This window comes from Streptomyces sp. NBC_00096, from assembly GCF_045041305.1.
In the GTDB taxonomy this organism is placed as follows: Bacteria; Actinomycetota; Actinomycetes; order Streptomycetales; family Streptomycetaceae; genus Streptomyces.
This window is the reverse complement of the sequence record NZ_CP108221.1, coordinates 5,145,337-5,201,930: the sequence shown is the minus strand read 5'-3', so window position 1 is coordinate 5,201,930 and position 56,594 is coordinate 5,145,337. Positions and strand designations below refer to the sequence as shown.

Sequence of the window (56,594 nt, the reverse complement as noted above, 5' to 3'; positions counted from 1 at the left end):
CTGCGGTGCGACGACTGATGCCGAAATTGGGACGGTCCGTACACGCCGACCCGAACCCTAACCCTGAAGTTTAGGGTTATGAGTGTGTCTGTTCCTTGGACTCTTCCGAACAGGACACTAAGTCGACAAGTAGCACGTGTTCAACGAACACGCCGAACCTCCCGTTTTTCTTTTCACCCTATGTGATCACCCGTATCGGTGGCCAACCAGGGTGCGACGCTGTTCGACCGGACGTCAACTACCGGACACCGCCGGGGCGGTGGGTACGCTCACGTCGAACCGATCGGCCTTGGGCGAGGCCTTCAGGAGCGCCGTGAGGGCGCGGCCCTTCGCCTCGCCCTGTTCGCCGCTCCCCCAGACCACCGACCGGCCGCCCTTCAACTCCAGTACCACCGAGTCGTAGGACCGGACCTTGACCTGCAGGGTCTCCTTGCGGACCGCTTCGGGGAGGCCGCCGGCGATGCCGACGGCCTCGTGCAGCAGCCGCTCCTCGTCGAAACGGCGGCCGCTCGGGGACTGCCGAGAGGCCAGTTCGAGGACCGGAACGCCCTCGGGTGCGTGTCCGACCGTGTCGAATCGCACACCCGAAGCGTCCACTTCGACGAACTCCGCGCCCTTCTTGATGAGCAGAACCGGTTTGCGTTCCGTCACCTTGAGCCCGATTCCGTGCGGCCAGGCCCGCACCACATCGACCGAATCGATGCGGGGCAGGCGGCCGCGGAGCCGGGCTTCGATCTCGTCGGTGTCCACGGAGACCAGGGGCGCGCCGACCGGCACGGCCGCCGCGTCCACCACCTGCTGCGGGGTCAGGACCCCGGTGCCGGTGGCGGTGACCTTCTCGACCCGGAGCCAGGAGGATCCGTAGAGCACCCACGTGCAGCCCGCGGCCAGGAGCACCGCGAGGACGAGGCCGGCGATCAGGACGGGGCCCCGGCGCAGTCCGCGCAGGAGCGGCCCGCCGGGGCGCGGCCCCCGGGGTCCGGAGCCGGATCCCGGGGACCGCTTCGGCGGCTTGGGGGCCTTGGGGCGCCCGAGGGGGCCGGAACCCTTCCCCGAGGCCCCCGGACTGCCGCGCTCTGCGGTGCTCGCTCCGGCCACTCCTGTGCCTCCTGCGTCGGTGCTTCCCGCGTCAGCGGGCCCTGTTGGCGGCGATCGCCTCGTACACCATCGCGACCAGCAGCTCGTCGGCGTCCCGGCGCCCGAACTCGGCGGCGGCCCGGGACATCTCGTACAGGCGGTGCGGGTCGGCGAGGACCGGGAGGACCTGGCTGAGCACCCACTGGGGGGTCAGCTCCGCGTCGTCCACGAGCAGGCCGCCACCGGCCTTGACCACCGGCTGGGCGTTGAGCCGCTGTTCGCCGTTGCCGATCGGCAGCGGGACGTAGGCGGCCGGCAGCCCGACGGCGGAGAGTTCGGCGACGGTCATCGCGCCCGCGCGGCACAGCATCATGTCGGCGGCGGCGTACGCGAGGTCCATCCGGTCCACGTACGGTACCGGCACGTAGGGCGGCATCCCGGGCATGTTGTCGACACGCGGCAGTTCGTTCTTCGGCCCGACCGCGTGCAGGATCTGGATCCCGGAGCGCTGGAGGGTCGGCGCGACCTGCTCGATCACCTCGTTGAGGCGGCGGGCGCCCTGCGAGCCGCCGGAGACCAGCAGCGTCGGCAGGTTGGGGTCCAGGCCGAAGGCGGCCCGCGCCTCCGGGCGGACCAGGGCCCGGTCGAGGGTGGAGATGGAACGGCGCAGCGGGATGCCCACGTAGCGGGCTCCGCGCAGTTTGCTGTCGGGGGTGGAGACCGCGACGGCGTGCGCGTACCGGGAGCCGATCTTGTTGGCCAGTCCGGGCCGGGCATTGGCCTCGTGGACGATGATCGGCACCCCGAGGCGCTTGGCCGCGAGGTAGCCGGGCAGGGCCACGTAGCCGCCGAAGCCGACGACGCAGTCGGCCTTGGTGCGCAGGAGGATCTCCTCCGCGGCCTTGATGGTGCCGCGCAGCCGTCCGGGGACGGTGATCAGCTCGGGTGTGGGCTTGCGGGGCAGCGGAACGGCCGGGATCAGTCCCAGCTCGTAGCCGCGCTCGGGCACCAGGCGGGTTTCGAGTCCGCGTTCAGTGCCGAGGGCGGTGATGCCCACGGAAGGGTCCTGCCTGCGCAGGGCGTCCGCGAGGGCGAGCGCCGGCTCGATGTGGCCGGCGGTCCCCCCACCGGCGAGTACGACATGCACCGAAATTCACCGCTCTCCGGACGGACGCTTCTTGACGCGCCGTCTCATCGACTTCCATCTCTGCCCGGTCCGCGGCCGGCCGTTCTTCGGCCTGCGCATCGCGAGCGCCGCCCGTGCCGCCGGCTCCTCACGCGCGAACGCGATGAGCAGTCCGACGGCGAACATGGTCGGAAGCAGGGCCGACCCGCCGTAGGAGAACAGCGGGAGCGGGACCCCGGCGATCGGCAGCAGACCGAGCACCGCACCGATGTTGATCACGGCCTGTGCCGTGATCCAGGTGGTCACGCCTCCCGCGGCATACCGTACGAAGGGGTCCTCCGTGCGTCCGGCCACGCGGATACCCGCATAGCCTAGGGCCGCGAACAGGGCGAGCACCGACAGCGTCCCCGCCAGCCCCAGTTCCTCGCCGGTGATGGCGAAGATGAAGTCGGTGTGGGCCTCTGGCAGTTGCCCCCATTTTTCCACACTGGCACCCAGCCCGGAACCGAACCATCCGCCGGAGGCGAGGGCGTAGATTCCGTGGACGGCCTGCCAGCACAGGTCGTTCCTGCCCGGTTCGGTCGCGCCGATGCACGCGAGCCGGTCCATCCGGTGCGGGCTGGTCTTGATGAGCAGCGCGACGAGCACGCCCGCGAAGGCCAGTACCCCCGCGAACATCCGCGTCGGCGCCCCGGCCAGCCACAACAGGCCGAACAGGATGGCCCCGAGGATCATCGCGGTGCCCATGTCCCCGCCCAGCATGATGAGCCCGAGCAGCAGGAAGGTGACCGGGACCAGCGGGACCAGCAGGTGTTTCCACTGGCTCAGCAGGTCCTTGTCGCCCTTGCGCGCCAGCAGGTCGGCGCCCCAGAGGATGAGTGCCAGCTTGCCGAACTCACTGGGCTGGAGCATGAACGGACCACCAAGGGAGATCCAATTCTGGTTGCCGTTGATCGACACCCCTATCCCCGGGACCTGCACGAGGGCCATGAGGAAGAGGGTGCCGGTGAGCACCGGGTAGGACAGCGCCCGGTGGAGTTTGACGGGCATCCGGGAGGCAATCAGGAGCAGTCCGGTGCCGATCAGGGCCGCCAGGAACTGCTTCTTGAAGAAGTACGCGTCACCGAGGCCGAGCTGGAGCGCCTTGATCATCGAGGCCGAGTAGACCATCACCAGGCCGAGCACGGTGATGAGCAGGGAGCTGCCGAAGATCAGGTAGTACGCCGTGAGCGGCCGGTCCCAGGCCCGGCGCAACTGCTGCTGCGTGCGCCGCAGCCCGGCCAGCGGCCCGCCCCCGGCGGAGCGCCCCGTGCGGGCGGTGGAGCGCCCCCGGCCCAGGGGCCTGCCGGCCCGGGCCTCTTTGGGTGCGCGGGCCGCCCTGGGCGCCCTGGGCGGCTTCGCCTTGGCATCCTTGGTGGCCCTGGCGGCCTTCTCGGCGGGCGGCCGCCGCCCCGGCAGCACTTGCTTGGCCGGCATCTGTGATCTTCCCCTCCACTCGTACGCGGCGAGCAGCCGTTCGGCCGGAGGGAGCCTGCCCTGGATCGAGCCGGACCTAGGCCCGCTCTGCGGCCAGTTCGCGCACCGCGTCGGCGAACGCGTCCCCACGCTTGTTGTAGTTCGCGAACATGTCCATCGAGGCACATGCGGGTGCCAGCAGAACCGTGTCGCCGGGCTCCGCGAGCCCGGCCGCTTCCCGGACCGCCGCGAGCATCGCCCCAGTGTCGGTCCGCTCGAGGTCCACGACCGGGACCTCCGGGGCGTGTCGCGCCAGCGCCTCGGCGATCAGCGCCCGGTCGGCGCCGATCAGCACGACGGCCCGCAGCCGCTTCGCCGACTTCTGCACGAGCTCGTCGAAGGTCGCGCCCTTGGCCAGGCCGCCGGCGATCCAGACGACCGGATCGAAGGCCGCCAGGGAGGCCTCCGCGGCGTGGGTGTTGGTGGCCTTGGAGTCGTCGATGTAGGTGACCCCGGCGACCTCGTCCACGTGGCTGACCCGGTGGGCGTCCGGCCGGAAGTCGCGCAGCCCGTCACGGACGGCGCGCGGCTCCACGCCGAAGGCGCGGGCCAGGGCCGCGGCGGCGAGCGCGTTGGCGATGTTGTGCGGGGCCGGCGGGTTGACGTCCGCGACCTCGGCGAGTTCCTGGGCGTTCTTCTGCCGGTCCGCCACGAAGGCCCGGTCGACGAGGATCCCGTCGACGACGCCGAACATGGAGGGGCCGGGGGCGCCGAGGGTGAAGCCGATCGCGCGGCAGCCCTCCTCGACGTCGGCCTCGACCACCAGGTCCTCGGTGGCCCTGTCGGAGGCGTTGTAGACGCAGGCCACCGTGTTGCCCTCGTAGATGCGCCCCTTGTCGGCGGCGTACGCCTCCATGGAGCCGTGCCAGTCGAGGTGGTCCGGGGCCAGGTTCAGGACGGCCGCGGAGTGGGCGCGCAGCGAGGGTGCCCAGTGCAGCTGGTAGCTGGAGAGCTCGACGGCGAGCACGTCGTACGTCTCCTCGCCGGTCACCACGTCGATGATCGGGGTGCCGATGTTGCCGACGGCCGCCGTTCGCAGCCCGGCCGCCTTCAGGATCGACGCGAGCATCTGGGTGGTGGTGGTCTTGCCGTTGGTGCCGGTGATGGCGAGCCAGGGCGCGGGTTCCCTGCGGGGCTCACCGGACCGGGCGGCGCGCAGGTCCTCGGCGACCTCGCGCAGCAGCCAGGCGATCTCCACGTCGCCCACGACGTCCACGCCGGCCGCGGCGGCTGCCGCGAAGAGCGGGCTGTCGGGCTTCCAGCCCGGGGAGGTCACGACGAGCTCGGTGCCTTCGGGCAGCACCTCGCCGGCGCGTGCGCCGCCGTCCAGCTCGCCGAGGCGGACCTCGATGCCCTGTTCCCCGAGCTCGACGGCCCGGGCGCGGTACAGATCGCCGTCGCCGTTGTCGACGACGGTCACCACCGCGCCGAGGCCGGCCAGGGCGCGGGCGGCGCTGACGCCGCTCACGCCGAGGCCGGCGACGGTGATGTTCTTGCCGTGCCAGGCGGTCACTTGTCGGCTGCCCATCCCGCGTAGAAGAGTCCGAGGCCCACGATCACGCACATGCCCTGGATGATCCAGAAGCGGACCACGACAAGGACTTCGGACCACCCCTTGAGTTCGAAGTGGTGCTGGAGTGGCGCCATCCGGAAGACGCGCTTCCCGGTCAGCTTGAAGGAGCCGACCTGGATGACGACCGACATGGTGATCAGGACGAACAGACCGCCGAGGAGCGCCATCAGGAACTCCGTGCGGGAGCAGATCGCGAGGCCGGCGAGCGCGCCGCCGAGGGCCAGCGAGCCGGTGTCACCCATGAAGATCTTGGCGGGCGAGGTGTTCCACCACAGGAAGCCGAAACAGGCGCCCATGAGGGCGGAGGCGACCACCGCGAGGTCCAGTGGGTCGCGCACCTCGAAACAGGCGGCCGGGTTGGTCAGGGTCTGCGCGTTGGCGCAGGACTCCTGGTGCTGCCAGACGCCGATGAAGGTGTAGGCGCCGAAGACCATCACGGCGGCGCCGGTGGCCAGGCCGTCCAGACCGTCGGTCAGGTTCACGCCGTTGGACATCGCCAGGATCATGAACAGCGCCCAGACCACGAACAGCACCGGGCCGATCGCCCAGCCGAAGTCCGTGACGAACGACAGCTTGGTGGAGGCCGGGGCGAGCCCGCGCGCGTCCTTGAACTGCAGCGCGAGCACGGCGAAGGCGATGCCGACGATCAGCTGGCCGGCCATCTTGGCCTTGGCCCGCAGACCGAGCGAGCGCTGCTTGACGATCTTGATGTAGTCATCGAGGAAGCCGACCAGTCCCATGCCCGCCATCAGCATGAGGACCAGCAGGCCAGAGAAGCTGGGCTGGGCTCCGGTGATCACCTTGGTGAGGGCGTACGCGATCAGCGTGGCCAGGATGAAGGAGATGCCGCCCATGGTGGGCGTGCCCTTCTTCCCGGCGTGGCCGCGCGGACCGTCGTCACGGATGAACTGGCCGTAGCCCTTGCGGGCCAGACCCTTGATCAGCAGCGGGGTGCCGATGAGCGTGAGGAAGAGTCCGATGACTCCGGAGAACAGGATCTGCCTCATCGGCCGGCGACCTCGCCCTCGGCAGGGCTTTCGAGGAGGGCCTGGGCCACCCGCTCCAGACCGGCTGACCTGGAAGCCTTCACCAGCACGACGTCTCCCGGGCGCAGTTCACTGCGCAACAGGTCGACCGCCGCCTGCGCGTCGGACACGAGCACCGACTCCTCACCCCACGAACCCTCGTTATATGCGCCCAGTTGCAGCCAGGAGGCTTCCCTGCCCCCGACTGCGACGAGCTTGCTCACGTTGAGCCGGACGACAAGCCGTCCGACCGCGTCGTGCTCAGCGAGCGCGTCGTCTCCGAGCTCGGCCATCGGGCCGAGCACCGCCCACGTGCGGCCCCCGTTCGCCTTGCCGGCACCGCCCATCGCGGCGAGTGCGCGCAGTGCGGCCCGCATGGACTCGGGGTTTGCGTTGTAGGCGTCGTTGACGATCGTCACGCCGTCCGCCCGCTCGGTGACCTCCATCCGCCACCGGGACAGGCTGCCCGCTCCGGAGAGCGCGGTGGCGATCTCCTCGACGGACATGCCCAGTACATGGGCGACGGCGGCCGCTGCGAGCGCGTTCGACACGTGGTGCTCACCGTACAGCCGCAAGGTCACGTCGCTGCACCCGGTCGGTGTTCGCAATGTGAAGGAAGGCTGTCCCCTGTCCGTCATCCGGACTTCGGTGGCCCGGATTTCAGCGTCCTCGGCCTCGCCGAACAGCACCGTACGGGCCTTCGTGCGCCCGGCCATGGCACGGACCAGCAGGTCATCGGCGTTGAGGACGGCGACGCCGCCCTCCGCCTCGGACGGCAGGGCCTCGACGAGCTCGCCCTTGGCCTGCGCGATCTGCTCCCGGCCGCCGAACTCGCCGATGTGTGCGGTGCCGACGTTGAGGACCAGACCGATCCGCGGAGGCGTCAGTCCCGTGAGGTAGCTGATGTGGCCGATGCCGCGGGCACCCATCTCCAGGACCAGGTGCTGCGTTTCCTCGGTGACGCGCAGCGTCGTGATCGGCAGGCCGATCTCGTTGTTGAGGTTCCCGGGGGTCCACACGGTCGGCGCGTGGTGCTGCAGGACCTGGGCGATCAGGTCCTTGGTGGAGGTCTTGCCGGCGGAGCCGGTGAGCGCCACGACGTCGGTGCCCAGACGTTCGACGACGGCCCGGGCGAGCGCGCCGAGCGCGGCCACCACGTCGGGGACGACGATGGCCGGGACCCCGACGGGCCGGGTGGCGAGCACGCCCACCGCGCCGGCGGCCAGGGCGCGTTCGGCGTAGTCGTGGCCGTCCACCCGCTCCCCGACGAAGGCGGCGAACAGGCTGCCGGCCTGGACCTCGCGGGAGTCGTAGACCACGGGACCGGTGACCAGGACGGACGGATCCGGTATGTCGTGGGGCCGCCCGCCGGTGATGTCGGCGATCTCGGCGAGGGAAAGGGCGATCACTGGTTCACCTCGGCCTGTCGGGGGTGCTGGCGCGCTTGGGTCTCGATGGCCGCGCGCAGGACCGCGCGGTCGTCGAAGGGACGTACGACGCCCGCGGTGTCCTGGCCCTGCTCGTGGCCCTTGCCGGCCACCAGTACGGTGTCGCCCGCCTCGGCGCGCGCGACGGCGGTGGCGATGGCCGCCGCCCGGTCGGCGTCGACCAGGACGGTGCCCCGCTCGGCGGGCGGGACGGACACGGCGCCCCGGAACATCGCCGCGAGGATCGCGAGGGGGTCCTCGGAGCGCGGGTTGTCGGAGGTCAGCACGGCGGTGTCGGCGAACCGGGCCGCCGCGGCGCCCATCGGGGCCCGCTTGGTGGTGTCGCGGTCGCCGCCGCAGCCGATGACCACGTGCAGTCTGCCCGTGGTGACCTCGCGCAGGGCCCGCAGGACCGATTCGACGGCGTCCGTCTTGTGCGCGTAGTCGACGACGGCCAGGTACGGCTGCCCCGCGTCGACCCGCTCCAGCCGGCCGGGCACCCCGGGGACCGCGGCGACGCCGTCGGCGGCGGTCTGCGGGTCGAGGCCGGCGGCGGCGAGCGTGACGACGGCGGCCACGGTGTTGGCCACGTTGAACGGGCCGGGCAGCGGGGCGGTGGCCCGGATGCGCTGGCCCTCCGGACCCACCAGGGTCAGGGTGGAGTCCATGTGCCCCGAGACCACGTCCTCGGCGCGCCAGTCGGCGGCCGGGTCTCCGGTGGCGGAGAAGGTGACGACCGGGATCTCCGCCTCCTTGGCGAGGCGGCGGCCGTACTCGTCGTCGATGTTGATCACGCCGAGGCGGGCCCGGCGCTCGGTGAAGAGCTGCGCCTTGGCCTGGAAGTAGTCCTCCATGCCGGAGTGGAACTCCATGTGCTCCGGGCTCAGGTTGTTGAAGACGGCCACGTCGAAGACGCAGCCGTCGACCCGGCCGAGCACCAGGGCGTGGCTGGAGACCTCCATGGCGACGGCCTCGACGCCGCGTTCGTGCATGACGGCGAAGAGCGCCTGCAGGTCGGTGGCCTCGGGGGTGGTGCGCTCGGACTTGATGCGCTCGTCCCCGACGCGCATCTCGACGGTGCCGATGAGCCCCGTCCTGCGTCCGCCGCCGCGCAGGCCGCCCTCGACGAGGTACGCCGTGGTGGTCTTGCCGGAGGTGCCGGTGATGCCGATCTGCAGCAGGCCCTCGCCCGGCCGTCCGTAGACCTCGGCGGCCAGCTCTCCCATCCGGGCGCGCGGGTCGGCGACGGCGAGGACGGGCAGTCCGGTGGCCGCGGCGCGCTCGGCGCCGTCCGGGTCGGTCAGCACGGCCGCGGCGCCCAGGGCGGCCGCCTGCGCGGCGAAGTCCGCGCCGTGCAGCCGGGCGCCCGGCAGGGCCGCGTACAGGTCTCCGGGGCGTACCGCACGGGAGTCGTGCGTGATGCCGGTGATCCTCGTCTGCGCGCTGGGGCCTGCCTGGGTTTCGACTCCCAGCAGGCCCGCCAGCTCGCCGAGGGGAGTCGGGCGGACGGTCAGGGGGCGTGGCGCTCCCGGCGGCGCTGCCGGGGCGTCGTTCTGGGTGGTTCTGGGCTGATCAGCGTGGGGCACGGCGGTGAGCGTACCGGGCCCGGCGGGCCGCTCGCGAAGCGAGGGCCCGGCCTCGGCGGCGGCGGACGCGTGGTTCCCGGGTTCGGGGGTGATCGTTGTCACTGATGGTGCCTCACGGATTTCTGGGGCGGGTCTGCCGGACCGACGGTCACTGGCCCGGCTGCGGGCTCGGCTGGGGGCCGGGCTGCGCGCCGGGTTCGTAGGTGACCGGGAGCCCGGCGGGGGCGGTACCGGTGGGGGCGACCTGGAGGGTTTTGAGGGCGAACTCCATGACCTTCTTGTAGATGGGACCGCAGATCTGGCCGCCGAAGTAGCTGCCCTTGGTGGGGTTCTGGATGGCGCAGTAGACGGTGATGCGGGGGTTGTCGGCAGGTGCGAAGCCGGCGAAGGAGGCGGTGTAGCCCTTGTAGCGGCCGGTGGCCGGATCCACCCGGTTGGAGGTGCCGGTCTTGCCGCCGACCCGGTAGCCGGGGATACGGGCCTTGGTGCCGGTGCCCTCCTGGTCGTCGACCACCGACTCCAGCATTTCCGCGAGGGTCTTGGCGGTCTCCGGGCTGACCACCTGGGTCCGCGGGGGCGCCGGGGCCGGGGTGAAGCGGCCGTCGGGTCCCTTGGTGCCGCGGACCAGGGTCGGCTGGATCCGGACGCCGCCGTTGGCGATGGTCGAGTACACGGAGGCCGCCTGCATGGCGTTGAGGGACAGGCCCTGGCCGAAGGGGATCGTGTACTGCTGCGAAGTGGACCATGCTTCGGGCTTGGCGAGGATGCCGCGGGACTCGCCGGGGTAGCCCAGGCCGGTGGGCCGGCCGATGCCGAATTTGTCCAGGTACGAGTACAGGACCTTGTTGGCCTCGGGCTGCGTCGGACCGAGCTGGCCGGTGGCCAGGATGGTGCCGATGTTGGAGGACTTGGCGAGGACTCCGTTGAGGGTCAGGTACCAGGTCGGGTGGTCGATGTCGTCCTTGAACAGCCGGTCGCCGCGGTGCAGCCGGTTGGGGACCTCGACGTGGGTGTCGGGGCCGGCCTTCTTCTCCTCCAGCACGGCGGCCATCGACATCACCTTGGCGGTGGAGCCGGGCTCGTACACGTCCTGGAGCGCGGCGTTGCCCATGGCGGCGGAGCTGGCCTTGGACAGGTCGTTGGGGTCGAAGCCGGGGGCGTTGGCCATGGCGAGGACCTCACCGGTGCGGGTGTCCTGGACGATGACGTAGCCGCGGTCGGCCTCCGACTTGGCGACCTGCTCGGTGATGGCGCTCTGCGCGGCCCACTGGATGTCGCGGTCGATGGTCAGCTCGATGTCCTCGCCGGGCACGGCGGGCTTCTCGCTGGAACCGGCCGTCGGGACGCGGCGGCCGCCGGACTGGGCGTAGGTGAGCTGCCCGTCCTTGCCGGCCAGCTTCTTGTCGAGGGAGGACTCCAGTCCGCCGCCGCCCTTGCCCTCGGCGTTGACGTAGCCCAGTATCCCGGCGGCGAGGTCGCCGTTCGGGTACACGCGCTTGCTGCTGTTCTCGTTGAACACGCCGGCCAGGACGTTGGCGCCGGGGCCGTTGTTCTTCTTGTCGGCGGCCGCCTTGTCGGCGAAGACCTTCTTGAGGTCCTTGATCTGGTTCCAGACCTGGGGGGTCTGGCGGCGGGCGAGGATGACGTAGCGGGTGTTCTTCGTCTTCAGCCGCGCGGTGAGTTCCTTGGCGTCCTTGCCGATGATCGGCGCGAGGAGGGCGGCCGCCTGCTCGGGGGCGTCGGGGGCCTTGCTCTCCTGGACGGTGAACATGTGCGGGTCCGCGGTGATGTCGTACGCGTCCACGCTGGTCGCGAGCGCGACGCCCTTGCGGTCGGTGATCTCCCCGCGCTCGGCGGCCAGGGTGTAGCTGGCGAAGCGGTTCTCGGAGGCCTTGGCGGAGTACGCGGACGCGTCGACGGCCTGGACCTGGAGCAGGCGTACGACGAACGCCAGCATCACCAGCGTCAACCCGACGCTCACCAGCCGCAGGCGGGGCTTGGGGGCGCCGAGGCGGATCGTGTGCGGTTTCCTCGTGGTGGCGGGGCGTCGGGTGCCGGGCCTGGAGGCCGGACGCGCCGTGGCCCGGGCCCGGTCCCCGCCCGGCCGCGGCACCCGCCGCCGCGGCTCCTGCGGGCTCACGCGACCGCTCCCGGCTGCGCCGAAGCCCCTGGGGCTCCGGCCCGGACCCCGCTCCTCGAACGCCGGCGGGGCTGGATGTGCCCGCCACCGGCCCGCAGCTCCGGGGAACGGGGGAAGGGTGGGCCGGGGAACGGCCCCGCAGGGGTACGCGTCACGATGTCACCGTCCAGGGGTCTGGGAGGGCTGGGCACCGGGTACGGGCGAGGCCGGGCCCGGGCCCGACGGGACTGCCGCCGGGGAGCCGGCCGGGCTGGGAACGGACGCGGCGGAAACCGGCGTGGCGGGCGCGGACGCCGGAGGCGACGGCGGAGGCGGCTCCGCCGCGGGGGAGGCGGTGCCCGCGACCTTGCCGTCGGGGCCGATGAAGACCGGGCTCCCGCCGGGCACCAGCCCCAGCTCGTGCGCCCGCCGCTGCAGCGCGTCGGGCGCCGAGTACCCGTCGACGTCCCGCTGCAGCGCCTGCTCCTCGTCCGTGAGCGCGGTGGTCTCCTTCTTCAGCTTGCTCAGCTGGAAGGAGCCCTCGTTCAGCGCGGAGTTCAGCAGCAGCAGGCTGATCAGCCCGCCGCCGAGCAGCGCGACCACCAGCAGGACGAACGGCGTCCGCGCCGCCTGCCCCGCGACCGGTCCCCCCAGCACCCGCCCCAGACGTCTCACAGCCGCGCCTCCCGGATCCGTTCGACCCCGCGGCACCGGGCCGGTGCCGCGCGCCGGTTCTCGGCGATCTCCTCCTCCGTCGGCAGCTCCGCACCGCGCGTCAGCAGCTTCAGCTTCGGCTGGTACTTCTCCGGTACGACCGGCAGCCCGGGCGGGGCCGTGGAGGTGGCGCCGGCGGCGAAGACCTGCTTGACGAGGCGGTCCTCCAGCGAGTGGTACGAGAGCACCGCGATCCGGCCGCCGACCGCGATCCGGTCCACGGCGGCGGGGATCGCCCGCTCCAGTCCGGAGAGCTCGCCGTTGACCTCGATGCGCAGCGCCTGGAAGGTGCGCTTGGCCGGGTTGCCCCCGGTCCGCTTCGCGGCCTGCGGCAGGGAGTCGCGGATCAGTTCGACGAGGCGCGCGCTGTTGGTGAAGGGCTCCTTGACCCGCTCGCGCACCACCGCGGACACGATCCGCTTGGCCTGCTTCTCCTCGCCGTACTGGCGCAGGATCCGGACCAGCTCGCCGGGCGCGTACGTGTTGAGCACCTCGGCCGCGCTGATGCCGGTCGTCTGGTCCATGCGCATGTCGAGCGGCGCGTCCTGCGCGTAGGCGAAGCCGCGGTCGGCCTCGTCCAGCTGCATGGAGGAGACGCCGAGGTCGAAGAGGATGCCCTGCACGGTGGGGATGCGCAGGCCGTCCAGGACCTCGGCCAGGTCGGCGTAGATGGCGTGGACGAGGGTGACCCGGTCCCCGAAGGGCGCGAGGCGCTCCCCGGAGAGGCGCAGGGCCTCCTTGTCGCGGTCCAGGCCGATCAGGTGTACCTCGGGGAACCGGGTGAGCAGGGCCTCGCTGTGGCCGCCGAGGCCGAGGGTGCAGTCGACGACGACGGCCCCGGGCCTCTCCAGTGCCGGGGCCAACAGGTCCAGGCACCGCTGGAGCATCACCGGGACGTGTCGGGACTCGCTAGTCAAAGCGCCCTCTCAGATAACGGCGCGGCAGGCATACGCCGCGCCGCGCACGCGGAGTGTTACCAAAGGGCCGGGCGGCCGGTCAGGGCCGGGCTCCGGCCGGTTCGCGTCACTTTAGTGCAACGGTCGCCGCGGTCAACGAACCGCCCCGCGCGCCGTGCGCCCCTCTGCCACCGAACCGGCAAATGCCGCGAATCACCCGGACGGCCTCCCCCGCCTCACTCCTGTGGGTTAGCTCACAACAGGATGTGGTGACCTTCTTTGTCCACCCTCACTCGATGCTCATACCGCCTGTGACCACTAACGTCGTATCCATGACGACTTCCGTACCCGTGCCTGCCGAGTCCTCCCCCAAGACCCGCAAGACCCACGAGGTCGATGGCGCCCCCTCCGTCACCGACCAGCTCGTGGAGTCGAACCGCGTCTACGCCGCGGAGTTCACCGACCCCGGCATGGACGCCCGCCCCGTCCTCCACGTGGCCGTCGTGGCCTGCATGGACGCCCGGCTCGACCTGCACGCGGCCCTCGGCCTGGAGCTCGGCGACTGTCACACGATCCGCAACGCCGGCGGGGTGGTCACCGACGACACCATCCGCTCCCTCACCATCAGCCAGCGGGCCCTCGGCACCCGCGCGGTGATACTCATCCACCACACCGGCTGCGGACTCGAAAGCCTGACCGAGGACTTCCGGCACGAGCTGGAGGACGAGGTCGGCCAGCGCCCCGCCTGGGCCGTGGAGGCCTTCCGGGACGTGGACCAGGACGTCCGCCAGTCGATGCAGCGGGTGCGCACGAACCCCTTCCTGCCCCACAAGGACGATGTGCGAGGCTTCGTCTTCGACGTGCACACCGGACTCCTGCGGGAGATCGATCCCACCTCGTGAGTGACACCAGGGCCAGGCGCCGTCAAGAATGCGGGGAGACGTCACCCGGAGGCACTCCGGGCCGGTGTCCGCACTCTTGATTTCTGAGGTGTTTCGGGGTGGGCCGGTCATGCGTCATGCGGCGCCGGCCCTGGGAAAAGGGTCGAGGAGAACCAGGTGACCACGTATGACGACCGAGCGAGCCTCGCGGATCTGACGAGCACGGCGCAGCGGGTGCGGGATTCGGTCGAGAGCGTGATCGAGGGCAAGCCGGAGGTGGTCCGCCTCGCGCTGACCGTCCTGCTCGCCGAGGGGCACTTGCTGATCGAGGACGTTCCCGGTGTCGGCAAGACGATGCTGGCCAAGGCGCTCGCCAAGTCCATCGACTGTTCGGTGCAGCGGATCCAGTTCACCCCGGACCTGCTGCCCTCCGACATCACCGGCGTCAGCATCTACGACCAGCAGCGGCGCGAGTTCGAGTTCAAGCCGGGCGCGATCTTCGCGCAGATCGTCATCGGCGACGAGATCAACCGCGCCTCCCCCAAGACCCAGTCCGCGCTGCTGGAGTCGATGGAGGAGCGCCAGGTCACCATCGACGGCACCACGTACACGCTGCCGAGCCCCTTCATGGTGGTCGCCACCCAGAACCCGGTGGAAATGGAGGGCACCTACCCCCTCCCCGAGGCCCAGCGCGACCGCTTCATGGCCCGCGTCTCCGTCGGCTACCCCAGCCCCGAGGCCGAGCTCCAGATGCTCGACGTGCACGGCGGGCTCTCCCCGCTCGACGACCTGACGGCCGTCGCGCACGCCCACGACATCGGCAAGCTCATCGAAGCCGTCCGCGAGGTGTACGTGGCCGAGCCCGTCCGGCGCTACGTGGTCGACCTGGTCTCCGCCACCCGCAGCCACCCGGACCTGCGCCTGGGCGCCTCGCCCCGCGCCACCCTGCACCTGCTGCGCGCCGTGAAGGCCTCCGCCGCCCTGGCCGGCCGGGACTACGTCCTGCCCGACGACGTCCAGGCCCTGGCCGGACCGGTGCTCGCGCACCGGCTGCTGCCCACCGCGCAGGCCCAGCTGAGCCGGCGCACCGCCGAGCAGGTCGTCGCCGACATCCTCCAGCGCACCCCCGTACCGGCCGCGCACGGTCGCGGCGAGATCCCGCCCGGCGCGGGCATCCGGGGCTTCTGATGGCCGCCGGCGCCCCGCACGGCGCGGGCGGCCGGGGTCCGCAGGACGGTGGCGGGCTGCGCGAGTCGCTGGCCGGGCTGACCACCCGCGGCCGTTCCTTCCTGGCCGCCGGGATCGCCGCCGGGCTGTGCGCGTACGTGCTGGGCCAGTCCGAGCTGCTCCGGGTCGGGCTGCTGCTCGCCGTGCTGCCGCTGATCTGCGTCCTCGCCCTGCACCGCACCCGCCACCGGGTGTCCGCCACCCGCCGGCTGACCCCGATGCGGGTGCCCGCGGGCTCCGAGGCCCGGGTGCAGCTGCGGCTCGACAACACCTCCCGGATGCCGACCGGCCTGCTGATGCTCCAGGACCGGGTGCCCTACGTGCTGGGGCCCCGGCCCCGCTTCGTCCTGGACCGGGTGGAGCCGGGCGGCCGCCGCGAGGTGTCCTACCGGGTCCGCTCCGACCTGCGCGGCCGCTACCCACTGGGCCCGCTCCAGCTGCGCCTCACCGACCCCTTCGGGCTGGTCGAGCTGACCCGCTCCTTCTCCGCCTACGACACCCTCACGGTCATCCCGCGCACGGAGCAGCTGCCCCCGGTCCGTCTCACCGGCGAGTCCTCCGGCTACGGCGACGGCAGCCGCCGCTCGCTGGCCCTGGCGGGCGAGGACGACGTGATCCCGCGCGGCTACCGGCGCGGCGACGACCTGCGCCGGGTGCACTGGCGCTCCACCGCCCGCTACGGCGAGCTGATGGTGCGCCGCGAGGAGCAGCCGCAGCGCAGCCGGGCCACGGTGCTGCTGGACACCCGCCGGATCGCCTACGAGGGCGCCGGCCCCGACTCCGCCTTCGAATGGGCCGTCTCCGGCGCCGCCTCGGTCCTGGTGCACCTGCTGGAGCAGGGCTTCTCGGTGCGGCTGCTGACCGACACCGGGGACTGCGTGCCCCGCGAGGGCGGCGGCTTCACCTCCGGCGGGCAGGAGTCCGCGGAGGCGGCGGGGCTGATGATGGACACCCTCGCGGTGGTCGGCCACTCCGACGGCGCGGGACTGTCCCGGGCCTACGACGCGGTACGGAGCAACGGGCTCGGCAGCGGTTTCGGCGGAGCCGGCGGTGACGGGCTCCTCATCGCCTTCTTCGGAGACCTGGACGACGTACAGACCGGACTGGCGGCCAAGATGTGCCGGCGCGGCGCGGGCGCCGTGGCGTTCGCACTGGACTCCGCGGACTGGTCCGGACGGCCGACGGGGCCGGCCGCGGCGGCCGGGCAAGGGCCGTCTGCACTCCAGGAGCGCCTGGTCGGGCTGCGCGACGCGGGCTGGACGGCCCTGGCCGCCCCGCCCGGGGTGGCCTTCGGGGAACTGTGGCGGCAGGCGGGCAACGCCCCGATCGGCACGGTCGGCGGTTCGGGTTCGGCGGGGGGCTGGGGATGAGCGGGCGGGCGAGAGTGACGGTCTTCGCGGCTCTGGCGACGCTGTTCACCGCGTGGTCGCTGAGTCCGCTGGTGGAATCGGGCGGCTGGCTGCCGCAGGCGGCGCTGCTGCTCGCGCTGCAGAGCGCGGTGGGCGCGGGGGCGCGGCGGGTGCCGCTGGCCCGGACGCTGACCGTGGCGGCGCAGCTGCTCGTATCGCTGCTGGCGCTGATGCTGCTGTTCGGCGGGAAGGCGCGGACATCCTCCGGCGACGGGGTGTTCGCGTACCTCGTGACCGACTTCGGCGCGCTGTTCGGCCAGGGCGTCCAGGACGTCAACGAGTTCGCGATGCCCGCGCCCTTGACGGACGGGATCCGGCTGCTGCTGGTGTCCGGGGTGCTGCTGATCGGGCTGCTCGTGGACCTGCTGGCGGTGACGGCGCGGACGGCCGCGGCGGCCGGGCTGCCGCTGCTCGCGCTGTACTCGGTGGCGGCGGGCCTGACGGGCGCCGCCGCCGGCTCGGGCGGCGCCTCCTGGTTCTCGTTCCTGCTGGCGGGCTGCGGCTATCTGCTCCTGCTGCTGGCCGAGGGCCGCGACCGGCTCGCACAGTGGGGCCGGGTCTTCGGCGCGGCCCCGCGCGGCCGGGTGGCGGCCGGGTACTCGGGCGGCGGGCAGGCGCTCGCCCCCGTGCGCACCGGGCGGCGGATCGGCGCGGTCGCGCTGGGTCTGGCGCTCGCGGTGCCGGCGGTGCTGCCCGCGCTGGGCGGCGGGGTCCTGGGCGGGGGCGCCGGGGGCGACGGGGAAGGGACCGGCATCGGCCCGTCCATCCAGGCGGTCAACCCGCTGGTCTCCCTGCAGAGCAGCCTCAACACCCAGGACAACCGGGTGGTGCTGCGGTACCGCACGGACAGCCCGCAGCTGAGCGAGCAGTACCTGCGGATCCTGGCGCTGGACGAGTTCAACGGCATCAAGTGGGAGGCCTCCGGGCGGGCCCTGACGGACGTCCCGAAGCGGCTGCCGAACCCGCCCGGCGTGAGCGGCGACGTACTGGCCGGCGCGACCGAGGTGCAGACGTTCATCTCCTCGGCGCAGACCTACGCCCAGCGCTACCTGCCGATGCCGTATCCGGCGACGGGCGTGGACATCGCCGGGAAGTGGCGGTTCGAGCCGGCCGGCCGCACGCTCGTCGGGGACCAGCTGGGCAAGGACAAGTTCCAGAACGCGCAGGGCGTGCAGTACTCCGTGCGGAGCCTGCTGCTCAATCCGACGGCGGACCAGCTGAAGAAGGCGCCCGCGCCGAACCCGGAGATCGCGGCCGAGTACACGAAGGTGCCGGACAACCTCCCGGCGGTCGTCGCCCAGACGGCCCGCGAGGTCACGCGCGGCGCGAAGGACGACTACACGGCGGCGGTCCGGCTCCAGGACTACTTCGCGGTGAGCGGCGGGTTCCGCTACGACACGAAGGTGTCCTCGGGTACGGGTTCGGCGGCCATCGCCCGGTTCCTCGCCGACAAGGAGGGCTTCTGCGTCCACTTCGCCTTCTCCATGGCCTCGATGGCGCGCACGCTGGGCATCCCGGCGCGGGTGGCGGTCGGGTTCACGCCCGGGGAGAAGCAGTCGGACGGCGTGGTCAACGTGTCGATGCGGGACGCGCACGCCTGGCCGGAGCTGTACTTCGAGGGCGTGGGCTGGACCCGCTTCGAGCCGACGCCCCGATCGGGCATCACGGTGCCGGACTACAGCCGGCCCACCACCCCGCAGCCCCTGCCGACCGCTCCGACGGCGGCCCCGTCCGCGAGTGCGGCGCAGCCCTCGGCCGGGCCCTCGAAGGCGGAGGACTGCCCGCCGGACCAGAAGAAGCTGGGCGAGTGCGGTCCGGCCGCGGCCCGGCGCGACGCCGGTTCCGGGAGCGGCGGTCCCTCGGCGGCCACCGTCCTGGCCTGGACGGCGGGCGGCGTGGCCCTGCTGGTCCTGCCGGTGCTCCCGTTCCTGTGGCGCCGGCGGCTGCGGGCGCGGCGGCTGGGCTCGGGGCAGGTGCTGTCCGCCTGGCGGGAGCTGGGTGACTCGGCGTGGGACGTCGGGATCGCCCCGGACGAGGCGCTGTCCCCCCGGGGGGCCGCGGACCGGGTGGTCTCGCTCGGCCGGCTGGAGCCCGCCGCGGCCGATGCCGTACGCCGGGTCTCCGGTGCGGTGGAGCGTGCGCTGTACGCTCCGCCGGGTGCGGGGCACTCGTACGTGGAGCTGGCGGCGGACGTCCTGCTGGCCCGGGGCGGGCTGCTCTCGGGGGTATCCCGGCCCGCCCGGCTGCGGGCCCTGTTCTTCCCCCGCTCGGCGGCGCGCCTGCGCTGGGCCTGCGCGGCCCGCTGGGCGGCGCTCACCGCCCGCGCGGCGTCAGCCACGGGCCGCCTGCGGGCCCGGCTCCCTGCGCGGAGCCGCGGCTGACAGCGAGGGCCCATCCAGCCCCGCCGGCGTTTGGGGCGCGGGGTCCGGGGCGGAGCCCCCGGACGCGGCGCGGCACCGGACACAGAGGCGGCCGGTGCCGGGGCTCGATCCCCCCGAGCCCCGGCACCGGCCGCCGCGAGAGACCCGGCCGCACCTGCCGCCCCGTGCCGGCGGTGCGGGCCGGGTCCCTGTCCGTAGCCCCCAGTGTGGTGTCCCCGCAGGCCGGGGCCATCCGCGCACGTACTCATTTCCGTGCCTAGGTACGGATACTCATCCGCCCCACCATTTCTACGCGGCCCCGCCACCCCCGCGGCACCGCCGATCGGGGGTCACGTGTCAGCGGTTCCCGCTGACCCGCCCCCGCAGCAGCAGTGACAGCGCCGAGTGCACGTCGTCCAGCGACCGCTCGCTCTGGAAGGACTGCCAGTCCAGGGCGGCCACCAGCACCATCCCCACCATCGCGGCGGCGGTCAGCGGCACGTCGATCTCCGCGCTGAGCTCACCCCGCTCCACGCCTTCCCGCAGCACCGTCTCGACGACGGCGACCACCTCCCGCCGGACGACCATCAGCGTGGACTGCCAGGTCCGGTTGGTCCGCCACAGCTCGGCGACGTAGAGCTGGGTGAAGGCCGGGTACCGGTCGATGAACACCAGGCCGGCCCGGATCATCTCGTCGAGCGCCTCGACCCGGGTCCCGCCCCTGGCCTCGGTGGATTCAGCCGCCGTCCGCAGGGATTCGGTCAGCAGCCCGACGCCGTGCCGCAGCAGCTCCTCGAAGAGGTCGTTCTTGCTGGCGAAGTTGTAGTAGACGGTGCCCTTCGCGACGCCCGCCCGCTCCGCGATCTCGTCGACCGTGGTCGCCGAGAAGCCCTGCTCCGCGATGAGGGTGACGGCCGCTTCGTAGAGCTTCTGCCGTGTGGCCTGGCGGCGGCTTCCGCCGCCGCCCGCGGCCGTACCGGTGCTGCTGCTTTCCATGGCGCTGATTCTCACAGTTCGACCCGCCCCCACGGCCTACAGACTCAGTTCCGGATGCAGTCGGTCCATCGTCCACACCTGCTTGCCGCGGGCGGCGAGGGCGGTGAGGGCGAGGGCGCCCGCGGTGAAGGCGGCCAGGACGGCGCAGCCCTGCCAGACCGGCGCGAGGTCCCCGCCGGTGATCAGGCGCCGCAGGCTCTCGACCACGTAGGACATCGGCAGGTAGGGGTGGATGGCGTTGAAGAAGCCGGGGCTGGTCTGGACGGGGTAGGTGCCGCCCGCCGAGGTCAGCTGGAGCATCAGGACGGCCAGCACCAGGATCCGTCCGGCGGCGCCGAACTTGGCGTTGAGCCACTGGACGATCGCGGCGAAGCAGCCGGTGACCAGCATCAGGAAGGCGACGGTGAGCGCCGGCCGGGCCATCTGCAGGCCGAGTCCCCAGTGGAGTACGGACATCAGCGCGCCGACCTGCGCGGCGCCGAGCCCGGCCACCGGCAGCCAGCCGGCGAAGGCGATCCGCCAGGGCGAGGCGCCCGCGGCCAGGGCCCGCCGGTTGAGCGGTGCGATCAGCATGTAGGCGACCATCGCGCCGACCCAGAGGGAGAGCGGGATGAAGTACGGGGCGAAGCCGGTTCCGTAGTTGGGCGCCTTGTGCAGGGACTGGTTGGCGAGCCGCACGGGGTCGGCCATGACCTCGGTGCGGGTGTCGCGCTGCGTCTGGTCGTAGTCGGGGATCTTCCCGGCTCCGTCGTGCAGGCCGCCGGCCAGTTCGCCGTTGCCGTCCACGAGCTTGACCAGGCCGCCGTCGAGGCTGTGCGCGCCGTCGCCGAGCTTGCCGACGCCCGTGCCGATGGCGCCGGAGCCCTCGGTGGCGGAGCCGATGCCGGTGTGCAGCTGGGCCATTCCGGTGGCCACCTTGTGGGCGCCGGTGTTGAGGGCGTTCACCTGGGAGACCGCCGAGTCGAGGTCCGCGGAGAGGCCGGGGGCCTTCGTGGCGAGGAGGCGGGCGGCCGTCTCGAGGTCGGTCAGTTGCGTGTGGAGCTTGCCGAGGTCGCCGTTGGCGTTCTTGACGAGGGTGTTGACGTCTCCGGTCAGCCGGGCGGCTTCGGCGGCGTCTTCCTTGATCTGCTGCAGCCGCGGGCAGGTGACCGGGACCGGCTTGGCGCCGCTGGTGCACATCTCCGCGTAGACGTTGGCGGTGTCGGTGGCGACGCGCTGGCTGATGGTGGCGGCGGCCGGGGCGTGCTCGGCGAAGTCCTGGAGGTGCTTGTCGACGACCTGGGCGGTGTCGGCGACGAGTCGGGCGCTGTCCGCGAGCTGCTTGGGGTCCTTGAGGAAGGGCCGGGCCTTCTCCGCGACGCCGCCCACCTTGTCGGCGAGCTGCTGGGTGCCGTCCGCGACGCCCTGCGAACCCGTTTCCAGCTGTGCGGCGGCTCCGTTCAGCTTCTTCAGGCCGCCGGTGAGCTCGCCGTTCTTCTCCTTCGCCGTGTCCAGGCCCTCGGCGAGGTCCTTGGCGCCCTTCTGGGCCTTGCCCGCGCCGTCGGTGAGCTTGTCGGCCCCGTCGGCGGCCTCGGCGGTCTTGCCGTGGAGGTCGGAGAAGTTGACGAAGATCTTGTCGAGGAAGCCGCGGGAGGCGTTGGTGGACGCCGCCGAGCGGACCTCGGCGAAGACGGTGCGCGAGATCGAACCGACGATGTAGTTGTTCGCGTCGTTGGTGCGGACCTGGAGGGCTCCGGTGGCGGGGTCCGCGCCGGAGCTGGAGGCTATCTTCGAGCTGAAGTCGGCGGGCATGGTGAGGGAGAGGTAGTAGGTGCCGTTCTCCAGCCCCTTGGCCGCCTCCTCGGCGCTCACCTCGCGCCAGTCGAAGGTCTTGCTGGCGCGCAGTTTGCGGGTGATCTCACCGCCGGCGTCGATCCGCTTGCCGTCGACGGTGGTGCCCCGGTCGGAGTTGACGAGGGCGACGGGCACCTTGTCGAGGCGGCTGTAGGGGTCCCAGAAGGACCACAGGTACAGCGCTCCGTAGAGCAGCGGCAGCAGGAGCAGCGCGACGAGGGCGGCCCGGGGCAGCTTCCCCCGCCCGAACCGCTTCAGCTCAAGCGCGGCCAGTTTCGGCGAGCGCATCGTCGTCCCCCTTCGTGTCGTGCGTGCTGTCGGTGCTGTCGGTGCCGGCCGCTTCGGCGGTGTCGGCGGTGCTGTCGGTGCCGGCCGCTTCGGCGGTGTCCGCCGCCCCGGCGGTGACGGCCGTGCCCTGCTTGCCGGTGCTCCCGGTCCCCCCGGCGCCCCAGGTGATCCTGGAGTCCATGGGCCGGGGCACGGCGGCGGCCTGACCGGTCGCCGGCTCCTCGGTGGCGGTGGCGGCCGGGACGGTCCGCAGGACCGTCACGTCGGCCGGGGCCTCGCTGCACACCGCGAGGACGGTGGTCCCGCGGGCGGCGAGGGAGCGGAGCAGGTCCCAGGCCTCGGCGCGCTCGGCGTCCGAGAGCTTGAGGTCCAGGTCGTCCAGGGCCAGCAGGCGCGGCGAGCCGAGCAGTGCGATGGCCACCGACAGGCGTACGGATTCCAGCCGTTCCAGGTCCCGTACGGAGGTGCGCGGTCCCTTGGGCAGGGTCGCGAGGTCCAGTCCGGCGGCGGCCAGCGCGGCCTCGATCCGGGCCGCGGTGGAGGTGCGGCGCTCGCCGCGCGGGCGGAGCAGGGCCCGGACCGGGCCGTCGTAGCGGCGCTGGAGCAGGGCGCCCTCGCGCAGTTGCTCGGTGACGGTGAGGGCCTGGTCGAGGTCGTTGACCCCGGGTACCGGGCCGAGGGCGGCGATGCGGCGGACCGCGGCCATCCTCTTCGGCAGCCGGTGGCGGCCGACTTCGGCGTGGCCCTCGGTGGGCTTCATCCGGCCGGTGAGCGCGAGGAGCAGGCAGGTCCGTCCGCTGCCGGACGGGCCTTCGACCGCGATGAGCGAGCCGGGCGCCGCGTCGACCCCGACACCCCGGAACACCCAGCCGCGCGGGCCCTTGAGTCCGAAGTCCTCGGCTTTGACGGCCGCGCCGTGCGGGCTGTCCACGCCGTCCCCCTTCTTTTGAACTGACCGGTCAGTTCAAAAACTAGCATCCCAGATGACATCCGGTGCGCATCGGGGGGCAGTTGTCTGGATCAGACCCTGACATTCGGCGTGAAATAGCAGGTCAGCGCGATTGTCAGTGGGGGACGTCACGATGGGGACACGCAATGACAGCACAACCCGTACGAACGAAGCGATATCAGGCAGCGCGAAGCGCACGCAACGACAGGAGGTTCGTCATGGCCACACCGTCCCCGTCCCCTGTCCACCCCGTCCCGCGGAAGTCGGCGGCACCCCCCGCCGCACTCGACCTGCTCGCCAAGGCCCACCAGGGCCTGACCGAAGCCGCCCGGCTGACCCGGTCCAACGAGCGGTACGCCACTGCCCATCTCGCCGCGCTGCGCGCCGCCGCGGCCGTGCTCGCCGCGCGCGGGCGGCCCGAGCCGGTGACCCCGCGGCGCAGGCCCCGGATCCGCAGCGCGTGGGAGGTGCTCCCGGAGATAGCTCCCGAACTGGCCGAGTGGAGCGCGCTCTTCGCCTCCGGCGCGGCCCGCCGGGCGCGGGCCGAGGCGGGCATAGAGGGCGCGGCGACCGGCCGGGACGCGGACGATCTGGTGCGTGCCGTCGAGATGTTCCTGCGCCTGGTGGAGCGGATGCTCTCGCTCCGCCCGGTGTTGCCGTCCGGAGCGGCGCGGGCCCTTCCACTGCCCCGCGCGGAGCGTCCGGACGCGGGATGACCTGCCCGGCAGCCGGAGGCCATAGGGTGGGCACGGACCGCTCACCCTCCCCCGGCTGCCGCCCGGAGGTGCCCCCTACGCCGAGGAGCCATCAGCCGTGTCGGACACTTCCCGCCCCCGCGCCTCCCTCCGCACCGCCGTGGTGTGGGAGGTCCTCAAGGAGGCGCTCGACCGCCGGGTGAAGGCGACCGGGCGGGACGTGCTGGACGTGCTGGACACGGGCGGCGGCACCGGCAAGTTCGCCGTGCCGGTGGCCCGCCTCGGCCACCGGGTCACCGTGGTCGACCCCAGTCCGAACGCGCTGTTCGGGCTGGAGCGCCGGGTCTCCGAAGCCGGCATGGCCGACCTGGTCCGCGGCGTGCAGGGCGACGCCCAGGGCCTGCTCGACGTGGTCGAGCGCGACGCGTACGACGTGGTGGTCTGCCACGGCGTACTGGAATACGTGGACGACCCGGCCGAGGGCGTGGCCAACGCGGTGGCGGCCCTGCGTGCCGGCGGCATCCTCAGTCTGCTCGGCGCCGGACTCGGCGGGGCCGTCCTCGCCCGCGCACTGGCCGGGCACTTCACCGAGGCCCGTACGGCGCTCACCGACCCGGCCGGCCGCTGGGGCGCGGGCGATCCGGTACCGCGCCGCTTCACCGCCGAGCAGCTCACCGCGCTGGTCGGCGGGGCCGGTCTGGAGGTCGGCGCCGTGCACGGCGTCCGGATCTTCGCCGACCTCGTGCCGGGTGTTCTGGTGGACACCGAGCCGGGCGCGGTCGAGGCCCTGCTGCGCCTGGAAGAGGCCGCCGCGGAGCTTCCCGCCTTCCACGCGGTCGCCACCCAGCTGCACGTCCTCGGCGAGAAGCCCGCCTGATCTGCGAACCTTCCGGGAACGCGGTGCGCCACTCACCCTCCGAACCGGCGTCGTGACCCGTATGATCGGGGTCAGCCACCGGCATGCCGAGCTGGCCTCTGGGGAATAACGCCCTCAGCGGCCGTCGACACGGTCGGCCGGCGGCTCTGAGACAGCGCTGCGCTTTCCCCAGGCAGTACGTTTTAAGTGCAGTGTTTTTTTAGAACGTGGCGTAGAGGGCGGGTATCACGGGGGCGATTCCCCGCCTATCCTGAAGGGGACCCCTGGTCGCTACCCCCCGCGACCGACGGATGAGGAGGACTCCCGTGCCGCTCTCGGAGCACGAGCAGCGAATGCTCGAGCAGATGGAGCGAGCGCTGTACGCCGAAGATCCCAAATTCGCTACAGCGCTTGAGGGAAGCGGACTGCGCACGTACACCCGGCGACGGGTCTACCAGGCAGTCGCAGGCATTGTGGTGGGTATCGCGCTCCTCATGACCGGTGTGATCGTGCCGAACGTGCTCTGGATCAGCGTGGTGGGATTCCTCGTCATGCTGGGCTGTACGGTTCTCGTGGTCACCGGTTGGCGCAAGGCACCCAAGCCTGGTGAACAGCCCGCCTCCGGTAGTGCAGGCGGTTCGGCCCAAGGGCAGAACCGGCAGCGTCGGTCGATGATGACCCGCATCGAGGAACGGTGGCAGCGCCGCCGTGACGAACAGGGGCAGTAGACCCTGCTGACAGAACTCGGGTGAGGGGACGGCCGCCGGAAGGCGGCCGTCCCCTCACTGCTCTTTTCCTGCCGGATCCCCCGTTGTGCGACATGATGATCAGGTGAGTGTGCTCCCCCTGGTCTTCACCAGCGGCTGGGCCAGTGGGATCAACGCGTACGCCGTGGTCCTCCTGCTCGGCATCTTCGGCGCGACCGGACTGACCGACGAGGTCCCCGCGTCGCTGCAGCGCACCGACGTGCTGATCGTCGCGGCGGTCCTGTTCCTCTGCGAAGCGGTGGCCGACAAGATCCCGTACGTGGACTCCCTCTGGGACACCGTCCACACCGTGATCCGCCCGGTGGCCGGAGCCGTGGTCGGAGCGCTGCTGGCCGGGCAGAGCGGCTCGCTCTCCGACATCGCCGCCGGTGCGGTCGGCGGTTCCACCGCACTGGCCAGCCATTTCGTCAAAGCCGGCACGCGCATGGCGATCAACACCTCGCCGGAGCCGTTCAGCAACATCGCCATGAGCACCGCCGAGGACCTCGGCGTGGGCGGGATCGTCACCTTCGCGATGTTCAATCCGCAGGCCGCCGCGATCATCTGCGCCGTCCTGCTGATCATCGGACTCGCCCTGCTGATCTACCTCTGGACCCGGATCCGCCGCTTCCTGCGCCGCCGGGCCCAGCGCCGCGAGGAGAAGCGGCTCGCCTCCGAGGTCGCCCGCGTCGCTCGGTAGGCTCAGCCGCATGGCACGAATTGCGGTGATCGGCGCCGGGATGGGCGCGATGGCGACGGCGGCACGGCTGGCCGTGGCGGGACATCAGGTGACGGTGTACGAGCGCGGGACGACCTACGGCGGCGCCGTCGGCCGGTTCGAGCGCGACGGCTTCGTCTTCGACACCGGCCCCGGACTCGTGCACCTGCCCGCCGTCTACCGCGACCTGTTCGTCAAGACCGGCAAGCGGCCGCTGGAGGAGTGCGCCGAGCTGGTCCAGATCGACCCCGCCGTCCGGTACGTGCTGGCGGACGGCCGTACGGTCACCCTCCCCGGCGGCTCGCACGGCGGCGCCGCGGCCGCCGCCGACGCGGCCTTCGGGCCGGGCTCCGGGGAGCGCTGGAGCGCTCTCCTGGGCCGCGCCCGGGACGCCTGGGACGCCACCCGCCGCCCTCTGCTCGAGGAGCCGCTGCGCCCCGACCGGGAGGCGCTGGGCCGCGACCCGTACCCCGCGCTGCGCGGGAGCGGTCTGCTGCGCCGCCGCCCGCCGACCCTGGCCGAGGTCGCCGCGCGCGAGCTCGGCGGGGACGGCCTCGGCGAGCTGCTCACCGCGCGCGTGCGGGCGTACGGGATCGATCCGGCGACCGCGCCCGCCTCCGCGGCGGTGCTGCCCTACATGGAGCAGACCTTCGGCAGCTGGTACGTGCGCGGCGGGGTCCGGGAGCTGGCCACCGCCCTGTACGAGCGCTGCCTGGAGCGGAAGGTCACCTTCGAGTTCGGTGCGCGGGTGGCGGAGGTGCTCGTGCGCGAAGACCGCGCGGCCGGGCTCCGGCTGGCCGACGGCACCGAAGTGACGGCCGACAGCGTGGTCTGCGCGGTCGACCCCCGGCAGCTGCGGGTCCCGCCCACCGGGGAGTCCGCGCCCGCCCGTACGGAATCCGCCCGCTGGTACACCCTGTTCGCCGCCCTGCGCGGGGTCCGCGAAGCCGGCGCCGCGCACCGCACGCTGCTCGGCCCGGTCACCGTGCTGCGGCCCGACGACGCCGCCACCCGCCCCGACGCGGACCACGAGGCGGTCACGGTGCACGCCGTGGTGACGGACGGGCCGGCGCCCGGGCCCTCGGCGCAGGACCTGCTGGCAGCGGCCGCGCGGGCCGTCCCCGGGCTGCGGGAGCGGCTGCTGTGGCACGAGCTGCGCACCCCGGACGACGTCGGGGCGGCCACGGGTTCCCCGGAGGGCCGGGTCCCCGCGCCCTCGCTGGCCGGGGCCGGGGGCCGGTTCCTCCACCCGGCGAACGCCACCGCCGTGCCGGGGCTGTACCTGGCGGGCGGCTGGGCGCACCCGGGCGGCGGACTGGCGCACGCCGGGATGACGGGGGCCCTGGTGGCCGGGCTGATCGTGGAGGGCGCCGACTTCCGCGGCTCCCGGTAGCCGCCGCGGGCCCGGCAAGATCCGAAAGAGACGGCCTAGTAGCGGTACTGCTCGTACTCGCCCGTGCCCTGCTGGGGGTACGGGTACGGCTGCTGCTCCTCCGCCGGGTAGGGCTGGTTCGCGTCGCGCTGGTGCGGGACCCAGACTCCGCCGGGCGGGGTGTCCATGGAGTACTGCTCCTGCTGGCGCGCGGCCGCGTACGGGTCCGGGGCGTAGCCCTCGTAGGGGGCCGGGTAGCCGTAGGACGGCTGCGGGGCGACCGTGCCGCCGGTGCCGATGTACGGGTCCGAGTAGGCGGCGTAGACCTGTTGTTCGCCGGGTGCCGGGTAGCCGGTGGTGTAGTAGTCGTAGCCGTTCTGGCCCTGCGGGTCGTAGTAGGCCGCGTACTGGTGGCCGTCCTGCTCGGCCGGGGCGAAGGCGGGGGCGAAGGACGGGGCGAACGGCGCGTCGAACGGCGTGTCGAAGGCGGTGGGCTCGGGCGCGGGTCCCGCGGGGTGGAACCGCTGCTCCCCGCTGTCACCGGAGCCGGAGGCAGAGCCGGAGGCGGAGCCGGACGCGGCGTACTCGTCGTAGTCCTCGCCGTCGACCGCGTCTGGCCCGTACTCCAGGGCCGTCACCTCGAGGGCCGGCTCCGGGCGCGGTCCGCCCGCTCCGCGGCGCCGCCGGCTCTGCGCGGGCGCGGGCTCGGCGGCCTTGCGCCGGCGCAAGGCCCAGCCGGCCTCGAAGCCCTTGCGGAAGGAGAGGGTCACGAGCGTCTGGCCGATCGCGAACGCGATGGCGCCCGCACCGATGACGGGCACCGACGGCAGGACGACGCCGGCGACCACGCCGACGAAGCCCGTGAAGGCGAGCAGGCGCCAGCGCAGCCGGGCCTTGTACTGCATCAGGACCTCGGCAAGCAGCCACAGCGCGACGAATCCGAACGCGATGTAGAGGACCGTCATTCCCATGCGTGGCCCCTCTCGGTACGGCCGATCGCCAGGGAACGGGGTCGGCCGGTCAGGCCCGCTGGTGCAGGCCCAGGTTCTCGTAGATCTCGAGGGTCGCCGTGGAATTGTTCAGCGTGATGAAGTGCAGCCCCGGGACACCCTCGGACAGCAGCCGCGCGCAGAACTCCGTGGCGAACTCGATGCCAATGGAGCGTACAGCGGCCGGATCGTCCTTGACGGCGAGCATGCGCTCTTTCACCGCATCAGGGAAGACCGCGGTGCTGAGTTGCGGCAGCCGGTCCAGCTGCTTGATCCCCACAACAGGCATGACCTCGGGGATGATCGGGGTGTCGCAGCCGGCCTTCTCGACGCTGTCGCGCAGCCGCAGATAATTCTCCGGATGGAAGAACATCTGGGTGATCGCATAGTCGGCGCCCGCGCGGCACTTGTCCACGAAGTGCCGGATGTCCGTGTCCCAGTCGTCGGAGCGGGGGTGCATCTCCGGGAAGGCCGCGACGCCGACGCAGAAGTCGCCCGACTCCTTCACCAGGCGGACCAGGTCCGCGGCGTAGTGCACGCCCTCGGGGTGTGCCACCCACTCCCCCATGGGGTTGCCCGGCGGGTCTCCGCGCACGACGAGCATGTTCCGGATCCCGGCGTCGGCGAACTGGCCGATGACGTTGCGCAGCTCGGCGACCGAGTGGTCGACCGCGGTGAGGTGCGCGACCGGGGTCAGCGTGGTGTCCGAGGCGATCTGCTCGGTGGCCCGGACGGTGCCGCCGCGGGTGGAGCCGCCGGCTCCGTAGGTGACGGAGACGAAGCTGGGGGCCACCGCCTCGACCCGGCGCAGCGCGTTCCAGAGGTTGCGCTCGCCCTTCTCGGTCTTGGGTGCCCAGAACTCGAAGGAGTACGAGCGCCCGGACGCGAGGAGGTCTCGGACCGTGTGTGCACGATCCGACCAGGTGGAAGCGTTACCAAGGGCCATACGGGCAGGTTAGACGCGCACTGTTGCTCACCGAAGCGGTGTCCACGTATTGGACGCGGAAATGAGACAACGGGCGGGCGGCCCCGGTGGCCGGCAAGATCCGGAAGACACGGCCTAGCCGAGGCGGGCGCGGATCCGCTTGGCGAGGTCGGAGGCGGCGGCGCCGGGGTCGGAGGCCTCGGTGAGGGCCCGTACGACCACGACGCGGGAGGCACCGGCGTCCAGTACCTCGTCCAGATTCCCCGCGTCGATCCCGCCGATGGCGAACCACGGCCGGTCCTGCGCGAGGGAGGCCGCGTGCCGGACGAGCCCGAGTCCGGGGGCGTGGCGGCCGGGCTTGGTGGGGGTGGGCCAGCAGGGGCCGGTGCAGAAGTAGTCCACGCCCGGCTCGGCCGCGGCCGCGTCGACCTCGGCCTCGGAGTGGCAGGAGCGGCCGATGAGGACCTCCCGGCCGAGGATGGCGCGGGCGGCGGGCACCGGGATGTCGCCCTGCCCGAGGTGCAGGACGTCCGAGCCGATGGCGTGCGCGACGTCGGCGCGGTCGTTGACGGCGAGCAGCTTTCCGTGGCGGCGGGCCGCCTCGGCGAAGACCTGGAGGTGTTCCAGTTCCTCGCCCGCCTCCATGCCCTTGTCTCGGAGCTGGATGATGTCCACGCCGCCGGCCAGGACCGCGTCCAGGAACCTGGGGAGGTCGCCCTGCCGCTTGCGTGCGTCCGTGCACAGGTAGAGCCGGGCGTCGGACAGCTGGGCGGCGATGGCGGACATGGGTACCCCCGGGGTGGTGTGTCTCGTACGTACGCGGTGTGCGGGCCCCCGGCAGGGGCCCGCACACCGCGTGTGGCGTTGCGCTGTTTGTACGTCTCTTGCCTCGTGGAAGGCGGAGTCAGCTCGGGTGGAGCCGGCTCGAGGGGAGTCGGCTCGGGTGGAGTCGGCTCAGATGGCGAGCGCCTGAGCGCGGCGCTTCACCTCCGTGCCGCGATTCTCGCTCAGCGCCTGCACCGGGGTGCCCGGCAGGGTGTCATCGGCGGTGAACAGCCACTCCAGGATCTCCGTGTCGGTGAAGCGGTCGTCGCGGAGCACGGTCAGCAGGCCGACGAGCCCCTTGACGATCTTGTCCCCGTCGATGAAGGCGGCGGGCACCTGGAGGGAGCGGTTCTCGCCGCGGCGCACCGCGAGCAGCTGCCCTTCCTTGACCAGCTGGCGAACCTTGGTCACTTCGATGTCGAGCATCTCCGCGATGTCGGGGAGGTACAGCCAGGCGGGAACAAGGGCATCGATCTTTGCGTCAATCTCGGTCACGGGCACAAGCCTGCCATCTCGGACTCGCTGCCGGTACCCGAGCGGCCCCGTCCGGGGTCCGGCCCGGTCCCCGCCGGGCCCCTCCGGCCGCCGGGAGGGGCCCTCCGGGCGGTCGCCGGGGCCCGGGCGGCCGGTGGCGGGGCCTGGTGGTGGGGCCTGGTGGTGGGGCCTGGTCGTGGGGCCCGGTGGTGGGGCTCTGGGGCGCGGCGGGCGGCCCTAGGGGCCCGGCGGGCGGGCGGTGGTGGGGACCGGTGGGGACCGGGCCCGCCTCGGATCCCCGTCGGATCCCCGTCGGATCCCCGTCAGAGTCTCCGTCGGATCCCCGTCAGATCCCCGTCGCCTTCAGGGCGACGGCCGGGTCCGCGATCTTCGCCGGATCCACCTGCACGCCCGATTCGATCAGGCGCCGTCCCTGGGCCAGGTCGCGCGGGCGGCCCACCGCGAGGACCGCGGCCAGCCGGCCGTCCCGCAGCCAGCACACCGACCAGGTCTCGGCCGTCGGGTCGCCGCGCCACAGCAGCGTGTCCGAGTCCCCGTGGTGGCCCGCGTACTGCACGAAGCGGCCGAACTGCTCCGACCAGAAGTACGGGACCGGGTCGTAGACCTGCTCCCCGGAGCCCCCGGCCACGATGTCGGCCGCCACCACGCGCGGCCCCTGCAGCGCGTTGTCCCAGTGGTGCACCAGGAGCCGGGCCCCGTAGCGCCCCGAGGGGAACGAGGCGCAGTCCCCCACCGCGTGGACCCCGGGCACCGAGGTGCGCAGCCGCTCGTCCGCGACGACCGCGCCGTCCGGGCCGAGCTCCACGCCCGATCCCGCCAGCCAGTCCGTCGCCGGCCGGGCGCCGACGCCCACCACGACCGCCCCGGCCGACAGGCTCCGCCCGTCGGAGAGCAGGATCCGGCCCGCCTCCACGGCGGCCACCCGCGCGCCGGTCAGCAGGGAGGCGCCCGCCTGTTCGTACCAGCGCCCCATCGGCTCGGCGACCTCCGCCGGCAGCGCGCCCGCCAGGACCCGGTCGGCCGCCTCGACCACCGTCACCTCGCAGCCCGCCCCGCGCGCCGCCGTGGCGAACTCCGCGCCGATCCACCCCGCGCCGACGACCACCACCGCCGAGCCGGCCGCCAGCACGGGCCGCAGCCGGGCCGCGTCGTCGAGCGTGCGCAGCAGGTGCACGCCCGGGACGCCCTCCGCGCCGGGCAGGGTCAGCGGCCGGGCGCCCGTCGCCAGTACGAGTACCCCGTACGGGACCGGGCCGGCCTCGGTGTCCACCTCGCGGTCCGCGGCCCGCAGTCCGGTGACCTCGACCCCGAGCCGGAGCTCGATGCCGAGCTCCTCGAAGTCGACGTCGAAGGCCGAGTCCTCGGCCTTGCCGAGGAGCACCGCCTTGGACAGCGGGGGCCGGTCGTAGGGCTGGTGGGGTTCGGCGCCCAGCAGGGTGACGGGGCCGGTCCAGCCCTGTTCCCGGAGGGCGACCGCGGTCTGGACCCCGGCCATTCCGGCGCCGACGATGACGACGCCGCGCTGAAGATCTTCCGTCTGTTGCGTCTGCTCGCTCACGCGGCCCAGCCTAATCATCTGACGGTCCGTCAGGAATAGCAGGTGGGCACCGGCCGGTCACCGAGCGGGGACCGGGACCGGGGAGGCAGCCTTACCGGCTGTCGGCCACGGCGTTACTCTGGCCACCGTACCTATCGCGGGAGTCCGGGCGCACCGGGCTGAGAGGGAGGCTGGCCGGCCTCCGACCGTACGAACCTGATCCGGGTCATGCCGGCGAAGGGAGGGGCTGGACGCCCATGCATTCATCCAGGAAGAGCCGGAGTCCCGGCTACGACGTCCTCGTCATCGGGGGCGGCATCATCGGCCTGGCCACCGCCTGGCGCGCGGCCCGGCTCGGGCTGCGCACCGCACTGGCCGACCCGGCGCCCGGCGGCGGCGCCGCCCAGGTCGCGGCCGGCATGCTGGCCGCCGTCACCGAGCTGCACTACGGCGAGGAGACCCTGCTCGGGCTCAACGTCGCCTCCGCCGCCCGCTACCCGCGCTTCGCCGCCGAACTCGCCGAAGCCAGCGGCGGCATGGACATCGGCTACCGCGCCTGCGGCACCCTCGCCGTCGCCCTCGACGCCGACGACCGGCTCCACCTGCGCGAACTGCACGCCCTCCAGCGCCGCTGCGGCCTGGAATCGGAGTGGCTGACCGGCCGCGAGTGCCGCCGGCTGGAGCCGATGCTGGCTCCCGGGGTGCGCGGCGGCCTGCGCGTGGACGGCGACCACCAGGTCGACCCGCGCCGGCTCGCGGCCGCCCTGCTGGCCGCCTGCGAACGGGCCGGGGTCGTCCTGCACCGCGCGCGGGCGGCGCGGCTGCTGACCAACGCCGACCGGGCCCGCGGCGCCGTCCTCGACGATGCGGACGCCACGGAGCTGGGCGCCGACCAGGTGGTCCTGGCCGCGGGCTCGCTCAGCGGCCGGCTGGACGGGGTACCGCCGGAGGTCGTGGCCCCCGTACGCCCGGTGAAGGGGCAGGTGCTGCGGCTCGCCGTGCCGCCGTCGTACGCGCCGTTCCTGTCGCGGACCGTACGGGCCGTCGTACGCGGCAGCCAGGTCTACCTGGTGCCGCGCGAGAACGGCGAACTCGTCATCGGCGCCACCAGCGAGGAACTCGGCTGGGACACCACCGTCACCGCGGGCGGGGTCTACGAGCTCCTGCGCGACGCCCACGAACTGGTGCCCGGCATCACCGAACTCCCGCTGGTGGAGACCCGGGCCGGACTGCGACCCGGCTCCCCGGACAACGCCCCGCTGCTCGGCCCCACCGACCTCCCGGGGCTGCACCTGGCCACCGGGCACTACCGCAACGGGGTCCTGCTGACCCCGCTGACCGGGGACGTCATGGCGGAGCTGCTGACCACCGGCGAACTGCCGGAGATCGCCCGCCCCTTCACCCCGCGCCGTTTCGCCCTCACGCGTCAGGACTCGTACGCATGACCAACTCCGCCTCCGCATCCGGATCCGTCACCGTCTCCGTCTCCGTCAACGGCGAGCCGCGCGAGATCGCCGCCGGGACCATGCTCGCCGCCGTGGTCGCCACCCTCACCCAGGCCACCAAGGGGGTCGCGGCGGCCCTCAACGAGACCGTGGTGCCGCGCGGCCAGTGGTCCTGCACCGCCGTGGCCGACGGCGACCGCGTCGAGGTCCTCACCGCGGTCCAGGGAGGCTGAGCGGCATGGCCGACGACGTCTTCACCCTGGGCGGCCGGACCTTCTCCTCGCGCCTGATCATGGGCACGGGCGGGGCGCCGAGCCTGGACATCCTGGAACGGGCGCTGGTCGCGTCCGGTACGGAACTCACCACGGTCGCGATGCGGCGCCTCGACCCGACGGTCCAGGGATCGGTCCTCTCCGTCCTGACCGGGCTCGGGATCGCGGTACTGCCGAACACCGCGGGCTGCTTCACGGCGGGCGAGGCGGTGCTCACCGCCCGCCTGGCCCGGGAGGCCCTCGGCACGGACTGGATCAAGCTGGAGGTCGTCGCGGACGAGCGGACGCTCCTGCCGGACGGGGTCGAGCTGCTCGACGCCGCGGAGATCCTGGTCGACGAGGGGTTCACGGTCCTCCCCTACACGAACGACGACCCGGTGCTGGCACGGAAGCTGGAGGACGTCGGCTGTGCGGCGATCATGCCGCTGGGGTCTCCGATCGGCTCGGGCATGGGCATCCGCAACCCGCACAACTTCGAGCTGATCGTGGAGCGGGCCGGCGTGCCGGTCATCCTGGACGCGGGGGCCGGGACGGCCTCGGACGTGGCCCTGGCCATGGAACTGGGCTGCGCGGCGGTGATGCTGGCATCGGCGGTGACGCGGGCGCAGGCGCCGGTGCTGATGGCTGCGGCCATGCGGGACGCCGTCTCGGCGGGCCGCCTGGCACACCGCGCGGGCCGCATCCCCCAACGCCGCTTCGCGGACCCCTCCTCCCCCACGGAGGGCCGCGCCACCCTGGACCCGGAGCGGCCGGCGTTCTGAGGGGGCGGGTTCCCCGGGGGGGTACGGGCCCTCGTGGATGCGGGGCCCTCGCCCCCTCGAGCCCCACCCCGGCCCGGTGGCTGCCCACCGCCCCCTTCGGCGCCCGGGCGGGGCCGGGGGAAGGGCGGCACCCGGGCCGGCCGGAAGCGAAGGAGGGTTTGGGGTTTTCCGTCAGCCTCATCGTCCTTCCGTGGCGGGCCGGCCTGTCAAGGGCGCTCACTGCGTTCGCGTCGCTACGCGACGGCCTTCGGCCGCCCTTGACAGACCGGCCCGCCACGGAAAAACGAAGACTGGCGGAAAACCCCAAAAGAACGGGCCGGTCAGAAGGACACGGACGGGCCCATCAGGGACGTCCGACCCCGCTACGCGTAAGGGCAGGCCCCGGCCCGGGCGGCCATGCGGCCCAGTCGGAGACCACGCGCGCATCAGATCGCTACACGCTTCCCACCCGTGGCGTCCGCGGCCCGTCTGGGGCTGATGCCTCGATCCCCGATCTCACGGCGCGGTGCGGTGCGGTGCGGTGCGGAGATTGCGTCCGTTGACCGAGTGCCGCCGCGTCGTGGCGGTCATGCGAGGCTGTCCGTGCGCTCTGAGATTGAAGTCGTTGCGGTTCTCGCCCAGCAGACTGGCAACGCCTCGGGCGGCTTCGATCTGCTGCCGTGTCGAGGCCCTCTCACCCGACGGGCGTGCACGAGTGCCCAGCACGGAGAGGTGTTGAGGTGTGGGCTCGTTGTTCTCGACGTGCTGCAGGAGGGCGCTGACCGCCGTGGCGGCCAGGCGCTTCAGATGAACGAAGGGGTGGCAGAGGCGGTAGATCCCGGCGAAGACGCCGAGGGTAAGGGAATCCGGCCTGAAGTCCTGGCGAGGGTTCAGGAGAACATCGAGCGCAGAGTGCCCGGAGAGCACCATGCAAGCCTGATCGAGATCTTTCGTGTCTGGTTCGGACGTCCTCTCGGCCTCTGCCGGGGCGGGGAACGGCACGCCAAGGCCGTCAGCGAGGAGCCGCAGCACGTCCAGGCGGTTCACCGGCTGAATGCCCCGCTCGACCTGGGACAGCCAACTCGCCGTACGGCCGATGGCCGTGGCGAATTCCTCCTGGGTCATGCCCTTCTGCTTGCGCAGACCGGCCACTCGCGCGCCGCTCCTCGGAACTCACTGCTGCGCTGCCACCTTCCCGGCGGTCACGTCGAGGAACGTGACCTCGACACCGGCAAGGTACTGCTCCCGTTCGGCGAGGAAGTGCTTCGTGTGCGGCTGCGCCTCGTGGACGTCGAACGCGGTGCGATCTGCATACAGCTCGTAGAACACCCGCACCAGAGGTTCGCCCTCCGGTACGTGCACCACGTAGGCCAGCGTGCCCGGCTCAGCGCTCTTGATGCCCTCCAGGGTGGCTGCACACAGCTCGTCGAATGCCGTCGCGGCTTCCTGGTCGCGCAGCGAGAAGCGCACGACCAGGCCGAATCCCTCGCTCATACGTGCTCCTTTCGAGTCGCGGCCAGTCTCGCCGATACGCAGAAATGCTGCGAGTAACCGCGTCCGCGACATCGCTTTGGTGAGGGTGGGCTTTAGACCTGGGCTTCAGACGGCCGTCGGACGCTGAGGGATGGGGAGCGTGTAGCGATCTGATGCGCGCGTGGTCTCCGACTGGGCCGCATGGCCGCCCGGGCCGGGGCCTGCCCTTACGCGTAGCGGGGTCGGACGTCCCTGATGGGCCCGTCCGTGTCCTTCTGACCGGCCCGTTCTTTTGGGGTTTTCCGCCAGTCTTCGTTTTTCCGTGGCGGGCCGGTCTGTCAAGGGCGGCCGAAGGCCGTCGCGTAGCGACGCGAACGCAGTGAGCGCCCTTGACAGGCCGGCCCGCCACGGAAGGACGATGAGGCTGACGGAAAACCCCAAACCCTCCTTCGCTTCCGGCCGGCCCGGGTGCCGCCCTTCCCCCGGCCCCGCCCGGGCGCCGAAGGGGGCGGTGGGCAGCCACCGGGCCGGGGTGGGGCTCGAGGGGGCGAGGGCCCCGCATCCACGAGGGCCCGTACCCGCCAGGCCGCCCCGTACCCCCCGGGAACCCGCCCCCACGTCACAGCCGCGCTGCAACCCCCGGGGACCCGGGACGGGAGGGGGACGGGCACTCGTAGAATCGGCGGGTGGATACGACCCTGGATGACCCCCTCGTCGGGCAGACGCTCGACGGCCGCTACCGCGTGGACGCCCGCATCGCGGCCGGCGGCATGGCCACGGTCTACCGGGCCGTCGACACCCGCCTCGACCGCGTGCTCGCGCTGAAGGTGATGCATCCGGCGCTCGCCGCCGACGGCGCCTTCGTCGACCGGTTCATCCGCGAGGCGAAGTCCGTCGCCCGCCTCGCCCACCCCAACGTCGTGGCCGTCTTCGACCAGGGCACGCACGGCCCGTACACGTACCTCGCCATGGAGTACGTCTCCGGCTGCACCCTGCGCGACGTGCTCCGCGAGCGCGGCGCGCTCCAGCCCCGCGCGGCCCTGGACATCCTCGAACCGGTGCTCGCCGCCCTCGGCGCCGCGCACCGGGCGGGCTTCGTGCACCGCGACATGAAGCCCGAGAACGTGCTGATCGGCGACGACGGCCGGGTCAAGGTGGCCGACTTCGGGCTGGTGCGGTCCGTCGACTCCGTCACGAACACCACGGGCTCGGTGCTCGGCACCGTCTCCTACCTCGCCCCCGAGCAGATCGAGAACGGGGTCACCGACACCCGCGTGGACGTCTACGCCTGCGGCGTCGTGCTCTACGAGATGCTCACCGGCTCCAAGCCTCACACCGGCGACAACCCCGCCCAGGTGCTCTACCAGCACCTCAACGAGGACGTCCCGCCCCCGTCGGCCGCCGTTCCCGGGCTGCCCGTCGCGCTGGACGAGCTCGTCGCCCACGCCAGCGCGCGCAAGCCCGAGCTGCGTCCCCACGACGCGGCGGCCCTCCTCGGTCTGGCCCTGGAGGCCCGCGCGCAGCTCAGCGACGCCGAGCTGGACGCCGTACCGCCGCAGGCGCGCGCCGGGGAGCGGACCTCCGCGGAGGACCGCACCGGGGTGATCCCGCGTCCGGTGACCGCACACGCCTCGAACCCCGCGCCCCTCTCGCACACCTCCCGGCTCTCGGCTCCGCCGCTGCCCCCGCCCCCGTCCTCGCCCGCCCCGCGGCTGCGCCGCCCGGGCGTGCTGCTCCTGGTCGTGGGGGTCCTGCTGTTCCTGGGTCTGGGCACGGGGGTCTGGTACATCAGCTCCGGCCAGTTCACCAAGGTCCCGAACCTGCTCGGCAAGACCGAGACGGAGGCCAGGTCCCGGCTGTCCGAGGCCGGTCTCGGGGTGAAGCGGGTCGACCGGAAGTTCAGCGTGTCCTTCGACAAGGGCACGGTGATGGACACCGATCCCCCGGGCGGCAAGCGCATCCGCGGCAACGGCGCGGTGACGCTCACCATCTCGCGCGGGCCCGAGGTCGTGGCCGTGCCCGATCTGAAGGGCAAGCCGCTGGACGCGGCGAAGGCGGAGCTGACCTCGGCCGGTCTCGCGCCCGGGGCGGTCACGCAGGCCTTCAGCCAGGACGTCGCACAGGGCTCGGTGATCAGCACGGACCCGGCGGACGGCCAGAAGCGGTCCCTCGACACGGCGGTGTCGCTGGTGGTCAGCAAGGGCCGCCCGGTTCCCGTGCCGCGCGTCACCGGCCTCTCGCTGGACCAGGCCCGTTCCGCACTGGAGGGCCTCGGCCTGAAGGTGGAGGCGGCCCCGGAGGAGGTCAACTCCCCCTCCCCCGCCGGTACGGTCGCCAACCAGTCGGTAGGCGCCGGCTCCCAGGCCGCCTCGGGCGACACCGTCACGCTCACCATGTCCAAGGGGCCCCGCCAGATCCCGGTGCCGAACGTCACCGGCCAGGAGGCCGGAGCGGCCCGCAAGACCCTGGAGGGCCTGGGCTTCACGGTGAAGGTCGACAAGCCCCTCATCTCCTTCGGCAACACCATCGACGCCCAGTCGGTGCCCCCGGGCCAGAGCGCCGCCGAGGGCAGCACGATCGTCATCAGGATCAAGGGGCTGTAGCACCACGCCATGAGCAATTCGATGAGCCGCAATCCAGTGGGCGGGCACGTGCCCGTCGCGGGAGGGCTCGCCTCCGTCGGGCTGGCCTACGCACGTGAGATGGGCGCCGAGGCCGTCCAGGTCTTCGTCGCCAACCCGCGCGGCTGGGCCACCCCGGTCGGCATTCCGGCGCAGGACGAGCTGTTCCGCACGGCCTGTGCGGACGGGGGGATCCCGGCGTACGTCCACGCGCCGTACCTGATCAACTTCGGCTCGCACACCGCGGCGACGGTGGAGAAGTCCGTGGAATCGCTGCGGCACTCGCTGCGCCGGGCCCGTGCGATCGGCGCGCTGGGGGTGGTCGTGCACACCGGCTCGGCGACCGGGGGCCGACCGCGCGCGGAGGCGTACGCCCAGGTCAGGGAGCACATGCTGCCCCTGCTGGACGAGCTGACGCATGACGACGACCCCTTCCTGCTGCTGGAGTCCACGGCCGGGCAGGGTTCCTCGCTGTGCTCGCGGACCTGGGACTTCGGCCCGTACTTCGACGCGCTCGACCACCACCCGAAGCTCGGGATCTGCCTGGACACCTGCCACATCTTCGCGGCCGGGCACGACCTGGCGGCGCCGGGCGGGACCAAGCAGACGCTGGACCTGCTGGTGGACACGGTGGGCGAGGGCCGGCTCAAGCTGGTGCACGCGAACGATTCCAAGGAGGGCGTCGGCGCCCACAAGGACCGGCACGAGAACATCGGGCAGGGGCACATCGGCCGGGACGCCTTCGCGGAGCTGTTCACGCATCCGGCGATGGAGGGCGTACCGCTGATCACCGAGACGCCGGGCGGCAGGGAAGGGCACGCGGCGGACGTGGCGCTGCTGAAGGAGCTGCGCGAGTTCGGCTGACCGCCGGGGCGACCTTGACCGCCGGGACGACCCGGATCACCCGGGCACCCCGGACCACCCGGGCGACTCAGCCGCCGGCGTGGCCCTCCGTACGGCCGTCCGGGTGGCGCCGTCGGAGGCCTCCGGGGCCGCCAGGGCCGCGGGCTACAGCTCGGGGCCGTCCCCCGGCTCCTCCTGGTAGGAGTAGCGCTGCTCGCGCCAGGGGTCGCCGAGGTTGTGGTAGCCGCGCTCCTCCCAGAAGCCGCGACGGTCGGCGGTCATGTACTCGATGCCGCGGACCCACTTGGGGCCCTTCCACGCGTACAGGTGCGGGACGACCAGCCGGAGCGGGAATCCGTGTTCGGCGGTGAGCAGTTCACCGCCCTGGTGGGTGGCGAAGACGGTCCGCTCGGAGGCGAAGTCCGCGAGGCGCAGATTGGAGCTGAAGCCGTACTCGGCCCACACCATCACGTGTGTGACCTGCGGGGACGGCGGCGCGAGGTCGAGGATCTCCCGGGCGAGCACACCGCCCCATTCGGCGCCGGTCATGCTGAACTTCGTCACGCAGTGCAGGTCCGCCACGACGGATTCGAACGGCAGGGCCGCGAACTCCTCGTGGTTCCAGCAGTGCTTCTCGCCGTCGGCGGTCGCGCCGAAGACGCGGAACTCCCAGCGGTCGGGCTTGAACTTGGGCACCGGCCCGTAGTGGGTGACCGGCCAGCCGCGCTGCAACCGCTGCCCCGGGGGAAGCTCCAGTTGCTCTGACCCCGGAGATTCCAGGCTTTCCGGCTGACCCATGTCTCCATGGTGACAGACTTGGCGGGGTGGTCATGACCAGGTCCGGCCCGATTCGGGCAAGTCACGGTAACTCCCACTAAGGAGGCACTTACTGGACTGCCCCCTGCGGCGGTGCAAGGATGCGCGCACCTGCCCCGTCACATTGCTGACATTGCTTGGAAGGAGCCTCTGCGATGCAGGGCGACCCCGAGGTCCTCGAGTTTCTGAACGAGCAGCTGACCGGCGAGCTTACGGCGATCAACCAGTACTGGCTCCACTACCGGATCCAGGACAACAAGGGTTGGACGAAGCTCGCCAAGTACACGCGTGAAGAGTCCATCGATGAGATGAAGCACGCGGACAAGATCACCGAGCGCATCCTGATGCTCGACGGTCTGCCGAACTACCAGCGCCTCTTCCACGTGCGCGTCGGCCAGACGCTGACGGAGATGTTCCAGGCCGACCGGCAGGTCGAGGTCGAGGCGATCGACCGCCTCAAGCGCGGCATCGAGGTCATGCGCGGCAAGGGTGACGTCACCTCGGCGCGGCTCTTCGAGGAGATCCTGGAGGACGAGGAGCACCACATCGACTACCTCGACACCCAGCTGGAGCTCATCGAGTCCATCGGCGAGGCGCTCTACATCGCGCAGCTCATCGAGCAGCCGAGCTAGCTAGGCCGCTTCCGCGAGCGCGGGGGCCGTCGCCAGCTCCGAGTCGGCGGCGAGCACGGCGGCCGCGTTGCCCGTCTCCAGCAGCTCGCGGCGCGGGCAGGCCCCGCGTCCGAGGAGGCCCTGGATGGTGCGCACGCAGGAACCGCAGTCGGTGCCGGCCTTCGTTGCCGAAGCGATCTGGCGGGGGGTGCACGCCCCGGCAGCCGCGTGGTCCTTGACCTGCTTGTCGGTGATCCCGAAGCAAGAGCAGACGTACACGCGGTTCACCTCCCTGACAGGAACGGTTCGGCGGCCATCCCCTATTCGGTGAGGCTTACCTAACCGTACCCAAAGTTAGGCAACCCTAAAAGCCCTGGATACGACGATGGGGCGCGGATCACATCGATCCGCGCCCCATCGTCGTACCAAGCCACAGCGTGAAGATCGCTCCTACTGGTCGCGGTACATCTCGGCGACCAGGAACGCCAGGTCCAGGGACTGGCTGCGGTTCAGACGGGGGTCGCAGGCCGTCTCGTAGCGCTGGTGCAGGTCGTCGACGAAGATCTCGTCGCCGCCGCCCACGCACTCGGTGACGTCGTCACCGGTGAGCTCGACGTGGATGCCGCCCGGGTGGGTGCCGAGGCCCTTGTGGACCTCGAAGAAGCCCTTGACCTCGTCGAGCACGTCGTCGAAACGGCGCGTCTTGTGGCCGGAGGCCGCCTCGAAGGTGTTGCCGTGCATCGGGTCGGTGACCCAGGCGACGGTCGCGCCGGAGGCGGTGACCTTCTCGACCAGCTCGGGGAGCTTGTCGCGGACCTTGTCGGCGCCCATGCGGACCACGAAGGTCAGCCGGCCCGGCTCGCGCTCGGGGTCCAGGCGGTCGATGTAGGTCAGCGCCTCGTCCACGGTGGTGGTGGGGCCGAGCTTGATGCCGATCGGGTTGGCGATCTGCGAGCAGAACTCGATGTGCGCGTGGTCCAGCTGGCGGGTGCGCTCACCGATCCAGACCATGTGGCCGGAGGTGTCGTACAGCCGGCCGGTGCGGGAGTCCGTACGGGTGAGGGCGCCCTCGTAGTCGAGCAGCAGCGCCTCGTGGGAGGAGTAGAACTCGACGGCCTTGAACTCCGCCGGGTCGGTGCCGCACGCCTTCATGAAGTTCAGCGCGTTGTCGATCTCCCGCGCGAGCTGCTCGTAGCGCTGCCCGGACGGGGAGGACTTCACGAAGTCCTGGTTCCAGGCGTGCACCTGGCGCAGGTCCGCGTAGCCACCGGTGGTGAAGGCGCGCACCAGGTTCAGCGTCGAGGCGGACGCGTGGTACATCCGCTTCAGGCGCTCGGGGTCCGGGACGCGGGAGTCCTCGGTGAAGGCGAAGCCGTTGACGGAGTCGCCGCGGTAGGTCGGCAGGGTGATGCCGTCGCGGGTCTCGGTGTCCTTGGAGCGCGGCTTGGAGTACTGGCCCGCGATGCGGCCGACCTTGACGACCGGCACGGAGGCGGCGTACGTCAGGACGGCGCTCATCTGGAGCAGCGTCTTCAGCTTGGCGCGGATGTGGTCGGCGGACACGGCGTCGAAGGCCTCGGCGCAGTCGCCGCCCTGCAGCAGGAACGCCTCGCCCTTGGCGACGGCTCCCAGACGGGCGCGCAGCTGGTCGCACTCACCCGCGAAAACGAGGGGAGGATACGACTCGAGGTCCGCGACGACAGCGCGCAGGGCCTCGGCATCGGGGTACGAAGGCTGCTGCGCCGCGGGAAGGTCTCGCCAGGTCGCCTTGGCGGCGGGGGCTTGGGTTTCAGCGTTCACGGTCACCCCACACACATTACGGCGTCACACGGCACGTCCAGCCCGACGACCACTACGTGAGACGGATGTCTCTCACTGTGTTACTCACGCGTTCAGGTGCCCTGGTGGGCTAGGGTTCACCGCATGTACGCGCACTCGAACATGAACTGGTGGTGGCCCGCTCCCGGCGGCCCACTTCTCGCGCGTACCTGAAGACACGAGCGAAGCGAAGGCCGCCCCGAGGGGCGGCCTTCCGCGTTTGCGCTGGAGAAACGGGCCGTCCCACCCACCGAAACCGGATAGGACGCCCGTCCCATGTCACTGAGCCGACTGCTCGACCTGATCCACGACGACACCTGCCCGCCGTTCGCGCTGCTGCGCCGCCGCACCCCCGGCCGCGGCCACGACACCGTCGAGGTGCTGACCGGCCCGGTCCACGAGGCCCGGCACCTCGCCGACCTGCCCGTCGGCGAGCGGCCCACGCTGGCGCTGGTCCCCTTCCGGCAGATGCGCGAGCGCGGGTTCGACGTGCGCGACGACGGCACGCCGCTGAGCGTGCTGGTCGCCGACGAGGCCTACGAGGTCCCGCTCGCCGAGGCGCTGGCCGCGCTGCCGGCGCACGAGGTGCGGGTCGGCGGCGGAGCCTTCGACGTCCCCGACGAGGAGTACGCGGACACCGTCCGGCGCGTCATCGAGGACGAGATCGGCCGCGGCGAGGGCGCGAACTTCGTCATCCGGCGCACCTACCGGGGCCGCATCGAGGGCTTCGGCCGGGCCGACGCGCTCGCGCTGTTCCGGCGGCTGCTGGAGGGCGAGCGGGGCGCGTACTGGACGTACGTGGTCCACACCGGGGACCGCACGCTCGTCGGGGCCAGCCCCGAGGTGCATGTGCGGATGACCGGCGGCACGGTCGTGATGAACCCGATCAGCGGTACCTACCGGTATCCGGCCGGGGGGCCGACGGCCGACTCCCTCCTCGCCTTCCTCGGGGACCGCAAGGAGACCGAGGAGCTGTCCATGGTCGTGGACGAGGAGCTCAAGATGATGTGCACCGTCGGCGACATGGGCGGGGTCGTGGTGGGACCCCGGCTGAAGGAGATGGCCCACCTCGCGCACACGGAGTACGAGCTGCGCGGCCGGTCCTCGCTGGACGTGCGGGAGGTCCTGAAGGAGACGATGTTCGCGGCGACGGTGACCGGGTCGCCGGTGCAGAACGCCTGCCGGGTCATCGAGCGGTACGAGACGGGCGGGCGCGGCTACTACGCGGGCGCGCTGGCGCTGCTGGGCCTCGACGCCTCCGGCGCGCAGACGCTGGACTCGCCGATCCTGATCCGCACGGCGGACATCGCGGCGGACGGCACGCTGCGGGTGCCCGTCGGGGCCACCCTCGTGCGGCACTCCGACCCGGCGGGCGAGGTCGCCGAGACCCACGCGAAGGCGGCGGGCGTGCTCGCGGCGCTGGGCGTGCGCCCGGCGGCGGTACGGCCCTCCGGCGCCGGAGGGGCCGGGACCCGGCTGGCCGACGACCCCCGGGTCCAGGCGGCCCTGGCCGCGCGCCGCGAGGACCTGGCGCCGTTCTGGCTCCGGATGCAGGACCGGCCGGCGGCGGTGACGGGCCGCGCGCTGGTGGTGGACGGCGAGGACACCTTCACCTCGATGCTGGGGCACGTGCTGCGGGTGGCCGGCCTGGAGGTGACCGTACGCCGCTACGACGACCCGGGCCTGCGCGGGGCGGCCCTGGCCTGGGTCGGGCCGATCGTGCTGGGCCCCGGCCCGGGCGACCCGGCGGACGCCGGTGACCCGAAGATCCGCACGATGCGGGCGCTGACGGCGGAGCTCCTGGGGTCCCACCGGGGCGGGCTGCTGGGGGTCTGCCTGAGCCACCAGCTGCTGGCCGCGGAGCTGGGGCTCCCGCTCGTCCGCAAGGCGGAGCCGGCGCAGGGGGCGCAGACGCGGATCCGGCTGTTCGGGGCGGAGGAGGTCGTGGGCTTCTACAACACGTATGCGGCCGCCTGCTCCGCGGAGCTGGCCGAGTCCCTCGCGCTGCGGGGCATCGAGGTGTCCCGGGACCCCGGCACGGGTGAAGTGCACGCCCTGCGCTCCGCCACCGGTGGCTTCGCGAGCGTCCAGTTCCACCCGGAGTCGGTCCTGACCCTGCGCGGCGCGGAACTGGTCCGCGACCTGATCGCGGGCGTCCGCACCCCGGCTCCCGCGTAGCCCGTCCGGGGACCGCTGCACGAAGCGGTCCCCGACCCGCCCTTCCACCCCCACCCGGCCGCCGCCGGACGGAGTCCGGTGCGGTGGTGCGAAGCCGGTAAGGCCCGCCAGGGCCGCACCGCGCGAGCGGCGCGTCAGGAAGGAGAGGGAACCAGCGTGTTCTCCGAGCGGCGGCCCGCCACGTAGTCGGCGACGTTGGCGACCGTGGTGTCGATGATCTGGCCCACCGCGTCGTGGGTGTAGTACGCCTGGTGGGAGGTGACGACCACGTTCGGGAAGGTGATCAGCCGGGCGAGGGTGTCGTCCTCGACCACGACCAGGGACTTGTCCAGGAAGAAGAGTCCCGCCTCCGCCTCGTACACGTCCAGGCCCACGCCGGCGAAGCGGCCCGCCCGCAACTCCTGGACCAGCGCGTCCGTGTCCACCAACCCGCCGCGGCTGGAGTTCACCAGGATCGCGTCGTCCTTCATCGCCTTGAGCGCCTCGGGGCCGATGATGTGGTGCGTGGACTCCAGCAGCGGGACGTGCAGGCTGATCAGGTCCGAGGACGCGAACAGCTCGTCCTTGTCCACGTACTTCATGCCCAGTTCCACGCAGGCCTGGTTCTGCGCCACGTCCCAGCCCAGCAGGTTCATCCCGAAGCCGTGGGCGATCCGGGTGAACGCCTCGCCGATCTTGCCCGTGCCCAGCACGCCCACCGTGCGGCCGCGCATGTCACGGCCCATCAGGCCGTTCAGCCGGAAGTCGAAGTCCCGCGTCCGGTTCGAGGCGCGGACGATCCGCCGGTTCACCGCCATGGCCAGGGTCCAGGCGAACTCGGCGACCGAGTACGGGGAGTAGTACGACACCCGGCTGACCGTCAGGCCGAGCTCGCGCGCGACCTCCAGGTCGATGTTGTTGAAGCCGGTGGAGCGCTGGGCGATCATCCTCGTCCCGCCGGCCGCCAGGGTCCGCAGCACCCGCCCGTTCAGGTCGGCGTTGACGCTCGACGACACGATCTCGTATCCGGCCGCGATGGGTGCGGTGTCCTCGCTCAGGAAGACGTCCAGGCAGCGCACCTCGTGCCGGCCCTCGAAGGCCTTCTCGATGAGCGGCCTCTCGTCACCCTGCACCCCGAATGCCAGGATTTCCACGTTCGCTCCCGTACTGCGCAGAAGAATCGGACCATGGGTCGTTTGTCACCCTACGACCCATGCTCCGCGCCCGCGCCCCGGCTCAGCCGAAGAACACCCCGGCCTCCGCGTAGAGCGCCGGGTCCACCGTCTTGAGCTTCGCCGTCGCCTCGGCGATCGGCACCCGCACGATGTCCGTCCCCTTCAGCGCCACCATCTTGCCGAAGTCGCCGTCGCGCACCGCGTCGATCGCGTGCAGCCCGAACCGGGTGGCCAGCCACCGGTCGAACGCGCTCGGCGTGCCGCCGCGCTGGATGTGCCCGAGCACGGTCGTGCGGGCCTCCTTGCCGGTCCGCGCCTCGATCTCCTTGGCCAGCCATTCGCCGACGCCCGACAGCCGGACGTGCCCGAAGGAGTCCTTCGTCGCGTCCTTCAGCACCATGTCGCCGTCCTTGGGCATCGCGCCCTCGGCGACGCACACGATCGGCGCGTAGCTCGCCTTGAACCGCGAGGTCACCCAGGCGCACACCTGGTCCACGTCGAAGCGCTGCTCCGGGATGAGGATGACGTTGGCGCCGCCCGCGAGCCCCGAGTGCAGGGCGATCCAGCCGGCGTGGCGGCCCATCACCTCGACGACCAGGACGCGCATGTGCGATTCGGCGGTGGTGTGCAGCCGGTCGATGGCCTCGGTGGCGATGCCGACGGCGGTGTCGAAGCCGAAGGTGTAGTCGGTGGCCGACAGGTCGTTGTCGATGGTCTTCGGGACCCCGACGCACGGGATCCCGTACTCCTCGTACAGTTTCGCGGCCACGCCCAGGGTGTCCTCGCCGCCGATCGCGACGAGGGCGTCGACCTCGTACTTGGCGAGGTTCTCCTTGATCTGGCGGACACCGTTGTCCAGCTTGAACGGGTTGGTGCGCGAGGAGCCGAGGATGGTCCCGCCGCGCGGCAGGATCCCGCGGACGGCGGGGATGTCGAGCGGGACGGTGCGGCCCTCGACCGCGCCCCGCCAGCCGTCCTTGAACCCGACGAACTCGTAGGCGTACTCCTGCACGCCCTTGCGCACGACGCTGCGGATCACCGCGTTGAGCCCGGGGCAGTCCCCGCCGCCCGTCAGCACTCCGACCTTCATGGAATTTCCCTTCACCACAGGGCCCGCTGAGGCCGCAGGGCCCGCATGACGGTCACGCTAGTGGTGACTCAGGTCACAGCAAGACCTGAGGAAGGGTCAATTCCGGTGGAATTACGGGGCGTTGCGTACGCCTGTTCACTCGTACGAGGAAATGTTCACCCCTTACGCATCGTCGAGGCCCCGCTCGATCGCGTACCGGACCAGCTCGACCCGGTTGTGCAACTGGAGCTTGCCCAGGGTGTTCTGTACGTGGTTCTGCACCGTGCGGTGGGAGATGACCAGCCGTTCCGCGATCTGCTTGTACGAGAGCCCCTTGGCCACCAGCCGCAGCACCTCGGTCTCGCGGTCGGTGAGCTGCGGGGCCTTGGGCTCGTCGGAGGCGGCCGGCGCCGGGTCGGTGGCCAGGCGCCGGTACTCGCCGAGCACCAGGCCGGCCAGGCCCGGGGTGAAGACGGGGTCGCCGGCCGCCGTGCGGCGCACGGCGTCGATGAGCTCCTGGGCGCCCGCGGACTTCAGCAGGTAGCCGGTCGCGCCGGACTTCACCGCTTCCAGGACGTCGGCGTGCTCGCCGCTCGCGGACAGGACCAGGACCCGGAGCGCCGGATTGGCGCCGACCAGCTCCTTGCAGACCTGGACCCCGGGCATGCCGGGCAGGTTGAGGTCCAGGACCAGCACGTGCGGGGCGGCCGCGCGGGCCCGGCGTACGGCCTCGGGTCCGTCGCCGGCGGTGGCCACCAGGTCGAAGCCCGCGGCGGCCAGGTCGCGGGCGACCGCGTCCCGCCACATCGGGTGGTCGTCCACGACCATGACCTTGATGGCGGCGAGGCCGCCGTCGGCGCCGGTCCCGCCGGCGGCGCTGTGGTGCTCGTTCACTGGGTGCTCCCCCTCGGTACTTTCAGTTCCACTTCGGTGCCCTGCCCCGGGACGGACACCAGCTCGGCGCTGCCGCCGAGGTCGCGCAGCCGGCCGCGGATGGACAGGGCCACTCCCATCCGGCCCTCGCCCTCGGCCTGGTCGAGCCGGCCGGCCGGGATGCCCGGGCCGTCGTCGCGTACGGTCACGATCACCTCGTCGCCCCAGTCCTCGACCAGGATCCAGGCACGGGCCCCCTCCCCCGCGTGCTTGCGCACGTTGTCCAGGGCGGCCCCGACCGCCGCGGCCAGCTCCCGCGCCGCGGGCACCGGCAACGGCACCGGGGTGCCCGGCTCGGCGAAGCTCACCCGCGACCCGGCGTGCGGGGCCAGCAGGGTCCGCAGGTCCAGCTCGCCCTCGTCGGCGCCGGGTTCCTCGACCTCGAAGGCGGCCACGATCGCGCCGAGCGACCCGTCGCGGGAGATCCGGGAGGGGCGCGCCAGGCCGCTGGAGACCAGGGTGCGCAGCGCGACCTCCTGCTCCCCCGCCATCCGGCCGAGATCGGCGGCCTCCCCGCCCAGTTCGGTGCCGCGCCGCTGGACCATGGCGAGGACCTGGAGGACCCCGTCGTGGATGTCGCGGGCGAGGCGTTCGCGCTCGCGGGTGGCCGCCTCGATCTCCAGGGCGCGGGCGAGGGTGGCCTCGCTGGCCCGGGCGACCTCGACGACGTATCCGATGGCGACGGACGCCACCCAGACCAGCAGCACGTTGTGCAGGGTGTCCCGGGTGGGCTCGCCGCGCTGGACGAGGTTGGCGGCGGCGACGAAGGTGGACGCGAAACAGGCCCAGCGCCAGCCGCCCTTGATGGCGAAGGCCAGGACGGCGCCCGCGGTCCAGATGGAGGGGAGGGTCGGGCCGCCCGCCGCGATCCGTTCGTGGGTGTCGGCGAGCGGGGTGAGCAGGATCCCGGTGCAGGCGACGGTGAGGTCGGCGCACAGGAACCGCTTGGTGCAGCTGACCGCGTTGGCCACCTTGGGGAGGGTGGCCAGGGTCCAGCCGGCGAGGCAGGCGAGGTAGGCGACCGCGATCCAGGGGCGGCCGAACTGCTTGTGGGCGAAGGCGAACAGCAGGACCGCGTAGACCATGGTGAGCAGCCGGTAGGCCGTCAGGGCGCGCCAGAGCGGCTGCTCGACCGACATGCGTACGACGCGCTCGCGCTTCGCCATTTCCCCCACCCCGTGCGGGCGGTCCCGCCCGCGCCGTTATCCGGCGTTCTCGCCCGTGCCCTTGCTGTCGCTCTCGCTCTTGCTGTCGCTCTCGCTCTTGCTCTTGGCCGCGGCCTTCTCGGCATCGGCGATCTGGCGCTTGGCGGCCGTCGCGTAGATGTCGACGTACTCCTGGCCGGACAGCTTCATGATCTCGTACATGACCTCGTCGGTCACCGAGCGGAGGATGAAGCGGTCCCCGTCCATGCCCTGGTACCGGCTGAAGTCCAGCGGCTTGCCGATCCGGATGCCCGGACGCATCAGCTTGGGGACCACCTTGCCGGGCGGCTGGATCTTCTCCGTGTCGATCATCGCCACGGGGATCACGGGCGCCCCGGTGGCCAGCGCCACCCGGGCCAGACCGCCGGGCTTTCCGCGGTACAGCCGGCCGTCGGGTGAACGCGTCCCCTCGGGGTAAATACCGAACAGCTCTCCGCGCTCGATGACGTCGATGCCGCTCTTGATCGCGGCCTCGCCGGCCCCGCGCGCACCCGAACGGTCCACCGGGAGCTGGCCCACGCCCTTGAAGAAGGCGGCCGTCAGCTTGCCCTTGACGCCCGGGGAGGTGAAGTACTCCGCCTTCGCGATGAAGGTCACCTTCCGGTCCAGCACGGCCGGGAGGAAGAAGGAGTCGGAGAAGGACAGGTGGTTGCTCGCGAGGATCGCCGGCCCCTCGGCGGGAATGTTCTCGAGGCCCTCCACCCACGGCCTGAAGGCGAGCTTCAGGGAACCGCCGATCGAGAACTTCATTGCGCCGTAGATCAACTCGAAAGCCTTCCTGTGTCTGTCGAACAGACCATACCCGTGGCCGCGCCCGGAGCAGTCCGACGACTCTGGTCCGTGCCATCGCCGTCGCGTACGGTGAAGTCACACAGCGCTACGCACCCCCCTGCCCCCCTCTAAGGAGACCCTGGTGCCCGTCCTCCCTGGAGCCGAGCCGTTCCGCCACGAGGGCGGAAAGGTCGGCGTCCTCCTCTGCCACGGATTCACCGGTTCCCCGCAGTCGATGCGCCCCTGGGCGGACCATCTGGCCGCGCGGGGACTGACGGTGTCCCTGCCGCTGCTCCCCGGGCACGGGACGCGCTGGCAGGACATGCAGCTCACCGGCTGGCAGGACTGGTACGCCGAGGTGGACCGCGCGCTGCGGGAGCTGCTCGACACCTGCGACCGGGTGTTCGTCTTCGGGCTGTCCATGGGCGGCGCGCTGACGCTGCGACTGGCGGCGAAGCACGGCGACTCCATCAGCGGGATCGTCCTCGTCAACCCGGTCAACAAGGTGCACGACCCGCTGGCCGTGGCCCTTCCGGTGGTCAAGCACTTCGTCCGGTCGACGCCGGGCATCGCCAGCGACATCGCCAAGCCGGGCTCGGAGGAGGTCGGCTACGACCGGATCCCGACCCGGGCCGCGCACTCGCTGCGCAAGTTCCTGCAGATGCTGGACACCGAACTGCCGCAGGTGACGCAGCCGCTGCTGCTCCTGCACAGCCCGCAGGACCACGTGGTGCGGCCGGCGGACTCGGCGCGGATCCTGGCGCGGGTGTCGTCGACCGACGTCACCGAGACCCTGCTGGAACAGAGTTACCACGTCGCGACGTTGGACCATGACGCGGAGACGATCTTCGCGGACAGTTATGCGTTCGTCGGTCGGCTGACGGAGAGCTTGGGCAGGGAGGGGGCGGCCAGCGGTGGCTGAACACGAGGAGTCCTCCGGGGGCGTTCCCCCGCTGGACGAGGAAGCGGCGTGGGCGGCGATCGTGGCCGGCTACGGCCAGGAGCCCGCGGATCCGCCGGGCGCGAGACCGTTCCGGCCGATCGAGAACCTCCTCCTGCCGGAGGAGGACGTCAAACCGGTCAGCCCCGCGCCGCCCGCCTCGCCGGAACCCCCGGCGGCGCCGCTGGGCAGCTCGGTGGTGTTCGCCCCGGGTGTGGGCGGGGCGGGTCCGCGCGACCATTCCCTGGCCGATCCGGACGAGTCCGCGGAGACCGTGAAGGACGAGGGTCACTTCGTCCCCCCGGAGCCGGAGCTGCCGGAGGCGGACGCGACGTCGAAGTTCGCCTGGCTCGCCGTGGTGGGCGGGCCGGTCCTGCTGCTCCTGGCGGTGCTGCTCCAGTGGGAGATGACCTGGTGGCTGACGACGCTGGGCGTCGGGGGCTTCCTGGGGGGCTTCGCGACGCTGGTGGCGCGGATGTCCTCCGGTGACGACGAGGACGACGATCCGGGTCGCGGCGCGGTCGTCTGAAACTCTGAACCGGGGCCCGCACCTGGGGCTCCGCCCCGGACCCCGCGCCTCAAACGCCGGCGGGGCTGGATTTCCCGGACCGCCGGCAAAATCCAGCCCCTCCGGCGTTTGAGGAGCGGGGGTCCGGGGGCTGGCCCCCGGCAACGGCGCCGCGCCCGGTCCGGGGCTACCGCGCGGCGGGGAGGCGGAGGGCTGCCAGGACCGGGAGGTGGTCCGTCGCCGCGCGGAGGTCCGTGGAGGAGATGCCCGGCAGCCCCGCAGGGACCCCGCAGGCCAGCACCTCCACCCCCGCACTGGCGAACACCGCGTCGATCCGCCGCTCCGGCGCCACCGCCGGGAAGGTGCGTTCCCCGCCCCACGGGGCCACCGACCAGCAGTCCTGGAGGGTTCCGGCGAGCCGGCCGAAGGCAGCGCCTCCCGGGGTCTCGTTCACGTCACCGGCCGCGATCGCGTACGGCGCGTCCAGCGAGGCGACCCGCTCCAGGAGGAGCTCCGTCTGCGCCCCGCGTTCGGCCGTGTCCAGCGACAGGTGGGTGCTGACCACCCCCACCCGGGCCCCGGCGAAGCGGACCACGGCCGTCGCGAAACCCCTGCGGTGGCGCCCCGGGGTGAGCGGCAGCAGTACGTCCTCGGTCCGCTCCACGAAGGCCCGCAGGGAACACAGCAGCAGCGGACCGGCCGCCGTCGCACCGCCCGACAGGACCACCAGACCGGCCTTCCTGGCGAGCCGCGCCGCATGCTTGCGCCACCGGAAGAACAGCGGCGCCTCCTGGACGAACACCAGGTCGGGTGCGCACGCGCTGATCACCCGCGCCAGGGCGTCCTCGTCGTCGCGCAGCGAGCGGATGTTGTACGAGAGCACCCGGATCACGGCGGAACCATCGGATTCGGTACGGGAGTTCGGCAGCTCGGCGAGTTCCATACCCGGCAACATAACGAGACTGCCCGCCATACCCCAGAGGGCGCGGCGGGCAGTCTGCGGATACGGCCGGGCGGGCTCAGCCCTGGCGCGCCAGGTCCGCCGCGCCGACCAGGCCGGCCTTGCCGCCCAGCTGGGCGGCGAGCACCTGCGCGTGCGGGCGCCACGCGCCGCCGATGAGCCAGCGCTTGAAGGACTTGCGGATCGGGTCGAGGACCAGGTCGCCCTCGTCCGAGACGCCGCCGCCGACGATGAAGGCCGACGGGTCGAAGAGCGAGGCCAGGTCCGCGAGGCCGGCGCCCGCCCAGCGGGCCAGCTCGCGGAAGGAGTCGATGGCCACCAGGTCGCCGGCCCGGGCCGCCTCGCTGATGTGCTTGCCCTCGATGCCTTCGGCGGTGCCGTCGCCGAGGGAGAGCAGGATCGCCGCGTTCTCGGGGGTGGCGTTGGCGCGCTGCTTGGCGTAGCGGACGAGCGCGCGCCCGGAGGCGTACTGCTCCCAGCAGCCCTGGCTGCCGCACCCGCACAGCAGACCGTCCGGGACGACCCGGATGTGGCCGAACTCCGCGGCCACGCCGAAGCGTCCGCGCCGGAGCTTGTTGCCGATGATGATGCCGCCGCCCAGGCCGGTGCCGAGCGTGATGCAGATGACGTCCTCGTGGCCCTGGCCGGCGCCGAAGCGGTACTCGCCCCAGGCCGCGCAGTTCGCGTCGTTCTCGACGACCACGGGCAGGCCGATGCGCTGCTCGACCTTGTCCTTCAGCGGCTCGTGCCGCCAGTTGATGTTCGGCGCGAAGAGCACGGTCGCGCGCTTGTCGTCGACGTATCCGGCGGCGCCGATGCCGACGGCGTCGATGGTGTGGCTGCTGCTGACCTCGGACACGGCGGCGCAGATCGCGTCCGTCACTCCGTCCGGGGTCGGCGGGGTGGGCACCTTGTACGTCTCAAGGATGGTGCCGTCTTCGTCGACCACGCCGGCCGCGATCTTCGTGCCGCCGATGTCGACGCCGATGGTGAGTCCCATTAGTCCCTCGGTTTCCGGTCAAACCCCGCCGCCGTCAACCGTACCCGAGTGACGGGGAGGTTCAGTCGAGATCGATACGCTCGGTGGGGCCTTCGTCGCCCTCGGCACGGGGGCCCTTGCCGTGGCCCTTCCCGGGGTCCTGCCCGTCGTCCTTCCCGTAGTCCTTCCCGTAGCCCTTGCCGGGCGCGGGCTCGCCGCGCGTCCAGCGGCGCTCGTGGCCCTCGACCGCCGAGCGGTAGGCGGCGAGCAGCTCCGAGCCGGCTGCCGCGAGGTGGTCGAAGACCTCGGGGTTGCGCTCGATGACGGGTTTGGCGGCGGTCTTCGCCTGGTTGACGAACTGCCGTACGGCGCCCTGTGCGGCGACGCCGAGCAGCGGGTTGTTGAGCGCGGAGACCTTGTCGGCGACGGCCTCGAAGAGCTTGAACAGCTCCTCGGCGGCGGTCCCGGTGCCGGTGCCTGCACCGGCCCCCTGCTCGGACCTGCGGCGCTCCTTCTCGGCGGCGAGGTCCTCGGCGCAGGCCTGGGCCCAGGCGTCTTCGTCGGCGGGGGCGTCGGCGGGTCGGTCGGTGGCCTCGCTCATGGCGGACTCTCCTGCGGCGGCGGCTGGCGTGCGTACGGGCTACTTCCGACGGTACCCGAACGGCGGTACGCCCCCCAGGCCCCGCCGGCGCGGTCAGTCCGTCCGGGGCCACAGATCCGGGTCCGGGGTGAAGCGGATGCGCAGCTCGCCGTCGGTGAGGGCGGCTCCGGAGACCGTGCAGCGGCGCAGGGCGGCCGGAAGCGGAACGATCCTGCGGTACGGGCCCACCGTGAGCAGCAGCTCGTCGCCGCGCCGGACCAGGCCGAGCTCGCGCTTCTCGGCGCGGGGCAGCGGTACGCACCAGAGCAGCACCCCGTCCTCGGCGATCCGGTCCTCGACGGCCCAGTGCGGCCGGGGTGCGGTCGCCGGGGCGGTGCCGGGGGCCAGCGCCGCCAGGTCCTCGGGGCCGCGCGGGTCCCGGCCCAGGTGGGGTACGCGGAGCACCGGGAGGTCCGGCTCCGCGGCCCACCGGGCGGCGTACTCCTCCTGCTGGGCGGCGAGTCCCGCCAGCCACGGGTCGGGGGATCCGCCGGGCAGCATCCGGTTGGCGACGAGCGCCGAGACGGGCAGCCGCTGCAGGGCGAGCCCGAGCCGGCCGAGGCGCAGCGCGGCGTCGGCGGCGGGTCCCGGCTCCGCGACGAGCCGTACGGACGTGGTGGGGGCCTCCACGACGGCCTGGACGGCCGCGAGCTCCTCGTCCCAGCGGGCGGCGGCCTCGTACAGCCACTGCGCGGGCATGGGCACCCCGGCGAGCTGGGCCAGTACGGGGCGCAGGGCGCGGGCCGCCTGGCGCTCCGCGGGGAGCAGCCGGGCGAGGTAGCGGCGCAGCTGCGCGGGGAGGGCGAGGGTGGTGACGGCCTGGTGCAGCGGGGGCATGTCGACGACCAGGAGGTCGGTGCCGGGCTCGTCCGCGGCCCGCCGCAGGGCGCGGAGCAGGGCGAACTGTTCGGCGCCGGGCAGTTCGGTGATCTCGTCGGCGCCGAGGGGGCGGGCCCCGAGCAGCCCGAGGACCGCGGAGCCGCGCTCCTGGAGCGAGACGAGCTCCTGGCGGAACTCCTCGCCGGAGTCGAGGCGGGCCACGCGGAGCCGGGTTCCGGGGGCCGGTTCGACGGGGAGGCCGCCGGGGGCGCCGGGAGCGCCGGGGTCGGCGGAGAGGAGGAGCACCCGGTGGCCCTGGCTCGCGGCGGCGAGTGCGGTGGCTGCTGCGACGGTGCTTTTGCCTGCGCCGCCGGGGCCGGTGAGGAGGAGGGTGTGCATGGTGCTCCTAGCTGCGCGTTGCCGATGTGCCCTACGGGGCGAAGCCCCGGCCGTTCCCCGAGGACCAGCCCCCGGCCCCCGCGCCTCAATCGCCGACGGGGCTGAAGGACCGCCTCAAACGCCGGCGGGGCTGATTTTGGCTGACGCCGGCCGTGGCCCCCCACGCCTCAAGCGCCGACGGGGGCTACTTTGCCTCCGGCGGCGCCTCAAACGCCGGCGGGGCTGATTTTGGCTGATGCTCGCCGTACGCGCGCAGCACCACCGTGCGGCCACCGGAGCAGGCCCGCCCGCAGCCGTCACGTACGGGCCGAACGCCACCCACATCCAACCCCGCCACGGTTCAGGCCCAGGCCGACGCCACCCACATCCAGCCCCGCCGGCGTTTGAGGCGCGGGGTCTGGGGCGGAGCCCCAGGAACCCTCAGCCCGTCCGGCGTTTGAGGACCGGGTCCGGGCAGAGCCCAGGGGCCCTTCAGCCCGTCCGGCGTTTGAGGACCGGGTCCGGGCAGAGCCCGGGGAACGGGCGAAGGGCGGGTAGGGGAACTCCGCCCCGCAGGGCCCACCACCCGCACCCGACCACCGGACCCCGCGTCCGGACAGGCCCTGGCCACACCCGACCACCGGACCCCACGCCAGGACGGCCGGGGCCGCACCCGACCACCGGCCCGCGCCGGGACGGCGGTGGTCCCGGCCCCGCCCGGACAGGCCCCGACGGACGGAGTCCGGCGCAGCGGCCCGAAGCCCGGGAGGCCCGCCAGGGCCGAGCGGTGCGAGGGGCGCGTCAGGAAGGAGCGGGGCGCGTCTAGGAAGCGGTCGCTTCCACGCGCTTCTTCAGACCCGCCAGCGCACGGTCGATGATGACCTTCTCCGCCTTGCGCTTGATCATGCCGAGCATCGGGATCTTGACGTCCACCGTCAGCGAGTAGGTCACCTCGGTGCTCGCACCCCCGGCGACCGGCGCCAGGTGGTAGGACCCGTCCAGCTGCCTCAGCATCTGGGACTTGTCCAGCGTCCAGCTCACCGTGTCCGCGGCGGGCCAGGTGTACGCGAGCGTGTGGTCGTCCTTGATCGCGCCCGCGTCCAGCAGCAGGCGGACCAGCGAAGCGCGACCCTCGGGGTCGGTGGCCAGTACCTCGGCCTCCTTCACCTCGCCGGTCCACTCCGGGTAGCGGGCGAAGTCGGCGATCACGGCCATGACGTCGGCCGGGGACGCCTCGATCGTGATGCTCGAGCTGGTGTGT

Annotated in this window: 51 protein-coding genes and 1 riboswitch (1 of these 52 running past the window's edge); of the genes, 18 read left to right on the top strand and 33 right to left on the bottom strand. The window is 72.5% G+C overall.

The genetic code is table 11. The features are described 5' to 3' along the window. Window positions 1-234 precede the first annotated feature (234 nt). From OG904_RS22930 to rsmH, 10 genes are all read right to left on the bottom strand, one after another. Window positions 235-1,098, bottom strand: a complete 864-nt coding sequence (locus OG904_RS22930) for a cell division protein FtsQ/DivIB (protein WP_405493848.1) — start codon at window positions 1,096-1,098, stop codon at window positions 235-237. A gap of 31 nt (window positions 1,099-1,129) precedes the next feature. Beyond that, the gene (murG, locus tag OG904_RS22925) at window positions 1,130-2,224 is read right to left on the bottom strand and encodes an undecaprenyldiphospho-muramoylpentapeptide beta-N-acetylglucosaminyltransferase (RefSeq protein WP_328298188.1); all 1,095 of its coding nucleotides are present in this window, start codon (window positions 2,222-2,224) and stop codon (window positions 1,130-1,132) included. Between the two features lie 6 nt (window positions 2,225-2,230). Beyond that, entirely contained in the window at window positions 2,231-3,679 is a 1,449-nt protein-coding gene (gene ftsW / locus OG904_RS22920) for a putative lipid II flippase FtsW (protein WP_405493845.1), read from the bottom strand. Between the two features lie 76 nt (window positions 3,680-3,755). Then, entirely contained in the window at window positions 3,756-5,246 is a 1,491-nt protein-coding gene (gene murD / locus OG904_RS22915) for a UDP-N-acetylmuramoyl-L-alanine--D-glutamate ligase (RefSeq protein ID WP_405493843.1), read from the bottom strand. Continuing rightward, the gene (gene mraY, locus OG904_RS22910; RefSeq protein ID WP_405493841.1) at window positions 5,228-6,298 is read right to left on the bottom strand and encodes a phospho-N-acetylmuramoyl-pentapeptide-transferase; all 1,071 of its coding nucleotides are present in this window, start codon (window positions 6,296-6,298) and stop codon (window positions 5,228-5,230) included. Before mraY ends, murD begins: the two co-directional genes overlap by 19 nt. Continuing rightward, entirely contained in the window at window positions 6,295-7,725 is a 1,431-nt protein-coding gene (gene murF, locus OG904_RS22905) for a UDP-N-acetylmuramoyl-tripeptide--D-alanyl-D-alanine ligase (protein ID WP_405493839.1), read from the bottom strand. The genes mraY and murF overlap by 4 nt, the downstream gene beginning before the upstream one ends. Further along, window positions 7,722-9,431, bottom strand: coding sequence for a UDP-N-acetylmuramoyl-L-alanyl-D-glutamate--2,6-diaminopimelate ligase (locus OG904_RS22900; protein WP_405493837.1), 1,710 nt, complete (start codon window positions 9,429-9,431; stop codon window positions 7,722-7,724). Before OG904_RS22900 ends, murF begins: the two co-directional genes overlap by 4 nt. Before the next feature lie 46 nt (window positions 9,432-9,477). After that, window positions 9,478-11,469, bottom strand: coding sequence for a peptidoglycan D,D-transpeptidase FtsI family protein (locus tag OG904_RS22895; RefSeq protein ID WP_405493835.1), 1,992 nt, complete (start codon window positions 11,467-11,469; stop codon window positions 9,478-9,480). A 159-nt stretch (window positions 11,470-11,628) separates the two neighbouring features. After that, window positions 11,629-12,123, bottom strand: a complete 495-nt coding sequence (locus tag OG904_RS22890; protein ID WP_405493833.1) for a hypothetical protein — start codon at window positions 12,121-12,123, stop codon at window positions 11,629-11,631. Continuing rightward, complete coding sequence (rsmH, locus tag OG904_RS22885) at window positions 12,120-13,049, bottom strand: 16S rRNA (cytosine(1402)-N(4))-methyltransferase RsmH (protein WP_405498204.1); 930 nt, start codon at window positions 13,047-13,049, stop codon at window positions 12,120-12,122. Before rsmH ends, OG904_RS22890 begins: the two co-directional genes overlap by 4 nt. A gap of 341 nt (window positions 13,050-13,390) precedes the next feature. On the opposite strand from rsmH, the gene OG904_RS22880 reads away from it, so the two are divergent. The 4 genes from OG904_RS22880 (at window position 13,391) to OG904_RS22865 (ending at window position 18,956) form a co-directional block, all read left to right on the top strand. Next, window positions 13,391-13,960 (top strand): beta-class carbonic anhydrase, encoded by a 570-nt coding sequence (locus tag OG904_RS22880; protein ID WP_405493831.1) that lies wholly within the window; start codon window positions 13,391-13,393, stop codon window positions 13,958-13,960. Window positions 13,961-14,116: 156 nt separating this feature from the next. Continuing rightward, a complete protein-coding gene (locus OG904_RS22875) occupies window positions 14,117-15,127 on the top strand; it encodes an AAA family ATPase (RefSeq protein WP_405493829.1) in 1,011 nt (336 codons plus the stop codon). Beyond that, window positions 15,127-16,536 (top strand): DUF58 domain-containing protein, encoded by a 1,410-nt coding sequence (locus OG904_RS22870; RefSeq protein ID WP_405493827.1) that lies wholly within the window; start codon window positions 15,127-15,129, stop codon window positions 16,534-16,536. The genes OG904_RS22875 and OG904_RS22870 overlap by 1 nt, the downstream gene beginning before the upstream one ends. Then, entirely contained in the window at window positions 16,533-18,956 is a 2,424-nt protein-coding gene (locus OG904_RS22865) for a transglutaminaseTgpA domain-containing protein (RefSeq protein ID WP_405493825.1), read from the top strand. The genes OG904_RS22870 and OG904_RS22865 overlap by 4 nt, the downstream gene beginning before the upstream one ends. A gap of 336 nt (window positions 18,957-19,292) precedes the next feature. Here OG904_RS22865 and OG904_RS22860 read toward each other — a convergent pair whose 3' ends face one another. From OG904_RS22860 to OG904_RS22850, 3 genes are read right to left on the bottom strand one after another with little or no spacing between them, the layout of a single operon-like run. Beyond that, window positions 19,293-19,931: a TetR/AcrR family transcriptional regulator gene (locus OG904_RS22860; protein ID WP_405493823.1), complete on the bottom strand. Its 639-nt coding sequence runs from the start codon at window positions 19,929-19,931 to the stop codon at window positions 19,293-19,295. A 36-nt stretch (window positions 19,932-19,967) separates the two neighbouring features. Further along, the gene (locus OG904_RS22855) at window positions 19,968-22,052 is read right to left on the bottom strand and encodes a YhgE/Pip family protein (RefSeq protein WP_405493821.1); all 2,085 of its coding nucleotides are present in this window, start codon (window positions 22,050-22,052) and stop codon (window positions 19,968-19,970) included. Further along, a complete protein-coding gene (locus OG904_RS22850; RefSeq protein WP_405493819.1) occupies window positions 22,024-22,983 on the bottom strand; it encodes an ATP-binding cassette domain-containing protein in 960 nt (319 codons plus the stop codon). The genes OG904_RS22855 and OG904_RS22850 overlap by 29 nt, the downstream gene beginning before the upstream one ends. Before the next feature lie 236 nt (window positions 22,984-23,219). On the opposite strand from OG904_RS22850, the gene OG904_RS22845 reads away from it, so the two are divergent. From OG904_RS22845 to OG904_RS22825, 5 genes are all read left to right on the top strand, one after another. Then, window positions 23,220-23,717 carry an SAV_6107 family HEPN domain-containing protein gene (locus tag OG904_RS22845; RefSeq protein WP_405493817.1) on the top strand — a complete coding sequence of 166 codons (498 nt, stop codon included), beginning with the start codon at window positions 23,220-23,222 and terminating at the stop codon, window positions 23,715-23,717. Between the two features lie 97 nt (window positions 23,718-23,814). Continuing rightward, window positions 23,815-24,573 carry a class I SAM-dependent methyltransferase gene (locus tag OG904_RS22840; RefSeq protein WP_405493815.1) on the top strand — a complete coding sequence of 253 codons (759 nt, stop codon included), beginning with the start codon at window positions 23,815-23,817 and terminating at the stop codon, window positions 24,571-24,573. A gap of 305 nt (window positions 24,574-24,878) precedes the next feature. After that, entirely contained in the window at window positions 24,879-25,280 is a 402-nt protein-coding gene (locus OG904_RS22835; protein WP_405493813.1) for a DUF3040 domain-containing protein, read from the top strand. Between the two features lie 103 nt (window positions 25,281-25,383). Further along, window positions 25,384-25,998, top strand: a complete 615-nt coding sequence (locus OG904_RS22830; protein WP_405493811.1) for a DUF4126 domain-containing protein — start codon at window positions 25,384-25,386, stop codon at window positions 25,996-25,998. 10 nt (window positions 25,999-26,008) lie between these two features. Then, the gene (locus tag OG904_RS22825; protein WP_405493809.1) at window positions 26,009-27,409 is read left to right on the top strand and encodes a phytoene desaturase family protein; all 1,401 of its coding nucleotides are present in this window, start codon (window positions 26,009-26,011) and stop codon (window positions 27,407-27,409) included. Between the two features lie 35 nt (window positions 27,410-27,444). On the opposite strand, the gene OG904_RS22820 is transcribed toward OG904_RS22825, so the two are convergent. The 5 genes from OG904_RS22820 to OG904_RS22800 all read right to left on the bottom strand — a co-directional run bounded on the left by OG904_RS22820 (window position 27,445) and on the right by OG904_RS22800 (window position 32,180). Then, entirely contained in the window at window positions 27,445-28,359 is a 915-nt protein-coding gene (locus OG904_RS22820; RefSeq protein ID WP_405493807.1) for a hypothetical protein, read from the bottom strand. A gap of 49 nt (window positions 28,360-28,408) precedes the next feature. Next, entirely contained in the window at window positions 28,409-29,323 is a 915-nt protein-coding gene (metF, locus tag OG904_RS22815) for a methylenetetrahydrofolate reductase [NAD(P)H] (protein WP_405493805.1), read from the bottom strand. Between the two features lie 114 nt (window positions 29,324-29,437). Then, window positions 29,438-30,088: a thiamine phosphate synthase gene (gene thiE, locus OG904_RS22810; protein WP_405493803.1), complete on the bottom strand. Its 651-nt coding sequence runs from the start codon at window positions 30,086-30,088 to the stop codon at window positions 29,438-29,440. Between the two features lie 168 nt (window positions 30,089-30,256). Continuing rightward, entirely contained in the window at window positions 30,257-30,622 is a 366-nt protein-coding gene (locus OG904_RS22805) for an Rv2175c family DNA-binding protein (RefSeq protein ID WP_405493801.1), read from the bottom strand. 325 nt (window positions 30,623-30,947) lie between these two features. Then, window positions 30,948-32,180 (bottom strand): NAD(P)/FAD-dependent oxidoreductase, encoded by a 1,233-nt coding sequence (locus OG904_RS22800; protein ID WP_405493799.1) that lies wholly within the window; start codon window positions 32,178-32,180, stop codon window positions 30,948-30,950. Between the two features lie 126 nt (window positions 32,181-32,306). After that, a riboswitch (TPP riboswitch) is annotated at window positions 32,307-32,419 on the top strand. Here OG904_RS22800 and thiO point away from each other — a divergent pair. From thiO to OG904_RS22785, 3 genes are all read left to right on the top strand, one after another. Further along, complete coding sequence (gene thiO, locus OG904_RS22795; protein ID WP_405493797.1) at window positions 32,417-33,604, top strand: glycine oxidase ThiO; 1,188 nt, start codon at window positions 32,417-32,419, stop codon at window positions 33,602-33,604. (Overlaps the previous riboswitch by 3 nt.) Continuing rightward, a complete protein-coding gene (gene thiS, locus OG904_RS22790) occupies window positions 33,601-33,837 on the top strand; it encodes a sulfur carrier protein ThiS (RefSeq protein WP_405493795.1) in 237 nt (78 codons plus the stop codon). The genes thiO and thiS overlap by 4 nt, the downstream gene beginning before the upstream one ends. A gap of 5 nt (window positions 33,838-33,842) precedes the next feature. Then, the gene (locus OG904_RS22785) at window positions 33,843-34,637 is read left to right on the top strand and encodes a thiazole synthase (RefSeq protein WP_405493793.1); all 795 of its coding nucleotides are present in this window, start codon (window positions 33,843-33,845) and stop codon (window positions 34,635-34,637) included. Window positions 34,638-35,132: 495 nt separating this feature from the next. Here the strand turns inward: OG904_RS22785 and OG904_RS22780 are convergent, their stop codons facing one another. Both OG904_RS22780 and OG904_RS22775 read right to left on the bottom strand, forming a co-directional pair. After that, window positions 35,133-35,768, bottom strand: coding sequence for a helix-turn-helix domain-containing protein (locus OG904_RS22780; RefSeq protein ID WP_405493791.1), 636 nt, complete (start codon window positions 35,766-35,768; stop codon window positions 35,133-35,135). A gap of 21 nt (window positions 35,769-35,789) precedes the next feature. Continuing rightward, window positions 35,790-36,110 carry a putative quinol monooxygenase gene (locus tag OG904_RS22775; protein ID WP_405493789.1) on the bottom strand — a complete coding sequence of 107 codons (321 nt, stop codon included), beginning with the start codon at window positions 36,108-36,110 and terminating at the stop codon, window positions 35,790-35,792. A gap of 665 nt (window positions 36,111-36,775) precedes the next feature. Between OG904_RS22775 and pknB the strand changes: the two genes are divergently transcribed. Continuing rightward, window positions 36,776-38,692: a Stk1 family PASTA domain-containing Ser/Thr kinase gene (pknB, locus tag OG904_RS22770; protein ID WP_405493787.1), complete on the top strand. Its 1,917-nt coding sequence runs from the start codon at window positions 36,776-36,778 to the stop codon at window positions 38,690-38,692. Window positions 38,693-38,701: 9 nt separating this feature from the next. Beyond that, window positions 38,702-39,574, top strand: a complete 873-nt coding sequence (locus OG904_RS22765) for a deoxyribonuclease IV (protein WP_405493785.1) — start codon at window positions 38,702-38,704, stop codon at window positions 39,572-39,574. A gap of 144 nt (window positions 39,575-39,718) precedes the next feature. Here OG904_RS22765 and OG904_RS22760 read toward each other — a convergent pair whose 3' ends face one another. Further along, complete coding sequence (locus OG904_RS22760; RefSeq protein ID WP_405493783.1) at window positions 39,719-40,351, bottom strand: sulfite oxidase-like oxidoreductase; 633 nt, start codon at window positions 40,349-40,351, stop codon at window positions 39,719-39,721. A 173-nt stretch (window positions 40,352-40,524) separates the two neighbouring features. On the opposite strand from OG904_RS22760, the gene bfr reads away from it, so the two are divergent. Continuing rightward, entirely contained in the window at window positions 40,525-41,001 is a 477-nt protein-coding gene (gene bfr, locus OG904_RS22755) for a bacterioferritin (protein ID WP_112446344.1), read from the top strand. On the opposite strand, the gene OG904_RS22750 is transcribed toward bfr, so the two are convergent. Both OG904_RS22750 and OG904_RS22745 read right to left on the bottom strand, forming a co-directional pair. Continuing rightward, the gene (locus OG904_RS22750; protein ID WP_405493781.1) at window positions 41,002-41,268 is read right to left on the bottom strand and encodes a bacterioferritin-associated ferredoxin; all 267 of its coding nucleotides are present in this window, start codon (window positions 41,266-41,268) and stop codon (window positions 41,002-41,004) included. 162 nt (window positions 41,269-41,430) lie between these two features. Then, window positions 41,431-42,795: a class II 3-deoxy-7-phosphoheptulonate synthase gene (locus OG904_RS22745; RefSeq protein WP_405493779.1), complete on the bottom strand. Its 1,365-nt coding sequence runs from the start codon at window positions 42,793-42,795 to the stop codon at window positions 41,431-41,433. Window positions 42,796-43,074: 279 nt separating this feature from the next. Here OG904_RS22745 and OG904_RS22740 point away from each other — a divergent pair, with 279 nt between their 5' ends. Next, window positions 43,075-44,976, top strand: coding sequence for an anthranilate synthase family protein (locus tag OG904_RS22740; protein WP_405493777.1), 1,902 nt, complete (start codon window positions 43,075-43,077; stop codon window positions 44,974-44,976). Between the two features lie 134 nt (window positions 44,977-45,110). Here the strand turns inward: OG904_RS22740 and OG904_RS22735 are convergent, their stop codons facing one another. The 5 genes from OG904_RS22735 to OG904_RS22715 form a co-directional block, all read right to left on the bottom strand. Further along, window positions 45,111-46,109, bottom strand: a complete 999-nt coding sequence (locus OG904_RS22735; protein ID WP_405493775.1) for a 2-hydroxyacid dehydrogenase — start codon at window positions 46,107-46,109, stop codon at window positions 45,111-45,113. 82 nt (window positions 46,110-46,191) lie between these two features. Continuing rightward, on the bottom strand, window positions 46,192-47,220 hold the full coding sequence (locus tag OG904_RS22730) for a 6-phosphofructokinase (protein WP_405493773.1): 1,029 nt from the start codon (window positions 47,218-47,220) through the stop codon (window positions 46,192-46,194). A 162-nt stretch (window positions 47,221-47,382) separates the two neighbouring features. Then, complete coding sequence (locus OG904_RS22725) at window positions 47,383-48,027, bottom strand: response regulator transcription factor (RefSeq protein WP_250743819.1); 645 nt, start codon at window positions 48,025-48,027, stop codon at window positions 47,383-47,385. Window positions 48,028-48,089: 62 nt separating this feature from the next. After that, window positions 48,090-49,298 carry a MacS family sensor histidine kinase gene (gene macS / locus OG904_RS22720; protein ID WP_405493771.1) on the bottom strand — a complete coding sequence of 403 codons (1,209 nt, stop codon included), beginning with the start codon at window positions 49,296-49,298 and terminating at the stop codon, window positions 48,090-48,092. Between the two features lie 36 nt (window positions 49,299-49,334). Continuing rightward, window positions 49,335-50,087 carry a lysophospholipid acyltransferase family protein gene (locus tag OG904_RS22715; RefSeq protein WP_405498201.1) on the bottom strand — a complete coding sequence of 251 codons (753 nt, stop codon included), beginning with the start codon at window positions 50,085-50,087 and terminating at the stop codon, window positions 49,335-49,337. A 163-nt stretch (window positions 50,088-50,250) separates the two neighbouring features. Here OG904_RS22715 and OG904_RS22710 point away from each other — a divergent pair, with 163 nt between their 5' ends. Next, window positions 50,251-51,030: an alpha/beta hydrolase gene (locus tag OG904_RS22710; protein ID WP_405493769.1), complete on the top strand. Its 780-nt coding sequence runs from the start codon at window positions 50,251-50,253 to the stop codon at window positions 51,028-51,030. Then, on the top strand, window positions 51,023-51,577 hold the full coding sequence (locus OG904_RS22705) for a hypothetical protein (RefSeq protein WP_405493767.1): 555 nt from the start codon (window positions 51,023-51,025) through the stop codon (window positions 51,575-51,577). Before OG904_RS22710 ends, OG904_RS22705 begins: the two co-directional genes overlap by 8 nt. A gap of 166 nt (window positions 51,578-51,743) precedes the next feature. Here the strand turns inward: OG904_RS22705 and OG904_RS22700 are convergent, their stop codons facing one another. From OG904_RS22700 to OG904_RS22680, 5 genes are all read right to left on the bottom strand, one after another. Then, a complete protein-coding gene (locus OG904_RS22700) occupies window positions 51,744-52,499 on the bottom strand; it encodes an endonuclease/exonuclease/phosphatase family protein (RefSeq protein WP_405493765.1) in 756 nt (251 codons plus the stop codon). Window positions 52,500-52,575: 76 nt separating this feature from the next. Next, window positions 52,576-53,517 (bottom strand): ROK family glucokinase, encoded by a 942-nt coding sequence (locus OG904_RS22695; protein WP_405493763.1) that lies wholly within the window; start codon window positions 53,515-53,517, stop codon window positions 52,576-52,578. A gap of 61 nt (window positions 53,518-53,578) precedes the next feature. After that, window positions 53,579-54,097: a DUF5304 domain-containing protein gene (locus OG904_RS22690; protein WP_405493761.1), complete on the bottom strand. Its 519-nt coding sequence runs from the start codon at window positions 54,095-54,097 to the stop codon at window positions 53,579-53,581. A gap of 93 nt (window positions 54,098-54,190) precedes the next feature. After that, window positions 54,191-55,354 (bottom strand): ArsA family ATPase, encoded by a 1,164-nt coding sequence (locus OG904_RS22685; RefSeq protein ID WP_405493759.1) that lies wholly within the window; start codon window positions 55,352-55,354, stop codon window positions 54,191-54,193. 801 nt (window positions 55,355-56,155) lie between these two features. Continuing rightward, window positions 56,156-56,594, bottom strand: partial view of an SRPBCC family protein gene (locus tag OG904_RS22680; RefSeq protein WP_405493757.1) — the 3' portion only. 8 nt of this gene lie beyond the right edge of the window; 439 of the gene's 447 nt are visible here — the last part of the coding sequence; the start codon falls outside the window, past its right edge — the gene reads right to left on this strand; the stop codon is at window positions 56,156-56,158.

Excerpts from the sequence above, each read along its gene's own strand:
- ftsW (WP_405493845.1), bottom strand. The coding sequence starts at position 3,679 with ATGCCGGCCAAGCAAGTGCTGCCGGGGCGGCGGCCGCCCGCCGAGAAG.
- murD (WP_405493843.1), bottom strand. The coding sequence starts at position 5,246 with ATGGGCAGCCGACAAGTGACCGCCTGGCACGGCAAGAACATCACCGTC.
- mraY (WP_405493841.1), bottom strand. The coding sequence starts at position 6,298 with ATGAGGCAGATCCTGTTCTCCGGAGTCATCGGACTCTTCCTCACGCTC.
- rsmH (WP_405498204.1), bottom strand. The coding sequence starts at position 13,049 with ATGCTCCAGCGGTGCCTGGACCTGTTGGCCCCGGCACTGGAGAGGCCC.
- OG904_RS22880 (WP_405493831.1), top strand. The coding sequence starts at position 13,391 with ATGACGACTTCCGTACCCGTGCCTGCCGAGTCCTCCCCCAAGACCCGC.
- OG904_RS22870 (WP_405493827.1), top strand. The coding sequence starts at position 15,127 with ATGGCCGCCGGCGCCCCGCACGGCGCGGGCGGCCGGGGTCCGCAGGAC.
- OG904_RS22865 (WP_405493825.1), top strand. The coding sequence starts at position 16,533 with ATGAGCGGGCGGGCGAGAGTGACGGTCTTCGCGGCTCTGGCGACGCTG.
- OG904_RS22860 (WP_405493823.1), bottom strand. The coding sequence starts at position 19,931 with ATGGAAAGCAGCAGCACCGGTACGGCCGCGGGCGGCGGCGGAAGCCGC.
- OG904_RS22855 (WP_405493821.1), bottom strand. The coding sequence starts at position 22,052 with ATGCGCTCGCCGAAACTGGCCGCGCTTGAGCTGAAGCGGTTCGGGCGG.
- OG904_RS22845 (WP_405493817.1), top strand. The coding sequence starts at position 23,220 with ATGGCCACACCGTCCCCGTCCCCTGTCCACCCCGTCCCGCGGAAGTCG.
- OG904_RS22825 (WP_405493809.1), top strand. The coding sequence starts at position 26,009 with ATGGCACGAATTGCGGTGATCGGCGCCGGGATGGGCGCGATGGCGACG.
- OG904_RS22820 (WP_405493807.1), bottom strand. The coding sequence starts at position 28,359 with ATGGGAATGACGGTCCTCTACATCGCGTTCGGATTCGTCGCGCTGTGG.
- metF (WP_405493805.1), bottom strand. The coding sequence starts at position 29,323 with ATGGCCCTTGGTAACGCTTCCACCTGGTCGGATCGTGCACACACGGTC.
- thiE (WP_405493803.1), bottom strand. The coding sequence starts at position 30,088 with ATGTCCGCCATCGCCGCCCAGCTGTCCGACGCCCGGCTCTACCTGTGC.
- thiO (WP_405493797.1), top strand. The coding sequence starts at position 32,417 with ATGCATTCATCCAGGAAGAGCCGGAGTCCCGGCTACGACGTCCTCGTC.
- thiS (WP_405493795.1), top strand. The coding sequence starts at position 33,601 with ATGACCAACTCCGCCTCCGCATCCGGATCCGTCACCGTCTCCGTCTCC.
- OG904_RS22785 (WP_405493793.1), top strand. The coding sequence starts at position 33,843 with ATGGCCGACGACGTCTTCACCCTGGGCGGCCGGACCTTCTCCTCGCGC.
- OG904_RS22775 (WP_405493789.1), bottom strand. The coding sequence starts at position 36,110 with ATGAGCGAGGGATTCGGCCTGGTCGTGCGCTTCTCGCTGCGCGACCAG.
- OG904_RS22765 (WP_405493785.1), top strand. The coding sequence starts at position 38,702 with ATGAGCAATTCGATGAGCCGCAATCCAGTGGGCGGGCACGTGCCCGTC.
- OG904_RS22760 (WP_405493783.1), bottom strand. The coding sequence starts at position 40,351 with ATGGGTCAGCCGGAAAGCCTGGAATCTCCGGGGTCAGAGCAACTGGAG.
- bfr (WP_112446344.1), top strand. The coding sequence starts at position 40,525 with ATGCAGGGCGACCCCGAGGTCCTCGAGTTTCTGAACGAGCAGCTGACC.
- OG904_RS22740 (WP_405493777.1), top strand. The coding sequence starts at position 43,075 with ATGTCACTGAGCCGACTGCTCGACCTGATCCACGACGACACCTGCCCG.
- OG904_RS22730 (WP_405493773.1), bottom strand. The coding sequence starts at position 47,220 with ATGAAGGTCGGAGTGCTGACGGGCGGCGGGGACTGCCCCGGGCTCAAC.
- OG904_RS22725 (WP_250743819.1), bottom strand. The coding sequence starts at position 48,027 with ATGGTCGTGGACGACCACCCGATGTGGCGGGACGCGGTCGCCCGCGAC.
- macS (WP_405493771.1), bottom strand. The coding sequence starts at position 49,298 with ATGGCGAAGCGCGAGCGCGTCGTACGCATGTCGGTCGAGCAGCCGCTC.
- OG904_RS22715 (WP_405498201.1), bottom strand. The coding sequence starts at position 50,087 with ATGAAGTTCTCGATCGGCGGTTCCCTGAAGCTCGCCTTCAGGCCGTGG.
- OG904_RS22700 (WP_405493765.1), bottom strand. The coding sequence starts at position 52,499 with ATGGAACTCGCCGAGCTGCCGAACTCCCGTACCGAATCCGATGGTTCC.
- OG904_RS22695 (WP_405493763.1), bottom strand. The coding sequence starts at position 53,517 with ATGGGACTCACCATCGGCGTCGACATCGGCGGCACGAAGATCGCGGCC.
- OG904_RS22690 (WP_405493761.1), bottom strand. The coding sequence starts at position 54,097 with ATGAGCGAGGCCACCGACCGACCCGCCGACGCCCCCGCCGACGAAGAC.
- OG904_RS22685 (WP_405493759.1), bottom strand. The coding sequence starts at position 55,354 with ATGCACACCCTCCTCCTCACCGGCCCCGGCGGCGCAGGCAAAAGCACC.